This window comes from Arsenophonus endosymbiont of Aphis craccivora (assembly GCF_013460135.1).
Lineage (GTDB): Bacteria > Pseudomonadota > Gammaproteobacteria > Enterobacterales > Enterobacteriaceae > Arsenophonus > Arsenophonus nilaparvatae.
The window spans coordinates 461372-514427 of sequence record NZ_CP038155.1; the positions used below are offsets into that span (position 1 = coordinate 461372).

The window sequence follows — 53056 nt, forward strand, 5'->3', positions numbered from 1 at the left end:
AATTCAGCATTGCAACCAAATTAGTAATAAATTTCTTGTTTGCATTTATGATTAGTGGGTAATTATATTTAACATGAATAAAAAATATAACCTTAGAAGCATTTGTGCCCAAGTCATTGCCCAGGTTATTGATCAAAAACAATCATTAAGCACTGTACTGCCCGAATGGCAAAAAAATATATCAGATAAAGATAAAGCTCTTTTACAAGAACTCAGTTTTGGTGTACTTAGAGTGTTACCCTTATTGGAATGGTTTATTCAAAAATTAATAACTAAACCATTAAAGGGAAAAAAACGCATTATTCACTATCTTATTATGGTAGGAATTTACCAACTTCATTTTACTCGTATTCTCCCACACGCCGCACTAGCAGAAACTGTTGATGGTGCTATCACACTGAAACACCCTCAACTAACAGGCTTAATTAATGGTGTATTAAGACAATTTCAACGGCAAGAACAAGCATTAAATGCAAAAGCCAATAATAATGAAAGCAATTATTTACATCCTAAATGGCTATTAGAAAAAATTCAGCAAGTTTATCCTGCTCAGTGGGAAGAGATTATTGAGGCCAATAACCAAAAACCACCTATGTGGCTAAGAGTAAATCAATTGTATCATTCTACTCACGATTATCTAATACTATTACAGCAAGCAGGTATAGAGGCCAGTTTAAGCAAAGACAGTAAATTCGCTATCAAATTACAAAAACCGTGTGCGGTTAACCAATTACCAGGCTTTGACCAAGGTTGGGTAACAATTCAAGATTTATCTGCTCAACAATGCGTTGAATTACTAGCACCTAAACATGGTGAATATATCCTTGACCTTTGCGCAGCTCCAGGTGGTAAAACAACTTATATACTAGAACTTGCTCCCAAAGCGGATGTTTTAGCGGTTGATATTGATGAACTACGAATAAAACGTATCCAAGAAAATCTTAATCGACTAAAATTACATGCAAGAGTTATTGTTGGTGATGGACGTAGACCACTAGAATGGCCATCGGGTGCGAAATTTGATCGTATATTGCTAGATGCACCTTGCTCTGCGACAGGTGTAATTCGTAGGCATCCGGATATAAAATGGTTAAGAAAACCGACAGATATCCAGCAGTTAGTTAAATTACAATATGAAATTCTAGAAGCTATCTGGCCTTATTTAAAAACCAATGGCATCCTGGTTTATGCAACTTGCTCAATTTTACCGGATGAAAACAAAGAACAAATACAGAAATTTCTTTTTCATCATCCTGAAGCATCTTTAAATAACAATATGGAACTAGGCCAACAAATATTACCAACTCAACGTGGAGGAGACGGTTTCTTTTATGCTTCTCTGATAAAAAATTAACACTACTATTTTGAATAAATACTCAATCTGGCAGTAAGATAAAAATATAATGAAAATTATCATATTAGGTGCAGGACAAGTTGGTGGAACACTTGCAGAAAATTTAGTTGATGAAAACAACGATATCACTATCGTTGATACTAATACTGAACGTTTGCGCCAGCTACAAGATAAATTCGACCTAAGAGTTGTCAGTGGGCATGGCTCATACCCTAGGATCCTAAGGGAAGCCGGTGCTGAAGATGCTGATATGTTAGTCGCTGTGACAAATTCAGATGAAACTAATATGATTGCATGCCAAATGGCTTATTCTCTTTTTAATACGCCAAATAAAGTTGCTAGAATACGCGCATCTGAATATATCAAAGAAACTGAAAAACTTTTTACACCTGATCACATACCGATTGATTATCTTATTTCTCCAGAGCAGCTTGTCATTGATTATATTTATAAATTAATCCAATATCCTGGTGCACTTCAGGTTGTTAACTTCGCCAGTGGTAAAGTAAGTATTGTTGCTGCAAAAGCCTACTATGGAGGTTCATTAGTAGGAAATTCCCTCTTAAATTTACGCGAACATTTACCCCATATTGATACCCGAATTGCTGCTATATTTCGCCAAGATAGACCCATTAGACCACAGGGATCCACTATTATTGAGGCAGGAGATGAAATCTTCTTTGTTGTAGCCACTGAGCATATTCGTGCTGTAATGAGCGAACTGCAACGACTGGAAAAACCCTACAAGCGAATTATGATAGTTGGTGGTGGCAATGTTGGTGCAGGGCTAGCAAAACAGCTAGAAAAAGATTACAGCGTCAAATTAATAGAACGTGATCAAGAAAGAGCAACCGAATTAGCAGAACTATTACATGATACAATCGTGTTTTATGGTGATGCTTCAGATCAAGAGCTTTTAGCGGAAGAACATATTGAGCAAACAGATGTTTTTATAGCACTGACTAATGATGATGAAGCCAATATTATGTCAGCTATGCTTGCCAAAAAAATGGGCGCAAAGAAAGTGATGGTTCTTATCCAACGTTCTGCTTATGTTGATCTGGTACAAGGAGGAGTCATTGATATCGCTATATCACCTCAACAAGCAACAATTTCTGCTTTATTAGGACATGTTCGTAAAGCAGATATAATTAATGTTTCATCCTTACGTAAAGGCGTTGCTGAAGCGATAGAAGCTATTGCTCACGGTGATGAAAACACATCCAAAGTTGTTGGTAGAAAAATTTCAGAAATAAAGCTTCCTCCAGGCACAATTATCGGTGCTATTGTTCGTGATGATGAAGTCATCATTGCAAATAGCTATCATATTATTGAACAAGATGATCACATCATTATGTTCATTACTGATAAAAAACATGTTCCTGAAGTAGAAAAGATCTTCCAACCTAGCCCATTCTTTTTGTAAAAATTTTGATAGAAATATATTAATAGATATTATAATTTAAACATTCTTATAAAATTTTACGTTCTATTTTGATTAATGGTGAGGGGACTATGAGCTTTTTAAAAGAATTCCGTGAATTTGCAATGAAAGGCAACGTTCTTGATCTAGCTGTGGGTGTTATTATTGGTGCAGCATTTGGCAAAATTGTTTCTTCTCTTGTTGCAGATATTATTATGCCTCCCCTTGGATTACTTATCGGCGGTATTGATTTTAAGCAATTTCATTTTGTCTTAAAGGAAGCCCACGATAATATACCTGCTGTTACTATGAATTATGGTGTATTTATTCAAAATATTTTTGATTTTCTAATCATCGCTATAGCAATTTTTATTGCGATAAAACTTATAAATAAATTGCGTCGCGAAAAAGAAGAAGCACCAGCAGCAGCACCAACTAAAGAAGTCACATTATTAACAGAAATTCGTGATTTATTAAAAAAACAAAAATAATCAAAACTAGTGGGTTAGTAATGCGTAATTTTAAAAATTTATTATTACTAACCCACTAGTTTGCTCTTTACTATGTTTCATTTTTCTTTGATAACTCCATTTTCCTTTTTTATTTTTTTCAATTCGTTGCCTAAACAGATGATCATACAGTATCGCCTCTACTGTAATCTTCTTTATAAGGCCTCGTTTATGCTGATAATTTGCAATACCAAATTCTCCAATATCAATGACTTTTTAAATAAACATCTATAACATTTTATTTCATCCAAAACGGACATATCATTTAATGTTTACTGGCGGCCTTGTGCAAGGATCTCTAAAATTGAACATCCAGTACTAACATGTTTACTACCACAACAAGCCGCACTAAGCATTTTTAATGAATTTCTCATTCTCTCCATCTCTATAATTTTAATTTCAATCTCCTGCAAGCGAGCATCCACAATATTTTTCGACTCCTGGCAAGTATGATGGGCAGGATCAATGCGAATAGACAATAATTCTGAAATAGATTCCAAAGTAAAGCCTAACTGCTTAACATAACGAATAAAACGTAAACGTTGTAAATCTTTTTTGCTATAAAGACGATAACCACTTTCTGTACGATTAGGACGTTCCATTAGCCCTTGTTTTTCATAGAAACGAATTGTATCGGTTGTAACATCTGCTAACTTAGCTAATTTACCTATATGATACATAACCACCTCTTATATATGTATAAATATTATCCACTATGATAGCAAACTATGAAATGACAAAAAGTTAATTTTTAGATAATAAAAAACCGGGATTAATCCCGGTTTTTTATGTAATTGCAAATTTATTCTGCAGTTACTTCTGCTTGAGACTCAACAGTACGATCAACAAGCTCGATGTAAGCCATAGGCGCATTGTCACCTGCACGGAAGCCACACTTCATAATACGAGTATAACCACCTGCACGGGTCGCGAAACGCGGTCCAAGTTCATTAAATAATTTTGCCACGATCTGATTATCACGAGTACGGGCAAATGCCAGACGACGATTAGCTACGCTGTCGGTCTTGGCAAGAGTAATCAGTGGCTCAACGACACGGCGCAACTCTTTCGCCTTTGGTAAAGTTGTCTTGATAATCTCATGACGAACTAAAGAGCCAGCCATGTTACGAAACATAGCTTGGCGATGGCTACTATTGCGGTTCAATTTACGACCACTCTTACGATGGCGCATGACCTTATCCTTCTCAGTAAAACCTTAACCTGTGATCTCATTCATCAGCAATACTTGCTGGAGGCCAATTTTCTAGACGCATGCCTAGCGATAAACTTCTTGATGCCAAAACATCCTTAATTTCAGTAAGTGATTTTTTACCAAGATTAGGCGTTTTAAGCAACTCAACTTCAGTGCGCTGAACCAAATCACCGATGTAGTGGATAGCTTCTGCTTTTAAACAGTTAGCAGAGCGGACAGTCAATTCCAGATCGTCAACTGCGCGCAGCAGAATCGGATCAAACTCTGGCTTCTCATCTTTAACTTCAACCTTAGCAACATCGCGTAAATCAACGAAAGCTTCGAGTTGTTCAGCCAAGATAGTTGCTGCTCGACGAATCGCCTCTTCTGGATCGATTGTGCCGTTAGTTTCCATCTCGATAACCAGCTTATCCAAATCAGTGCGTTGTTCTACACGCGTCGCTTCAACATTGTAGGCAATACGCTCTACAGGGCTATAGCATGCATCAACTAATAAACGACCGATTGGGCGCTCATCTTCTTCCGAATGAATACGGGCAGAAGCCGGCACATATCCACGACCACGCTGTACTTTAATACGCATATTAATAGCAGCGCTTTCATCAGTTAGATGGCAGATAACATGTTGCGGCTTGACGATTTCGATATCATCATTAGGGGTGATATCGGCGGCAGTCACAGGGCCAATTCCAGATTTATTCAAGCTCAGAATAACTTCATCTTTACCGTGAACTTTTACCGCCAGCCCTTTCAGGTTAAGGAGAATCTCCAGGATATCTTCCTGCACACCTTCTTTAGTGCTGTACTCATGCAGTACACCATCAATTTCAACCTCGGTCACAGCACAACCAGGCATAGACGAAAGCAAAATACGGCGTAGTGCGTTACCAAGAGTATGGCCAAAGCCACGTTCTAACGGTTCAAGGGTTACCTTGGCGTGCGTCGAACTAATTTGCTCGATATCAACCAGGCGCGGTTTAAGAAACTCTGTCACAGAACCCTGCATTGTGTCCTCTCTTTGGTACTAAGCTTTACTTAGAGTAAAGCTCGACGATCAGGTGTTCGTTAATGTCAGCAGACAGATCAGCACGTTCAGGAATACGTTTGAACACACCTTCCATCTTAACCGCATCAACCTCCAGCCAATTTGGCTTCTCACGCTGTTCAGCAAGTTCTAAAGCAGCCTTAATACGAGACTGTTTTTTTGCTTTTTCACGAACGCTGATAACGTCATTCGGGGAAACCTGATAAGAAGCAATATTAACGACTTGACCATTTACCATGATAGCTTTATGGCTAACCATCTGACGTGCTTCCGCACGTGTTGCGCCAAAACCCATACGATAAACAGTATTGTCTAAACGACCTTCAAGCAAATTGAGCAAATTTTCGCCCGTATTACCTTTCAACCGTGTTGCTTCTTTATAATAGTTACGGAATTGACGTTCTAGAACACCGTAAATACGACGAACTTTCTGTTTCTCACGTAACTGAACACCATAATCAGATAGACGCGGTTTACGTGCGCCATGCTGTCCTGGTGCCTGTTCTAATTTACACTTGGTGTCAATCGCGCGAACGCCAGACTTAAGAAAAAGATCTGTCCCCTCGCGACGGCTCAGCTTGAGCTTAGGACCCAAATATCTAGCCATTTTCTTTCTCCAACAATCCTAAAAACGCAACGTAATTAAACACGACGTTTCTTCGGTGGACGACAACCGTTATGAGGGATCGGAGTCACATCAGTAATGTTAGTAATGCGGAAACCAGCCGCATTTAACGCACGGATAGTTGACTCACGGCCAGGACCAGGTCCTTTAACCATAACTTCTAAGTTTTTGATTCCGTACTCTTTCACTGCCTCAGCACAATGTTCTGCTGCAACTTGAGCGGCAAACGGAGTAGACTTACGAGAACCACGAAAACCAGAACCACCTGCGGTTGCCCAACCCAATGCATTACCTTGACGATCAGTAATGGTAACAATTGTGTTGTTAAAAGAAGCATGGATATGAGCCACACCGTCTGAAACTTGTTTTCTTACACGCTTACGTGCACGAATAGGTGCTTTTGCCATTATTTAATACCCCGACTATTTCTTGATCGGCTTACGCGGGCCCTTACGGGTACGCGCATTAGTCTTAGTACGTTGACCACGCACAGGAAGACCACGTCGGTGACGTAAACCACGATAACAACCAAGATCCATTAAGCGCTTGATGCTTAGGGTAACTTCACGACGCAAATCACCTTCAACAATGTATTTAGCAACTTCGTCACGTAACTTGTCGATTTTCTCTTCAGACAGCTCACTGATCTTAACATGCTCAGCAATACGAGTTGCTGCACAGATTGACTGTGAGCGAGTTTTGCCGATGCCGTAAATCGATGTTAATGCGATTACGGTATGTTGATCAGGAATGTTAATGCCTGCTATACGGGCCACTATGCACTCCTAAAGTTAAATACTGCATAACTGTTCTGAAAAGCCCGCTTTCAGGATACTCAAACAGTTATACATTTTTTTAGATAAAAAGTTTGGCTGGCTAATTTAGCCAGCTTAACCCAACTTTGCAAGAAAAAAATGCTTTTTCTTAACCTTGACGTTGTTTATGTCTTGGTTCAACGCTGCAAATCACACGAACAATACCTTCACGTCTAATGATTTTACAGTTACGGCATAATTTCTTGACTGAAGCACGAACTTTCATTTTTACTCTCCGTAACTTCCTAAGCAAATTAATTTAAAGACAATTATTTGCCTTGAAGATTTGCCTTTTTCAATGCAGACTCATATTGACTGGAAATCATAAGAGTTTGCACTTGAGCCATAAAGTCCATAATAACGACGACGACAATTAGAAGTGAAGTACCACCAAAATAGAATGGAACTTTCATTGCGTCACGCATGAACTCCGGGATTAAGCAAATAAAAGTAATATACAATGCACCTACTAATGTTAGGCGTGTCATTACTTTGTCAATATACTTGGCCGTTTGCTCTCCCGGACGAATTCCTGGTACAAATGCACCGGACTTCTTCAGGTTATCTGCTGTCTCTCGCGGATTAAAAACTAATGCCGTATAAAAGAAACAGAAGAAGATGATTGCAGATGCATAAAGTAACACATAAAGCTGGTGTCCTGGCTGCAAATACATTGAAATAGCTGTCAGCCAACCCCAACCTGTTCCATCACCAAACCAGGAAGCTATTGTACCTGGGAACAGTATAATACTGGAAGCAAAAATTGCAGGAATAACACCTGCCATATTTACCTTTAATGGTAAATGTGTGCTTTGTGCAGCATAAATGCGACGACCTTGTTGACGTTTTGCGTAGTTAACCACTATGCGACGCTGACCACGTTCCATAAAGACAACAAAATAAGTCACAGCAAATACTAAAACTGCAATCAAGAACAACAGGAGGAAGTGCAAATCGCCTTGCCGAGCTTGCTCAATGGTATGGCCAATGGCCGGCGGGAGCCCCGCAACTATACCTGCAAAGATAATGATAGAGATACCGTTTCCAATACCTCTTTCAGTAATTTGTTCGCCTAGCCACATCAGAAACATTGTTCCTGTCACTAAACTAACAACGGCCATGAAATAAAACGGAAAACCAGGATTGATTACCAACCCTTGCATTCCAGCCATATTTGGTAAACCTGTCGCAATACCAATAGATTGGAATATCGCTAATACCAAAGTACCATAACGCGTATATTGACTAATATTACGGCGACCGGCTTCCCCTTCCTTCTTAATCTCTGCTAGACGTGGATTAACTACAGTCAGTAATTGGACAATAATCGATGCCGAAATATACGGCATAATTCCCAATGCAAAGATAGAAGCACGACTAAGTGCACCACCAGAGAACATATTAAACATTTCAATGATGGTGCCTCTTTGCTGTTCAAGCAATTTGGCAAGCACAGTGGCATCAATACCAGGAATAGGAATAAAAGAACCAATACGGAAAACAATCAGCGCCCCAATAACAAACAAAAGCCTGCGTTTAAGTTCGCCTATGCCATCTTTAGCACTTTGAAAATCTAAACCTGGTTGCTTCGACATCTGTAACTTATTCCTCGATTTTACCGCCAGCCGCTTCAATTGCAGTCCGTGCACCTTTTGTTACACGAAGACCACGTACAGTTACTGGACGATTAACTTCACCAGAAAGAATAACTTTCGCATATTCTATTTGAATGCCAACTATATTAGCAGCTTTCAGTGTATTCAGATCAATGACATCGCCTTCAACTTTAGCAAAGTCTGACAAACGAACTTCTGCAGTAATCATTGCTTTACGTGAAGTAAAACCAAATTTTGGTAAACGACGATATAGAGGCATCTGACCGCCTTCAAAACCACGACGTACTCCACCGCCAGAACGAGACTTCTGACCTTTATGACCACGTCCGCCAGTTTTACCTAAACCGGAACCAATACCGCGACCTACGCGTTTAGGTGCATGTTTAGCACCTTCAGCTGGAGACAGAGTATTTAAGCGCATCTGTTACTCCTCAACTTTAACCATGTAGGAAACCAAATTGATCATGCCGCGGACCGCTGGTGTATCTTCACGTTCTACAGTATGACCAATACGACGCAGACCTAAACCGATCATGGTTGCCTTATGTTTTGGCAAACGACCAATAGTACTGCGAAATTGTGTAATTATAATAGTCTTAGCCATGGTCCATTACCCCAGAATTTCTTCGACGGATTTACCACGCTTAGCTGCGACCATTTCTGGAGACTTCATACTGTCTAAAGCATCCAGCGTTGCACGAACAACATTAATTGGGTTCGTGGAACCATAGGTTTTAGCCAGTACGTTATGAACACCCGCGACTTCCAAAACAGCACGCATTGCACCGCCTGCGATGATACCCGTACCTTCATAAGCAGGTTGCATAAACACACGAGAACCTGTGTGAGCACCTTTTACAGGATGATACAAAGTACCATTATTGAGAGCGACGTTTTTCATATTGCGACGGGCTTTTTCCATCGCTTTCTGGATTGCTGCCGGAACTTCGCGTGCCTTACCGTAGCCAAAACCAACACGACCGTTACCATCACCAACGACAGTTAGTGCTGTAAAACTAAAAATACGACCACCTTTAACGGTTTTTGCTACACGATTTACCGCGATCAGCTTTTCCTGCAGTTCGCCAGCTTGTTTCTCGATGTGAGCCATCTTACACCTCTACCTTAGAACTGAAGGCCAGCTTCACGGGCAGCATCTGCCAGTGCCTGGACTCGACCATGATATTGGAAACCAGAACGGTCAAAAGCAACTTCTTTGATGCCTTTTTCCAACGCGCGCTCAGCAATTAATTTACCAACTGCTGCTGCTGCTTCTTTGTTTCCTGTGTACTTTACTTGCTCATTGATAGTTTTTTCTGTAGTAGAAGCAACCACCAAAGTTTCAGAACCGTTTGGTGCAATAACCTGCGCATAAATATGTCGAGGGGTACGGTGTACCACCAAGCGCGTTGCACCCAGTTCATGTAGTTTGCGGCGTGCGCGGGTCGCACGACGGATACGAGCTACTTTCTTATCCATAGTGTTACCTTACTTCTTCTTAGCCTCTTTAGTACGCACGATTTCATCGGCGTAACGAACACCTTTACCTTTATAAGGTTCAGGACGACGGTAAGCACGCAATTCTGCTGCAACTTGGCCAATTGCCTGTTTATCTGCTCCTTCCAACACAATTTCAGTCTGTGAAGGACATTTTGCAGTAATACCTGCTGGCAGTTCATGCTCTACTGGATGAGAGAAACCTAAGGACAAACTTACAGTATTGCCTTTAATAGCTGCACGATAACCGACACCAACCAGCTGAAGTTTCTTAGTGAAGCCTTCGGTAACACCAATAACCATTGCATTCAATAAAGAACGCGTCGTACCCGCTTGCGCCCATGCATCAGCAAAACCTTCACGAGCTGCAAACGTTAATTGATTATCAGCATCTTTGACTTCAACAGCTTTATGGATTGTACGAGTAAGCTCGCCATTTTTACCTTTAATCGTTATATCCTGACCGTCAAGTTTAACTTCTACGCCGGCAGGAATGACGACAGGTGCTTTTGCCACACGAGACATTCTTTCCTCCCGAATTAAGCTACGTAGCAGAGAATTTCGCCACCTAAACCTGCTTGGCGAGCTGCACGATCAGTCATGACACCTTTAGAAGTAGAAATAATCGCAATGCCTAAACCAGCCATAACCTGTGGTAGCTCATCTTTTTTCTTATAGATACGCAAACTTGGGCTGCTTACACGCTGAATGCTTTCTACAACAGCCTTACCTTGGAAATATTTCAATGTAATTTCCAAGGTTGTCTTGATGTCGCCTTCAATTTTATAATCTTCGATATAACCTTCTTCCTTAAGCACTGTAGCAATCGCTACTTTTAGCTTAGCGGAAGGCATGTTGACCGCAGCTTTATTAGCGGCCTGACCGTTACGGATACGAGTTAGCATATCCGAGATGGGATCTTGCATGCTCATCTGTCTTTACTCCCGTGATTCAATTGGTGATAATTACCAGCTAGCCTTTTTAAGACCCGGGATTTCACCGCGCATAGCGGATTCACGGACTTTAATACGGCTTAGACCAAATTTCCGCAGAAAACCATGCGGACGCCCAGTTTGACGACAGCGGTTACGCCGACGAGAAGGGCTGGAATCACGTGGTAGCGTTTGCAGCTTAAGAACAGCATTCCAACGATCTTCATCAGATGTATTCACATCAGAAATAATAGCTTTCAATTCTGTGCGCTTTGCAAAGAATTTTTCAGCTAATTTTGCACGTTTTACATCACGCGCTTTCATTGATTGTTTAGCCATGAATACCCTGCCTTACTTACGGAACGGAAAGTTAAACGCCATCAACAGTGCAAGACCTTCATCATCTGATTTCGCACTAGTGGTGATAGTAATATCTAAACCACGTACACGATCCACTTTATCATAATCGATTTCAGGAAAGATGATTTGTTCACGTACACCCATGCTGTAGTTACCGCGACCATCAAATGATTTAGTGGATAAACCACGGAAATCACGGATACGTGGTACAGCAATAAAAATCAGACGCTCAAAGAATTCCCACATACGTTCGCCACGCAGGGTCACTTTACAGCCGATTGGATAGCCATGACGGATTTTGAAGCCTGCAACAGATTTGCGCGCTTTGGTGATAAATGGTTTTTGCCCTGTTATTGCCGCTAAATCAGCAGCTGCATTATCAAGCAGCTTTTTATCGGCAACAGCTTCACCAACACCCATGTTCAGGGTGATCTTCTCGACCCGAGGGACTTGCATGACAGAATTGTAGCCAAACTTAGTCATCAGCTTTTGGACTACCTCGTCTTTGTAGTAATCATGCAGTTTCGCCATCGTATACTCCAAAAATTACTTAATAGTTTCACTGTTAGATTTGAAGAAACGCACTTTTTTGCCATCTTCAATTCTAAAACCTACTCGGTCAGCCTTGCCAGTTGTCACATTAAAGATTGCAACGTTAGAAACATCAATTGTTGTTTCTTTTTCAACGATGCCACCTGGTTGACTCAGAGCCGGAACAGGCTTCTGATGTTTCTTAACCAGATTAATCCCTTCAACAATGACTTTACCAGAAGAAAGAACCTGTTTTACTTTACCGCGTTTGCCTTTATCTTTACCAGCTAACACGATAACTTCGTCATCACGACGGATTTTCGCTGCCATTGTGCCCGCTCCTTAGAGTACTTCTGGTGCCAGAGAGATAATTTTCATAAACTTCTCAGTACGAAGTTCACGAGTTACCGGCCCAAAAATACGCGTACCGATAACTTGCTCACTTGTATTGTTTAACAACACACAAGCATTGCCATCGAAGCGAATGATAGAACCGTCAGGGCGACGAACGCCCTTCTTGGTGCGCACCACTACCGCTTTCAGGACATCACCTTTTTTCACTTTACCGCGTGGAATTGCTTCTTTAACAGTAATTTTGATGATATCACCTACATCTGCGTAGCGACGGTGCGAGCCACCTAGAACCTTGATACACATTACGCGACGTGCGCCGGAGTTGTCGGCTACGTTCAGCATAGTCTGTTCTTGGATCATTTTAGTGCTCCGCTAAATGTCAACTACAACTAAGCCGCTTCTTATATAAATTGAAGAGGCAGTACAATTACCCATACATGAGGGAGCAACATTATAACACCACAACATCAATATGGACAGAAAAAATAAACGGCCGCTTTATTAAGAGCCGCTTATTCTATTATGAAATGGCTATCCTATTAAAGAACAGCTTTTTCTACAACGCGAACAAGTCTCCATGACTTTGTTTTGGACAGTGGGCGGGTTTCACGGATTTCCACTAGATCACCGATACCACATTCATTGTTCTCGTCATGTACATGCAATTTGGTCGTACGACGGATAAACTTACCATATAAAGGATATTTTACCATACGCTCAATAGCAACGACAATAGATTTCTCCATCTTATCGCTAGTTACACGACCTTGCAAAGTACGGATTTTATCGCTCATTACGCACCCGCCTTTTCAGTCAATAAAGTCTTAACGCGTGCAATATCACGACGTACTTGTTTCAACAGGTGAGACTGTTGCAGCTGTCCACTTGCTGCCTGCATACTCAAGTTAAATTGCTCACGTAGCAGGTTAAGCAGTTCAGTGTTCAACTCTTCAACGCTTTTTTCGCGCAGCTCTTTTGCTTTCATTACATCACCGTCTTAGTTACAAAGGTGGTTTTGATAGGCAGTTTTGCTGCTGCCAACTTGAATCCTTCCCGAGCTAGCTCTTCTGGAACACCGTCCATTTCATAAAGAACTTTACCAGGTTGGATCAAGGCAACCCAATACTCTACGTTACCTTTACCTTTACCCATACGCACTTCAAGTGGCTTTTCAGTGATAGGTTTATCTGGAAACACACGAATCCAGATTTTACCCTGACGCTTAACTGCACGGGTCATGGCACGACGTGCCGCTTCAATCTGACGTGCAGTCAGACGTCCACGACCCACTGCCTTCAGACCGAAAGTGCCGAAGCTAACATCCGTACCTGCAGCCAGACCACGATTGCGACCTTTATGCATTTTACGGAATTTCGTACGCTTTGGTTGTAACATCAGCGACTCTCCTTGCGGCCTTTACGCTGCTGCTTTTTAGGTTGAACTGTAGGTTTCTCTACCTGTTCAACAGCAGCCATACCACCCAGAATCTCACCTTTGAAGATCCATACTTTAACACCGAGTACCCCATAAGTGGTGTGCGCTTCTGCAGTGTTATAATCGATATCAGCACGCAAGGTGTGCAATGGCACACGGCCTTCACGATACCACTCAGTACGTGCAATTTCAGCTCCGCCTAAACGACCACTGACTTCTACTTTTATGCCTTTTGCACCTAGACGCATAGCATTCTGTACCGCTCGTTTCATAGCTCGACGGAACATAACACGACGTTCCAGCTGTGAAGCGATACTATCAGCAACTAATTTAGCATCCAGTTCAGGCTTACGTACTTCAGCAATATTGATTTGCGCAGGGACACCAGCAATATATGCTACTGTTTTACGCAGTTTCTCGACATCTTCACCTTTTTTACCGATAACGATACCAGGACGAGCAGTGTGAATAGTTACACGGATGCTCTTCGCAGGACGTTCGATAACGATACGTGAAATAGATGCCTTTGCCAGTTCTTTATTCAGATACTGGCGTACTTTAAAATCGCTGTCTAGGTTGTCTGCGAATTCTTTTGTATTCGCATACCAAGTAGAGTTCCAAGGTTTGACAATACCCAGGCGAATACCATTAGGATGTACTTTCTGACCCATTGCTAGTCTCCAGAGTCTCAGCGATCGGACACAACCACAGTAATGTGGCTGGTGCGCTTCAAAAGACGATCTGCACGGCCTTTCGCGCGAGGCATGATGCGTTTCATAGTTGGACCTTCGTTAACGAAAATTTTCGTTACTTTTAAATCATCAATATCAGCACCATCGTTGTGCTCGGCGTTAGCGATAGCAGACTCAAGTACTTTCTTCACTAAACCAGCAGCTTTCTTGTTGGTATAGTTCAGAATTTCTAGAGCTTGCGACACTTTCTTACCGCGAATCAGATCAGCCACTAAACGAACCTTCTGAGCAGAAGAACGAGCGTGGCGATGCATAGCTATAGTTTCCATCTCTTCCTCCTACCTTAACGTTTCTTGGCCTTTTTATCGGCCGCATGGCCGCGATAAGTACGGGTCGGCGCGAATTCACCCAATTTATGACCAACCATTTCGTCGTTAACAAAAACTGGAACATGCTGACGACCATTATGGATAGCGATGGTCAAACCGATCATGTTAGGAAAGATCGTTGAACGACGGGACCAAGTCTTGAGAGGCTTTTTGTCTCCGCTTTCCACCGCTTTCTCTACCTTCTTCAGCAAGTGCAGGTCAATAAAAGGACCTTTCTTGAGAGAACGTGGCATGGTTTATCCTCTAATTATTTTTTAGAACGGTGACGTACGATATATTTATCAGTACGCTTATTGCTACGGGTCTTTTTACCTTTGGTTTGAACGCCCCAAGGTGTTACTGGGTGTTTACCAAAGTTACGACCTTCACCACCACCATGTGGATGGTCTACTGGGTTCATCGCTGTACCACGAACGGTAGGGCGAATTCCACGCCAGCGGCTAGCACCAGCTTTACCCAGAACACGCAGCATATGCTCCGCATTACCAACTTCACCTAATGTCGCACGGCACTCAGAAAGTACTTTACGCATTTCGCCAGAACGTAAACGGATAGTTACATAACTACCATCACGTGCAACGATTTGCACATAAGCACCGGCTGAACGCGCCAGCTGACCACCTTTACCCGGTTTAAGCTCAACATTATGAACCGTTGAACCGACAGGAATATTACGCATAGGTAAAGCATTACCTGCTTTAATTGCTGCATCTGCACCAGACTGAATTTGGTCTCCGGCTTTTAAGCCTTTTGGTGCCAGAATATAGCGACGCTCTCCATCTTTATAGAGAACTAATGCAATATTCGCCGAACGATTTGGATCATATTCCAGACGCTCAACAGTAGCAGCAATACCATCTTTATTGCGTTTAAAGTCAATTAGACGATAATGCGGTTTTTGACCACCACCAATATGACGCGTAGTAATACGGCCATTATTGTTACGTCCACCGGTTTTGTCGCTTTTTTCTAGCAACGGAGCATAAGGCTTACCCTTATGCAGCTCAGGGTTAACCACTTTAACTACGTGGCGACGGCCCGGAGACGTAGGTTTACATTTAACAACTGCCATTGTTCTTTACTCCTCCGACTTACTCTGCACCACCGATGAAGTCCAGATTCTGGCCTTCTTTCAGAGTGACGTAAGCTTTTTTCCATTCGCTACGACGACCAATTCGCTGACCGTGGCGTTTGGTTTTGCCTTTAAATAGTAAAGTATTTACACCTTTGACTTCAACTTCGAACAGTTTCTGTACGGCAGCCTTAATCTCTGCTTTAGTCGTATCTTTCGCTACTTTAAGCACGATGGTGTTACTTTTTTCCATCGCTGTAGAAGCTTTTTCAGAGACATGCGGCGCACGTAGTACTTTTAGCAGACGTTCTTCACGGATCATGCTAGCATCTCCTCAATTTGCTTCACAGAATCAGCAGTCATAACTACTTTGTCGAAGGCAATTAGGCTAACAGGATCGATACCGATTGCATCGCGAACATCAACTTTATATAAGTTACGGGCTGCTAAAAACAAGTTTTCATCAACCTCATTCGTGACGATCAATACGTCATCCAGCGCCATTTCCTTTAATTTTTGTACCAGAAGCTTAGTTTTCGGCGCTTCCAGTGCAAATTTCTCGACAACAATTAGACGATCCTGACGTACCAATTCAGACAAGATGCTTTTCAAAGCACCGCGGTACATCTTTTTATTTACTTTTTGACTGTGGTCCTGTGGTCTCGCTGCGAAAGTGACACCACCAGAGCGCCAAATTGGGCTCTTAACTGAACCAGCACGTGCACGACCAGTACCTTTTTGACGCCATGGCTTTTTACCAGAACCTGAAACCTCAGCACGAGTTTTCTGAGCACGAGTACCTTGACGAGCACCAGCTGCATACGCAACAACTACTTGATGCACAAGCGCTTCATTGAAATCACGCCCGAAGGTAGTTTCGGAAACAGTCAGCGCGCTTTGCGCGTCTTTCATTACCAATTCCATGCCTATCTCCTCGACGTTACGCCTTAACAGCTGGTTTTACAATCAGGTTGCTACCAGTTGCACCTGGAACAGCACCCTTGACCAACAGCAGATTACGTTCAGCGTCAACGCGTACTACATCCAGACTTTGAACAGTTACACGTTCATTACCCAATTGGCCTGCCATTTTCTTGCCTTTAAATACCTTACCCGGAGTTTGGTTTTGCCCAATAGAACCGGGAACACGGTGTGACAAGGAGTTACCATGAGTAGCGTCCTGAGTGCTAAAATTCCAGCGTTTAACCGTACCAGCAAAACCCTTACCTTTGGAGGTACCAGTAACGTCGACTTTCTTGACGTCAGCAAAAATTTCAACACTAATGCTTTGACCTACAGTAAACTCTTCGTTTTCACTCAAACGAAATTCACGTAGGATACGGCCAGCTTCAACACCAGCTTTAGCAAAATGCCCAGCTTCAGGTTTCTTTACACGGTTTGCTGTTTTGCTACCGGTAGTAACCTGAATTGCATTATAACCATCTGTTTCCAGGCTCTTAACCTGAGTCACTCGGTTATTTTCAATTTCGATAACAGTTACAGGAATAGAAACACCATCTTCAGTGAAGATACGTGTCATTCCTACTTTCTTCCCGACTAAACCAATCATTGTTTCAACCTCTCAATCGCGCAACGACCTGATTAACCCAGGCTGATCTGCACATCTACACCGGCAGCCAGATCCAGACGCATCAGAGCATCAACGGTTTTCTCAGTTGGCTCAACGATGTCCACCAGACGCTTATGAGTACGAATTTCGTACTGATCACGTGCATCTTTATTAACATGCGGCGAAATCAGAACGGTAAAACGTTCTTTACGTGTAGGTAACGGGATCGGACCACGTACTTGAGCGCCAGTGCGCTTAGCAGTTTCAACGATTTCCGCAGTTGATTGATCAATTAAACGATGATCAAAGGCTTTCAGGCGTATACGGATTCTTTGGTTCTGCATGAGACCAGAGCTCCAACTATTTATAAACGTAAAAAATTACTGATCGCACCCATTTAGATTGATAGGGGAGTGTAATCGTTCTCACAATAACCTCCAAATAGGAGGTATTGTTTTTTAACGCAGTTTTACTGCTTACTAGCCTTTACGGCCAGGCTCTTGAATTAAAGAGCCCGTGCATTATACGTAATTTCAGGATAAGAGCAAGCCGTAGATAAAAAAATTGCATAAAATTTATTTATAAAAATCTTATGCAATAATATTTGTTAAAATATTAATCAATAAATACCAATTAAATCATGCCTCTTCACCCAGCTGAGATTGTAGGTGATTTTTTATTAGGCCTATGTTTGCTATCAAAACCAATTGCTTTTCTATCCAAGCAATATGTTTTTCTTCATCCGTTAGTATTTCAATCATTAAATCGCGACTAACATAATCACTAACTGAATCCGCATAAGCAATTGCTGAACGAAAATCTCTCGCCCATTCCAATTCAAGCAGTAAATCTGATTTAAGCATTTCTTCAACATTCTCACCAATATTTAATTTACCTAAATCCTGCAAATTTGGTATACCTTCAAGAAAGAGGATCCTTTCTATATATTTATCAGCATGTTTCATCTCATCAATAAATTCTTCATATTCAATATCATTAAGACGTAATAAACCCCAATTTTTAAACATACGGGCATGTAAAAAATATTGATTGATTGCAACAAGCTCATTACCCAATAATGTATTTAAATGGGTGATCATTTTTTTATCGCCTTTCATTTTTTATCCTCCACTTCCAGTATCTAAAGTGTAGATAGAACGTATTAGACGAACAGAATAGAAAAATATTTTTATTGAAAAGCGAAGAGTAATTGATTAATTAAAACTAGAAAGATTCTTTGATAGCATTTAAATTTATTCTATTAATTCATTGTACTGCGTCAATATCAGTAACAACATATAAATTTATTTGCTCATTTTGAATTAGCTGAGTTGCTTGAGGCAAGCATTTTCCACAATGGCTACCAATAGATACACACTTCTTTAATCCACTAATGGATGTTATGTGATTATCGCGAACTAAAATTTTTATTGTTTTATCACTAATTCGATTACATAGACATACGTACATTTTTAATACCGACCAGTTAAAATCTCACCAGTAATATTAAATGATAATAATTTTCATTTTAATATTAGTTTGAGTTATATACTCAAAAATTAGATTATCGGTAATAATTTTACAGCAATCATAAAAAAAGAGGCGAAAGCCTCTTTTTTCAAATTCAATATCAAATCAAGCAATAATTTTAGCAACGACACCGGCACCGACTGTACGGCCACCTTCACGGATCGCAAAACGCAATCCTTCATCCATCGCGATTGGCGCTATCAACGTCACTTTCATGTTGATATTATCACCTGGCATTACCATCTCTACGCCTTCTGGCAACTCGATTGTGCCCGTTACATCCGTCGTTCTAAAATAAAACTGTGGACGGTAACCTTTAAAGAATGGCGTGTGGCGACCGCCCTCATCTTTGCTTAAAATATATACTTCTGATTCAAATTGAGTATGCGGATTTATTGAACCTGGTTTTGCTAATACTTGACCACGCTCTACATCTTCACGCTTGGTACCACGTAATAATACACCTACGTTCTCACCTGCACGACCTTCGTCCAGCAGTTTGCGGAACATTTCTACGCCCGTACACGTCGTTTTGGTCGTCTCTTTAATTCCGACGATTTCAACTTCTTCACCAACCTTAACTACACCACGCTCTACACGGCCTGTTACTACGGTTCCACGACCTGAGATTGAAAATACGTCTTCGATTGGCAACAAGAACGGTTTATCTATCGCACGCTCTGGCTCTGGGATGTAGTCATCTAATGCTTTCGCTAACTCTAGAATTTTCTCTTCCCACTCAGCAACGCCTTCCAGCGCCTTCAACGCTGAACCTTTGATTACCGGCGTGTCGTCTCCTGGGAAATCATACTGAGAAAGAAGCTCACGCACTTCCATTTCAACCAATTCCAGCAGCTCTTCATCATCTACCATATCACATTTGTTCAGGAAAACGATGATGTAAGGAACACCTACCTGGCGACCTAATAAGATATGCTCACGTGTTTGTGGCATTGGACCATCTGTTGCCGCAACCACTAAAATCGCGCCGTCCATTTGTGCCGCACCGGTGATCATGTTTTTTACATAATCTGCGTGGCCTGGGCAATCAACGTGGGCATAATGACGGGTTGGCGTATCATATTCTACGTGAGAGGTAGAAATTGTGATACCGCGCGCTTTTTCTTCCGGTGCATTATCAATTTGATCAAATGCACGTGCACTACCGCCATAAGTTTTCGATAATACGGTGGTGATTGCTGCAGTTAAAGTTGTTTTACCATGGTCAACGTGGCCGATTGTACCAACGTTAACGTGCGGTTTTTTACGTTCAAATTTTTCTTTAGACACGACTCTATTCCTTATAGAGTTCTCTCAAACAATAGGAGAGAACCAGATTAAATAGTTAAACCGAAAGCCAATTACTTAGCTTTACGAGCTTCAATAATTGCTTGAGCAACATTGGTTGGTGCTTCATTGTACTTCAAAAATTCCATTGAGTAAGAAGCACGACCTTGAGTTTGTGAACGCAGATCTGTGGCATAACCAAACATTTCTGATAATGGTACTTGAGCACTAACTATCTTACCAGTTGCTGTATCTTCCATACCTTCAATCATACCACGACGACGGTTCAGGTCACCAATTACGTCACCCATATAGTCTTCAGGCGTTTCAACTTCAACTTTCATGATTGGCTCCAGTAAAACTGGACCTGCTTTCATGAAACCTTCTTTGAAAGCCATAGAACCTGCAATTTTGAATGCCATTTCCGAGGAATCAACCTCATGATAGGAACCATCATACAATGCCACTTTGACATCAACAATGGGGTAACCCGCCAGAACACCATTTTTCATCTGTTCTTGAACGCCTTTATCCACCGCAGGTATGTACTCTTTAGGTACAACGCCACCAACGATTTCGTTGTGGAATTCATAACCAATTTCATGGCCTGCTTCCAAAGGTTCAACGCGTATCCATACATGACCAAATTGACCACGACCACCAGACTGACGAACAAACTTACCTTCCTGCTCAACAGACTTACGAATAGTCTCACGGTATGCTACTTGTGGTTTACCAACGTTCGCTTCAACTTTACATTCACGACGCATACGGTCAACCAATACTTCCAGATGCAACTCACCCATACCAGCAATAATTGTCTGACCAGATTCTTCATCTGTTGACACGCGGAAGGATGGATCTTCTTGAGCCAAACGACCTAAAGCAATACCCATTTTTTCTTGGTCAGCTTTAGTTTTAGGTTCAATAGCAACCGAGATAACAGGCTGTGGAAATTCCATACGCTCCAAAATAATTGGCGCATCCATAGCACATAGCGTATCACCGGTAGTCACATCTTTGAGGCCGATAGCGGCAGCAATGTCACCCGCTCGGACTTCTTTAATTTCTTCACGTTTATTAGCATGCATCTGAACGATACGACCAAAACGCTCTTTTTTATCTTTAACTGGGTTAAGAACGGTATCCCCTGAATTAACTACACCAGAGTAAACCCGGAAGAAAGTCAAATTACCAACAAATGGGTCAGTTGCAATTTTGAATGCTAATGCTGAAAAAGGCTCATCATCACTTGCATGGCGTTCTGCTGGTGTATTTTTACCATCGGTTAAAACACCATTAATTGCCGGAATATCAGTAGGTGAGGGTAAATATTCAATAACCGCATCCAGCATTGCTTGTACGCCTTTATTTTTAAAGGCTGAACCGCACGTAACCAAAATAATTTCATTATTCAATACGCGCTTACGCAATGCTTGTTTGATATCTTCTTCAGACAGCTCTTCGCCACCAAAATATTTTTCCATCAACTCATCTGATGCTTCAGCCGCAGCTTCAATCAGCTTACCATGCCACTCTTCAGCTTGAGTTTGTAAGTTTGCTGGAATATCTTCATAAACGAAAGTAACGCCTTGATCACTATCATTCCACTGGATTGCTTTCATTTTAACTAAATCGATAACACCAGTGAATGATGCTTCAGCGCCAATAGGTAACTGAAGTGGAACTGGTATTGCTGCCAGACGTGACTCAATCTGTTCAACAACACGCAAGAAATTAGCACCCATACGATCCATTTTATTAACAAATGCGATACGGGGTACTTGATACTTATTTGCCTGACGCCAAACTGTTTCAGATTGTGGTTGAACACCACCAACTGCACAATAAACCATTACCGCACCATCAAGAACACGCATAGAACGTTCTACTTCAATAGTGAAGTCAACGTGTCCTGGTGTGTCAATGATGTTGATGCGGTGTTCGTCAAACTGTTTACCCATACCAGACCAGAAAGCAGTAGTTGCAGCTGAAGTGATAGTAATACCACGCTCTTGCTCCTGCTCCATCCAGTCCATCGTTGCTGCGCCATCATGAACTTCACCAATTTTATGGCTCACGCCAGTATAAAATAGGATACGTTCAGTTGTTGTGGTCTTACCAGCATCAATATGGGCACTAATACCGATGTTGCGATAACGCGTAATGGGAGTTTTACGAGCCATTTTTTCCTCTCTCATGACCGTTCAATTCGTACAAGGGTAACACCATGTTACCCTTACGAAACATAACTAGCGAATGCTACCAACGATAGTGTGCAAACGCCTTGTTAGCTTCTGCCATACGATGAACATCTTCACGTTTTTTAACAGCAGTGCCTTTATTTTCAGCCGCATCAGATAATTCGTTTGCTAAGCGCAAAGCCATCGATTTATCACCGCGTTTACGAGCAGCTTCAACAATCCAACGCATTGCTAATGCATTACGACGGACAGGACGAACTTCAACAGGAACCTGGTAAGTTGAACCACCAACACGGCGTGATTTAACTTCCACTGTTGGACGAACATTGTCTAGAGCTATTTCAAAGGCTTCTAAATGATCTTTTCCAGCACGTTGAGCCAGGGCCTCAAGCGCACTATATACAATTGCTTCTGCAGTAGATTTTTTACCATCTACCATCAAAATATTAATAAATTTAGCCAATAATTCTGATCCAAACTTTGGATCTGGTAGAATTTTACGTTGACCAATTACACGACGACGTGGCATGGATATACTCCGTTTTTAAATTCAGGGTTGTCCAAAACTCTATGAGTTTATTTTGACATTAAAAAATTAAATGTTTGGCCTTACTTAACGGAGAACCATTAAGCCTTCGGCCTCTTAGAGCCGTATTTAGAACGACCGTGTTTGCGATCTTTTACACCAGAACAGTCCAGTGCACCGCGGACAGTGTGATAACGCACACCGGGTAAGTCTTTAACACGACCACCACGAATCAAGATTACTGAGTGTTCCTGCAAGTTATGGCCTTCACCACCAATGTAAGAAGACACTTCATAACCATTAGTTAAACGAACACGGCATACTTTACGCAATGCTGAGTTAGGTTTTTTAGGGGTAGTAGTATATACGCGAGTACATACACCACGTTTTTGCGGGCAAGCTTCCAGTGCAGGAACGTTGCTTTTCACAACTTTCGAGCTACGTGGTTTGCGAACCAGCTGATTAATTGTTGCCATTAAAAAAGCTCCTGGTTTTTGCTTCGTAAACACGGATATTTTCCTCGCTTATCGCCATGATAAAACACGAGGACGCGAAATTTTATTGCTGACAGAGGCAGGTGTCAAGAAATATAAAAAGGATCATCCATTACCAAGCAAAATATTGTGGATGTTTTACCGTTAATTGCACAAAATTAACATAAGATATCTGACGGACATAAGATGACATATATGGCATTAATCCCCTGGCTTCTACATCATTTTGTAAAGCAAAAACTTGAATCCTTGTATCTTTTAATTGCATTAAAAAATTATTATCTTTATTACCCAATGAGATTTTATGTCCCATAAAAACCCCATCCTGTAATAATAATACCTCATCCTGTTCCGTTAATAAGCTAATTAGTGAATCAAAGTCACTATAATAAGGGGAAGTAGAAATGGTATATAGCATGTTAGTCTTCTGTTTAACTAGAAAGTCAGAATTACATCATAATCTGCTAAGTTACGTCTAAGCCTGTCAGCAGGAATAACTGTTGCCGGTAGGATACAGCTACTGTCAGCAGAGAATCCCCTTGCTTCAAGATCTTCCTGACAAATATAACAAGCATTAATATCATATAATGGCAGTAATTTATAGGTTGAAATGTAATCACGCGCCAGGATTTTACTCGGATTTTGTTTGACCAGTAATTGGCAAACACCATCAGAAATAAAGAAAACACCAATCTTTTCAGTTAATGCAGAAGCGGCGAGCAAAGCATCTAATCCTTCACGACCACTTGAAGTTCCATGAGGTATTTTCATAAATACAAATGCTATTTTTTTCATATTTATCTCAAAATTGAACTGTGCGATCACAGACAAGCATGGCCTCAGCCAAACTACCTAACCCGCTCAATACAAAATCTTCATCCAGATTAGCACCGGGTAAGTGACTATTTTTGGCTTCAGTTTCATCAATAATACCCCGTCGCAATGCAGCAGCAACGCAGACATTCAATTGACATCCTGTCTGCTGTGCTAATGTTTTCCATCCTATAAGTAAATTAAATTCATCACTAGCTGGTGAAATTAATTGATTACCGTTATAAACACCTTCTTGATAGAAAAAAACGGTTTTTAGTATATGTCCTTCCATAACCAAAGCATTCGCGAATTGCCAAGCATTAGTGGCCTGCTGAGTTCCATAAGCAGGCTCTGTCACTAATAGGCAATAAGTCAAAGGCTTATGTAAAGTAGAAGCCCCCATTTATTTACTCACCACTTTTAAACTGCCGTATATAAAGATAAACAGTGTGCTTAGAAATATTCAAACGATCAGCAACCTGATTAATCGCATCTTTAATATCAAAAATTCCTTTTTCATATAAATTGAGCACGACTTGTCTGTTTTTCATATTATTTGGCACATTGCGATCAGCATTAACTTCTTCTATGGTAAATTCCACTGCCTGAGCAACCAGATCATCAACACAAGAGGCAAAATTAACATTGGAAGCAACTTCATGGGTTTTTTCCGGCACAAATGTTTTGACTATCTCAGAAAATGGCATATCTACATTCATATTAATACAAAGTAAACCAATAACTCGCCGTTTGGGATTACGGATAGCAATAGTGACTGATGTCATTAAGGCGCCACTTTTTGAGAGCGTAAAATAAGCTTTCGATACACTGGAATCAATATCGGTCATATCATGTAGCATACGTAAAGCTAAATCGGTAATTGGTGAACCAATCTGACGGCCTGTATGTTCACCATTAGCTATTCTGACCGCTGAACATTTTAAATCTTCAAGTGAATGAAGAACAATTTCACAATGCCCACCAATTAACATAGCCAAACCGTCAACCATCGATTCATAAGATGTCAAAATCGCGTAATCAACACCATCAAACGGTTGATCATCCAGTAAATCATTATCACAGCTATCATTAGAATATAATAGGTTAGACATTCAGACTCCATCCTCTACATATTGACAAAACTTTATTAAACGATTATGTGAGTAAACACCGATCTTATTATTAATGTGCAATTTATTTAGCAATCATCAATACGCTAAACTTACGGTAAAAAGAATCTAAGACGTTAAAAACACAAAGACCGATCGTCAATGGATCTCTTGTCAGACCTTTGGCCTGCCTCACCGGACATAAACAAAAAAGTAACTTAATCATTTAATTTAGACAAAAATCACAAAAAAAACTGCTAACAATACATTAAGCAAATTGAATAATATTAACATTTATAAAAATACTTTAAATTATATTCGATGTATTTATTGATCATGAGCAATTTATATTACCGCATTTATATTGCCACTCATCATAAATTAATATAAATCAATCTCGACTATCCTTGATATATAAGAAAGCCAAAGGCAGAGTTTAACTCTGCCTCTTTTGTCTCTCAATTATTTCTTAGCCGGTTTGATATCTAATAACTCAACATTAAAGATCAAAGTTGAATTTGCTGGAATTGCCGCTGCTGCAGATTTTCCGTAACCTAATTCTGGTGGAATAATAAGTTGAATTTTGCCGCCTTTTTTCAATTGTTGCAAACCTTCGGTCCAACCAGGGATCACTGAATCAAGCGCAATTGTTAACGGTTCATTACGCTTATAAGAACTGTAAAATACTGAGCCATCAATTAAACGACCTTCGTAATTTACCACGACAGTATCTTTATCTGTTGGTTTTGCTCCTTGGACTGGTTTGTCAATTTTATAAATTAATCCACTTTTTGTTTTTACTGCACTTTTCTCTTCTTTAATATATTTAGCTCGATAATCATCACCCCATTTACCATTCTTTTTACTCTCTTCTTCCATTTTTAGCTGGGCTGCAGTTTGTATTCTTTTTTCAAGTGCTTTTAAGGTTGTTTCTATTTCTTGATCATTCAGTTTACTTTTATTAATAAACGCATCCTGTACGCCAGCTAAAAGCTGTTGCCTATCAAGATTAATACCGATAGATTTTTGCTGCATTAAAGAATTATCCATGTAACGCCCTAGCGAAGCCACTAGTGCATAAGAGCTACGCTGATCTTCATTATCAAATTTCTTATTTGCATCAGCAGCGAATACTTGCGAGGTATTTAGCAACATAGACAAAGACGTCACTAAAAGAGTTGTTTTAAATAATGATTTCATTCAATTCTTCAATTATGTTGATTATTCCTAATCAGTCATAGTAAAGTGTGTTAGCTAATCAACTACGAGATAATACAATAAGTTAAGGGATTAAATATAGTTAAACCAGGCCAATAAAAAAAAGTTACCAGGTAAATCATAATAGAAAAAACTTCTCTAAGGCTTTATCAGTAGGCATTATATCGAATATCCAATCTATGTATTTCACTCCCGACAGGAGGTTCAAGTGGATTTACTTAAAAAATGGCTTTGTTGAATAAATCGAACTTTTAGGTGATTGGCGGAGCTGATCGCTAAATTCGTTTCAACATCAGGTCCCCATGGCAAAGCAAAAGTTTAAAATTACCAACTGGCCCGCGTACAACAAGGCACTCAGACAACGCGGTTCCCTGACGGTCTGGCTTGATGAGTCGGCCATCGCTGGATGGACTGACAGTTCTTCGCCTGAAGGTCGTGACCGGCCGCTTTACTACAGCGATATGGCTGTTACCACTGTCCTGATGATGAAGCGTGTGTTTAACCTGTCGCTCCGGGCATTACAGGGCTTCGTTGATTCGATTTTTAAACTCATGTCTTTGCCGCTGTGCTGTCCGGACTACTCGCTGGTCAGCAGACGAGCAAAGAGCGTCAACATCAGCATAAAAACGCCAACGCGTGGTGAAATCTCGCATCTGGTCATCGACAGTACCGGTCTGAAGGTCTTTGGCGAAGGTGAAAGGAAAGTCAGGCAGCATGGGGCTGACAGACGAAGAGTGTGGCGCAAGCTTCATCTGGCAGCAGACAGTGTGACTCATGAGATTATCTGTGCCGACTTATCGCTCAGCGGAACGACAGATGCGCAGGCACTGCCGGGCCTTATTAACCAAACCCACCGGAAAATCAGGGAAGTGTCAGCAGACGGTGCTTATGACGCCTGTTACTGCCACGATGCGTTGCTAAGAAAGAAAATCAGGCCCCTTATCCCGCCGCGAAGCGGAGCGAAATACTGGCCGGATAAGTACCATGAACGTAACCATGCGGTGGCGAATCAGCGTCTGAGCAGGAGTAATGATATGTGGAAAAAGAAAGTGGGTTATCACCGGCGTTCAGTGGCAGAAACAGCGATGTTCCGCATAAAAACTTTGCTGGGTGGCCATCTGAGCCTGCGTGACTATGAGGCTCAGGTAGGTGAAGCAATGGCGATGGTCAAAGCGCTGAACCGTATGACGTTGTTGGGTATGCCACACAGCGTCAGGATCGGATAACAGCTGTAGCAGAGGGAGCCATCCTGGCGGCTAATTCTGATTTATTCAACAAAGCCGATAAATCAATTACCTCTAATTTACTGGCTATATACTCGAAATAATCATCACGTTCTTTTATTGTTTTAAAATACTTAATTTCAGGATAAATATTTATATATGGGCCATTTGATCTATTAGATGGAATATATTGTTCGCCTACCTTTTTTATTTCTCCTATAGCCTCAAAATTAATCCCTATCGTTTTCGTTGGTTCGTAGGCGTTTCCATTATCGTAATTATCAACGTCTATTGTTAAAAAACTCATATGACTTCTCCTTTGTTTTACTCACTGTTTGGAAAATCGGTTATAGCCGACATCGTAACTCAGCCAGGGTAGGGCATTACCAACCGGGGCGACACGCATGCCAGGCGGGGTATTTTCAAAGATGAGCCTGACTTCCCCATCTCGTGTCTCGTTTTTGCCAAATGAATCAAGGGTATTTGGGGGAACTTCATTAAATTGCCAGTTACCCTTGTCATATTTAAGCAAGTGACTGTTGCCAATCATTGAACGACCAAACTCGCTCCAATCCCGCGCTGTCCGGAGATTTTGAAACCATTCATTACCCCCAAACACCGCATTCAGACCCTTGTCGACAAGCGGTTCGACCCCCATTGATATCCCCCCAATTAGTCCGGCTTTTCCCAGTACGCCCTTGATGCCAGAAGGACTGTTTTTAGCCAATGTTTTCATCTCACGGGTGACATTCCGAATCGATTTCACCATATCGACAGCCCATTTTGTCGTAACAAAAACCAGAATACCGGCGAGCACGGTTTCCCAACCGCCGATTGCCTGAATAACGCCATCAATATTTTTCCAGACAGATTTAATCATCGGGCCGATCGTTTCCCAGTTTTCGACGATAAGTCCACCGCCTATTACCATTAACGTGACTAGTTTACCTAGCGTCGACATTTTCATCACGCTGTTAAAAATCCTGAAAGCACGGGTAACAACACCGACTGCTGTCGCGGTGCCCAACAGATAAAGCCCCCACTTGGCGAAGGATTTAATCAGTTCTGGATGGGCTTTTGACCAGGTGCGAAATTGCTCAATCAACGGCTGGATTTTCTTTGTCGCCTCAACAATTGAAGGCAGAAAAATACTACCGATACTCACGCTGGCAACATGCATCTGATTTTTAAACAGTTGTATTGCATTTGCGGTAGTGGCTGCACGGCTAGCGTATTCCTTCTGCATTGAGCCGCCGTACTTTTGTTTGTCTGCGACCCTATCCAGGTTAACTTCCAGTAATTTAAGGTTGGTGAGCAGTGGCGCAATGGCCCCTAGGGATTCAGAGCCAAACAAATCATTTAATAATGCAGCCTGATCTTTTTTAGGGACTTTCTCAATGGCTTTCAGCACCATTAACATAGCGCCTTTCGCATCTTTTTGCATTTGTGCGGCCAGTTTTTGGGGACTGATTTTTAAGGTGTGTAGTGCGATTTTTTGCGATTTTGTCGCTGATTTCCCTTTGGTTAACGCCAGCATAAAGTTTTTAATACCGGTTGCTGCCACGTCTGACTCAACCCCCATCCCAGCAATGGTCGCGCCCAGCGCGGCAATCTCAACGGAGGCAAGACCCGCCACTTCACCCAGCGGGCCAATACGGGTCACAATTTCAGAGATTTTGGCAGCATTAGCTGGACCGTTATTGCCAAGGGTGTTGATTTTATCGGCAAGCGAGACGACATCATTTTGCGTTAACCGGAAGGCGGTACGCCACTGTGCCATCATCTGCCCAGATTGCTCAGCCGTCTGGTCAAAGGCGATACCCATTTTTATATCGGATTGGGCGAAGGACATTAATTCTTCTTTCGCTATCCCCTCCTGGCCCCCTGCGGCCACAATCTGCCAGATACCATCTTCGGCCATCGGCAATTCTGTCGATAGCTTAAGAATATCTTCCGACATCTGTTTAAACTGCGCAGGCGTATCAAAATCAACCACCTTGCGGACATCAGCCATCGTCGACTCAAAGTCTATTGCCTGCTTGATAGGGCCAGCCATTGCGGTAACAATCCCCGCCCCTAATGCCGCAGCGCCTGCCATTCCCGCGCTAAACTCTTTCTTGAAAGTTTTCATTTCACGCCGCATCCCCTTTAGCGGGGCGGAGAGTTTATCAACGGCAGTGATAATTGCTTTTAACTCAATACTGTTAGCCACCGTGCTGCTCCTTGTTAATGCGAACAGCCTCCGCTTCCAGATCAAAGAACTGGCTTAGCTGATGCTGGCGTAATTCAAGGGGATTTAGTCGCCAGAACCAGGCAACGTTATAGAATCGTCGTCTGAGACTGCCAGGTTCTGGGCACCGGTAAAAAAACCCACGATGATCATCTAAGCGACAAACACATCATGTAGCGCTAGCTGTTGTGCGGAGGAACGAGGTATCCCCGTCAGTTCAGGCAGATAAGACAGAGCTGAACGCGTATCCAACCGCATATCGCCTCGTTCAGAGTAACTAAAAGGAATGCCGTATTTTTCAACCTGATCAAACTTGGGTTCCTGAATTTCCAGGACGGTGACTTTGTTATTGTGTACCTGAATCGGCTTACTCAGTGCTATTGATTTCATTGATAAAATCCTTCGTCTCCATGAAATTCCATCTCGACAGTGCCTTCGTCAGCATTATGTGAAGATTCGCCTGATAGCCACGCGCCAGACAACACATAAACCATGCCGTTAGCCAATTCCGCAGTAATGGTCATTTCATCTGCTGTAGTGAGTTTTTCTATTGGAAAACTTCGCTCAACTTTAAATTCTGCCTTGATATAAGGCGCTCGATGGGTTTCTTTATAATGGACACTGCCATCAATACCCACCAGGTCTTCCCTGATAACCGTATTCATCGGCACTTCCACACTGCCATTCAGTGAGAGTTGTTGGCCGTCCACCTTAAAATAGCAAGTGCCACCTATTTTTCTTTTTCCCGTCATCACACCACCTCACCCTGGTTATATTGCAGCCTGAATTGATTCGCCAACGCAAATACCCGCAGTTGATTGATATAATCCGCAGGAAAGACCACATCAATCCGATTAGGATCATTGGCGTTGCGCTCAACGATAAGATGTTGCCTAAAAGCGTCAAAATTTTCGACAATCCCTTCATTTTCCAACTGGCGATAAACCGCACAGAGTTCGCCTTTGATTACGGCTGGCGTAACGATCGCTTGCCCTGCCCCGAATTGGGTACCATCATCAGCCAGTTTTTGCCGCCCGTACTTGCTGGTGATCACCGACTTCAATCGCCGCAAAATATAAGCGCTGGTATAGAGTGTTTCACTGTCCAGATAGCTGTTATCGGCCACGCCGTAACTGTTTTTCTGGTAGGTCGTCACATCGCGCTGAATGCGTAATACGCCGCCTTCGACATTGGCGGTAGCAATACCGTGTGAAAGTAGGGATTGCAGCTCCTTCAAAGTGAAGCGTTGGCCCGACGGTGCGGGTAACACTCCGTTTAACTCGCCCGTGTGGGTCGGTCTGGCTGGGTCATTACGCAAAAATATCGCGCACCGTGCCAGTCGTGCCGCAACCAGTTCATCAAGCGCAGTTTGTGTCGCTTTCTCATAGCCTGCAATGGTGAGATGCGGATCATTAAGCGTGTCGCCAAAAGCGACCAGTTCACCGACCGTCCCTTTTTTGGCCGTATAAACATGGCCGTATAACTGTTGATAAGGACTCCAGCGACCGTTCGTGTCGTTCATCTCTGCGCTCATCTTTTGCAAAGAGGCAGCATCAGAGAAAGGCAACCCGATAAGTCACCCATGGCACTGATAACGCTATCCATATCAGGTGAGCCCGTACCTGCACTCATGGCAGTCATCGTGATATTAAGGCCATTAGGCGTATTCTCACCGCCTGTCGGCGAATAATAGTTCATCATCAACGGAATATCGTTGCCGGTTAACCCTTTATGTTTTGCCGTCAAGCTGATCTTGTCAGCATCTATCGTCGCGGTGACGGGTAAGTCCTCGTTATTGTTAATGGCCTTACCAAGCGCGGCGGCAACCGTATTCGCGGTATCTGATTTCTTGACGGCCGCTAAAATACGTTGATTGCCGATATAGAGCGTGACGACACCGGAATCGGTTGCCGTGCCACTTATCGCAATCTCACCTTTTGCTTCAGTGCCCGTTGTTTCAGGTACGGCAATGACAAACAGTTCACCGACTGCATCAATCCGGCGGTACGCTTGCACCATACGGTGTAACTGGCTGCCACGACCGGCTAACTGCTGCATCATCTCTGTCGAGGGCATGATCATCGGTGAATTTAAGGTCATTTGTGCAGTGGGTAATGCATGACCAATGAGCAAGGCAGGGCCGCTGGCTTGCATCGTATTGGCGGCACTGTTATCCATTTCGGGATAGAAACCAGGCACCCGCAAATTAGCGTTCACGGTATTAAAGCTAATGGTCATTCCGGCGTCTCCTCTTTAGCTTTTTTTAATTTGGTTCTTGTGGTATCAGTCGACTCTTGCACAATTGGGGAATTATCGGATTCACTTACTTCTTCTATATCATCGTCCTGTTTTCTTCTGATCCAAAAAAGCGTTTTTTGAACCTGCAATCCTTCCTCTGGCAGATAGTCACCAAAATACTCTTTGGTGTCTTGCATATATTGAGGGATGGGCACTTTTCGCCCGTGCTTAGGCTTAATAAAAACAATTTCAGGTTGGGTACCCATCATTTTATCTTCATCTCCAGATGCGAGTTTACGCCGCTTGACTGTTCGTTCAGGTCAATAGCAACGGTGTGTAAATCAGGTAAATTATTGAGGTCAGCATCGTGGCGGGTATCTTCGGCGTTGATGTCTGTTTCCGTGTTAAATTTAAACATGTAGTGATATTCGGCGCGGTTTGAATCCGCTTCTTCTGCACCGGCATAATTAATCGCGCCACAACCCGGCTCTGGCTGCCAACCCAGTAATGCCCGCCAGATTTCAGACCTGACTTCATTTAATGTGTCGACAGAGGGATATTTTCCCTTTTGATTACGTGCATTATTTAAAATCACCACGACATAAAAACTTTCGGTTAATGATTGCCAATAATCCGTTTGTGACCGTTGTTCACCGACAACATCTTCTCCCGGAATAACGTAAGCAGCTGGTAAAGCCAGTTTGCCGCAATCCGGTAAATCCTCATATTGAGAGACACTGCCTACTCTGTTTTCAAAACGGGGACACAAGGTTCGTAATGCCGCAATAATGGGACTAAGTTTCATGATCCTTTCCTTTTCGTCTCTCTGCCCGCAGTGATTGACGCAGTGCTCTCTTTAGCGTGTAGCTCGTCCAACTTTTTAGCCGCGTTAACGTGGCGACCATGTAATTTTGACATTTCTCAATACGCCACCCCCCGCGTTGGTGGTGACGTTTTTGTCGTTTGTGCTGTTTAGACATGCCGCGAGAAGCGCTACGTACCCCGTAATGCAGAAAAATAGGGTAAAAATCGCCTTCAATCGGTCTACTGCCGACACCGCCTTTCTGATTGGGGGCGATCTTGACCATTAACCCGGGTCTTCGTGATGTTGCTTTCGGAACGTAATAACCAATAGATCGCGCTAATCGTCCAGTTTGCCATAGTGGGGTTTCACCGGGTCGTGAACGCCCACCCCGCTTCATCAGTTGACGACGTGCTGATTTCAGATGCATTTGACCGACTTTCACAAAAGCACGACGGATCCTTGCTCGATTAAAGACAAATTCTTTGGGTTGATGAAAATCAATATGGAGATTATCCAAAATCATTTCCCCTTTCTGGTTGACTGCTCATTTCTTCACAGGAAAAAGACAGAAAACGCCCCGCACTGTGGATATCAATAACGCCCCGTATGAGGTAGATGACACCGTTAATCAGTGCTTGATCACTTGAGTAAAGCGATTGTCTGTATCTCACAATGATTTTATGCGTGATGGTTTTGTTGATTTGAAAAGAATGGAGGCGAAGTGTGTCACTCACGGGGATCAATTTTCCCCAGACGGTATGCTCATCTAGATTTGCTGCCTGTATTCCGCTGCCGCCTATCGGTTCATCCTGTCGCGTATAAAACAACACGCGCTTATTTAACTCTCCGGGATCGGGGAAACGGGAATACGGTCTACTATAATGCGGTTTCATAGTCCGCTCAGCCTGTAGTCATCCACTAAAAACTTAAAAAACGGAAAAATAGACCACTGTTCCATATCGGATATACCACCACGATGCTCATATAACCCTGTCACCAATAGCAACATCCCCTGAATAATCGCCGCATTGATAACCAGGCCGTGAGGGTCAGTTTAAGGCACGGATTCTTTGTAGAGATTACGGTTAAGATGTGCGATGGTCTTTTGCTCTACGGCAGCGATATAATTCTCAAGCAGTACATCTTCACTGTTATCGCCTAATTCAATTCTGCATTGTCGCTTGACCTGTTCTTTGTCAATAAACATGTTGGTTTATTTCCAGTAAAAAATGGCCTACCCATGTAGGCCATTGTGTTTAACGTTGATTACTCTCCGTTATTCCCACCTTTTCCCGCGCCACCTGAAACCTCTATCTTGGTTAAGTCACCTTTGATAAACGCTTCAGGGCGGTAAACCGCGAGTGCCAGACGCTCTTCGTAACGAATCGAAATCATATTCTTTTCAAAATCATCGGTATTCTCGGTACTGATCACCACGTTTGCTTCTTCACGGTCAAACAGTTGCGCAGCTAAATTGAAAGCCTCCACCAGGAATTTATCTTTAAACTCAGCGGCTTCTGTGACGACAACGGGTAAGCCCCACAATGTCGGTGTCGTCAGGGCTGCCGGATTGGAAAGGAGATAACGCCCCAGCTTATCCTTGATAAGTTCAATCTGTGCCCAGTTGGTAAAGTGCAACACATGGCCTGTCGCGGGGATCCGTGCCAGTTGCTCTTGTAGCATGGCAAGCCGCAGATCATCGATCGCGGTTCGATGTGCTGGTTTTAATTCTGCTTTGAATGCGGTGGCCTGAGTAAAGATCCCGTTCAGGTTTGAACCGGTACCGTCACCAAAAAGAATTTGGTGCTCTTCAACGTATTTCAGGCCATAACGTAGCTCCATATCGATAAGGGAGGCCAGTTGCGAAAAGTCATCCAGAATTTGCTTGGAGGCTTTAAACATATGGGCAATCGTGCGAACGGGGACTGTTGCATCTTCAAATTCAATCGTGCTATAGGGCTTCGCGGTATTTTCCGCGAAAGTCTTGGCATTATTGGTAAATCCTTTCTGCTTCACGTAATAAATCGTGTTGCTTTGCGTCTTTCCACTGGCGATCAAATCACGAATGAACAACCGTTGCTTCGGCTTGCTCAAAATGTTTGATTGACGGTCTGGCGCGACAATCGTCCCGGTGACATCCGATGAAATCAGGGAGGCATTAACCGGCGCGACTATCCGTTTGTTGGATTCCATGCCCGAGCCTAAAGCCTGTACCACCTCCATGCCAACCACCTGTTGACCGATAGAACTCACCACGTTCAACTCATTGGCGACGGGCATTTGGGCAATATGCTGTTCAACTTCGCCTACCTGGGCTTTCAGGGTTTTTTCTGCTTCGCGTAAGGCGTTTAATTCGACCGCCATTTTATCAACGAACGCCTTGGTTTCTGCGGAAAGTTCACCGGATTTTTGTGCTTCTTTCAGGGCTTTCTCTGCCTGGGCGCTATATTTGCTGCTGGCTTCTTCAATAGAAGCCGTTACTTTCTTAAACATTTCATTAATATCAGACATATTGTCTCCAGTTTAATGGGGTATCGACACCAGACGACGCAAGGCATTATCCAGTTGTGTCACGGTCTCGGAGGAAACATCAGGGGTAGCGCTTGGCGTACCGTGAGAGGGAGTGATAGCGCCCGGCATATCACCCTGTAAGGCTTTCAGTAATCGTCGTCGTTCAGCTCTGGGCGTATTGGCTTTCGCTAAGAGTGAATCAATTTTTCTCAACGCGGCAGTGGGAGAAGCGTTATCCTGTTGTGTGCTATCGGCGGGCAGGAATGTATCAGCAAACACTTTCTCTACGGCTTCTCCACCATTAATCCAGGTTTCATTATCCATCATTGCGGTAATCATCTTTTCATCCATGCCGGTTCTGGCAACGTAAACATCGCGCATGGCAAAATCAAAAGGCATCATTTTTTCAGCAATCTCGGCAAAGTCATGGCGATTACCGACGGCCATACCCCAGGTGTTGTGGATCAACAGAAAAGCACTGCGCCCGATTTGTATCTCATCGCCTGACATGGCAATGATTGAAGCCGCAGAAGCCGCTAATCACAATATTTTCACGGTCACTTTGCCAGCATATTCACGGAGTTGATTGAAGATAGTCAGCCCTTCAAACAGATCGCCACCCGGCGAATTGATATTGACGGTAATATCTTTACCTTCCAGTGAACGTAATATTGCGCCAATTCGTTTAGCGGTGATCCCTTCACCTGCCCAATCCTGCCCAATCCTGCCCAATCGTCTCAAATATCGATAGCGTATTATCATCCTGGCTTGATGCCCTGATGCTGCTGTTCCATTTTGCTAATGCTGACGGTGAAATTTCACTGGTCATTTTCGGACAGGGAAAAACCGCCGGTAATACCGGAAGTGCATTTTTTTTCATCGGGAAAAACTCCAGTTATTCTGTTTCTTGCTGGGGGCCAGTCGGGTGATGAGATGAGGATTTTTCAGGAATTGACATCCTCCCCGCCCTAAAGGACGGGGTTTTACGGCGCACCTGATAACCCGGAATTTAGCGCCGCTCGCACTTTTTCGCCGTCATTCTCCTGCCCCAGTTGATCGAGGGGCGTCAGGTTCAACTGAACGGTATACAGGTCTCCGCCATCAATCGGCGGCAGATTTTCCAGTCTCCTCACATCATTGCGACTCATCCAGCCATTTTGTAGCGCAGTCGTGTAATAGGCTGCTCGACCCGTGCTATCGGTTCTGAGCAGTCCTTCAACCGAAAACTCTGCAAAATAATCCTCGTCATTATCCAGCAGACAGCGGGCGATTTCCTGTTCAATATTGACCAGTAAGGGCCGTAATGTATTGGTCAGAAAAATCAGGTTCATCACTTCCACGCTCGAAGCCCAACTGCTTTGTTTCGTAATATGACCGACCATAAACGGCGGAACACGATACCAGCGGCAGATTTCTTCCACGCTATGATCGCGGCTTTCCAGCATTTGCGAGGTTTGTGGATCCAGCGTAATACCATTAAATTTCATTCCAGCTTCCAGCATCATCACTTTGCCGGTATTTTCTGAGCCAGCAAAGGTTTCAAGATGCTTATGAAATCTTTCACGCTGTTCTTCTGTTAAAAACTTTTCAAACGAGATAAAACCGGATGCTGACATGCCTTTCTGGAAATAGCGCGCTGCCGTTGTTTCGAGCGACATCGCGGAGCCAAACACTTCACGACCCGTTTTCAACGGCATCATGCCGCAAATGCCGTCTAATCCGAACCCCCGTATGTGCATCATGTCATTATCTGCAATAACTCGCGGTTTTAATGAGGAATAACCGGGTTTGGTGTCGTTGGTATAGTGGTATTCCAGTCGCCCGTTATCACGCCGTTTAACGGTGATGTTTTGGGGTAATAGTGGGACGAGGGAGACCAGACGCTGACCGACCTTCTTTTTTTCAACAAAGGCATTACCACGTAAACACAAGCTGGCAACAATCATTTGGATAAAACGCGAAGGTGTCATTTCCAGATTAGGACGACGACACAAGACAGGATAAGCAGGGTGTTGCTGTGCGAGGCTTCGTGAACCATCCGACTCACGGTGATAGAGTTTGAGCGGTAACGTGGATATCGATTCACTCAATAGACGCACACAAGCCCAGACCGCAGAAAGTTGTAGGGCTTTATCCGTTGTTACCACTTGCCCACTCTTACTTTGGCTATAGTCATAAAACGATGACAGCGTATCCGTTAAATTCTGCGGCACCCCTAGCCAGGTGAGCACCGGCTTTTAATTTTGCCAGGAGATTGATGTTTTTTCACTACAGCCCTATCATAATCGGATTGGTTAAAAAGCCATCCAGATCGCCGGTTTCTTCTTCAAGCACCTCGGCGGCCCCGATTGCCATCGCCAGCGCAACAACCCCGTCAATGCGCCCGTTACTACGCCGTTTGCTAAAAACACGATTGCCGTTTTTATCTTCTTCAATAACGGTATTCGCGGCGTTCCAGCGTAGGCAAGGATTAAAATCAATGCGTAATTCGCCACCAAGAAGACGCTGCTCAAACAATTCAATGGATCGCGGCATCCAAAGTCCGGATTGTTTCGATTTACCGAAGCCTTGTCCGTGCGGCGTTAATAGCGTATTCACCCCTTAGTTTTCCAGTTCTGGTCGTAAATAATCAATATGATACGCATCGTAGGCAATACGATTGAGGGTATAGCGTGCGGATAATTCTGCTATCCGTTGGGCAACAAAGCTCAGATTAATTGCATTCCCTGGCGGGGCGTTAAGATAACCCGCTCGCAACCAGGCATCGTAAGGCACTCTGTCGACCCTGGCACGCTCCAGTAAGGTGTCTTTCGGTGTCCAGAACTCGACATAAGCCACTTTTTCTTCCGGCCAATAAAGCGCCAGCGCCGTTAAATCCTGCTTTCCGGATAAATCCAGGCCACCGTAGCAGGGTGAGTTTGCTAGCGCCGCTAAATCCAGCGAGGTTTTCTCACACGCCATCCAGCTATCACTATTAATCCAGGGATTCTCGGCATCGACCCACTGACAGAAATTAAGACGGCGAACCAGGCTCTCTTTGGCTGGCATCCCTCGGGCTTGCGTGACTTGCTCTTGTAGGTAGCGTTCGCTTAACGTATGCCCTAATGAGGGATTCGCTTTTTTCCAACAACCGCTATCTTTAAAGGGGTCATCGCCTTCGTCTAGCGAACAGATGAACGCGAAAAAGCTATCATATTCAATGCTCCCTTCTGCAACTTTACGTCCGTATTCGTGATAGTCATAGCAGACACTGATTTTGTCATGTCCACTATTGGTGATCATGAAAATCAATGCCTGTTGGCGGCCTTTTGTGCCCGCCCGCATCATTTCCACGACCTGATTACTTTTGTGCTCGTGAATTTCATCAATCAAGGCACAGTGCGGACGCGGGCCGGATTGCCCATCATCGGCACTGATAGGCCGGAAAAACGCACAGGCTTGTAAAAAAGCCAGATTCCACTCCTTACCCGCCCCACCGGATTTCTGAATACGTTCGGCCAGCTTTGGCGATTGGTCTACCATCGCGACGGCGTCACGAAACAGGATCATCGCCTGGTCTTTTTTGGTGGCAGCGGCGTAGACTTCGGCTCGCGCTTCATTATCGGCAACCAGGCAATATAGCCCTATCCCCGCCGCCAGTGGCGATTTTCCTGATCCTTTTCCGGCTTCAACGTAGGCCATCCGAAAACGGCGTTGTCCTTCGTTGTTTCGCCAGCCAAAAAGGGCGCCAACGATAAAACACTGCCAAGGAAGTAAAGTAAACGGCTTGCCTTCATAGATACCGCCGTTCAATTTCAATACGTTGGAAAAAAAACGGATGGCACGCTGTGCGGATCCGATATCCCACAACAGACCCCGAGTATTACCCGTCGATAAATCCCGCAAGTGACGTTGACAGGCATGACGAATATCAGGCCCGGCAAGCTCCTGACCTGAAATCACCGAGGTGGCATAGTCGGTAGCTAAATCAGTGAGCGAAGAACTCGTCGAGTTCGTCCGGTTTTTTTTCTTTGTCATGCGTCCTCACCTTGGTTCTTGCTGCGGGTGTTAAGCCAAATTCAACCAGATAGCTTTTAAAGCGTTTATCCGCATCCGACAGCATCGAAACGGCTGGATTCGCCTTGATTAATACGCCGTTTTGAGAATGCACCTCAAACGTTTCACCGTTGCTCTCTATCAAGGCGCGATACCGCAGGATCTCAGCGTAAATATCACACAGCCTTTCCAGTGCAAAAGCATCGGCAATCGTTAATACGCCCATGCTATTTAACAGCAGCGTTAGCCGCTCCCAGGTTTCTTTTGCCGTATTGGATAAGTGTTTTGGGGGAGGGGCTGAATAGAGTGGTGGGGTAGGCTCTGCGCTATTAAGTGGTCTTCTTCCTGGATTACCGGTCACTAATTTTAAGGCGGTTGGTTTTGGGCGTCTTCCTGCCATAAATGTATCCATTTTGTTAATTTTTTATAAAAATATCTGTATTTCAATAACATGCGATGTTTTGTGAAATGAGATTTCATTTCGCGACTGTGCGTACAGAGGGGGCACTCGGGTCAGTAAGCTTTATTTACTGGAACTTTTAACCCGCCCTCCCCGTGATATTTTTGTATTCCAATGACTATTTGGATTACTCGGCATCCCGTCTTCATCACAGCCATAGCCTTTATTCCCTTTTTCCATTCGTTGCTTTGTAGAACTGTGGTGTGAGACGCATAGCCCCTGCCAGTTCTTTTCATCCCAGAAACGTTTTTGTGCTGTCTTAACTTCTTCTGCTGTCTGAGCAAAGTGAAGACGGTGCGGTACAATGTGGTCAACGACGGTAGCAGGATTAATTAAATCACTTTCCAGGCACATTACGCATAAAGGATTTCTGGCAAGAAATGCCCGTCTCGCTTTATCCCAGCGAGCATTGTACAGTTGGGTTTTCTTCATTTGGCATTTTGACTTACTGGTCTATTATTGAATAATATCCGAAATTCTTTCTGAATATTATTGATACAATCAGAATCAATATTTGTACAAAAAGTGTCTTTCGATTCACTCTTATTGCTTGCTATGTATTTTTCTAGAGGAAGTATTTTTAAGTGTTTTATTCTCGATGCTGGAATAACACATTCCTTCTTTTCAAGGGTGATAAAGCTTAAGAAATCATACGTTATTGTTGGCGCACACATAGACAGATATTCTTCTGGCGTATCCGTATCTTTTAAAAAGACTTGAATTGCGTGAAAACCAGTGCTCCTATATTTTCCCATATTGTTTATCCTCTAATGCTTTTATTCACAATTGGCGGCTCAGGCAACGGCATCCAGTGGCTAGCGGTACATATTTTCTGGATACCTTGACAACAATCGGCATAATGAAATTGGCCATTACCCAGATAAACGCCAACTAGCTGACCTTTTGTATTGTTATTATAAATAAGTACTTTATCGTCAATATCTGGCAGACGAACACGACAATCAATCCAGTTCATTTATTCTTCGCTTCCTGGTGATGAGACAAGACGACTTGCCGCACATAGTCTTGCAAGCCGTTTATCTGCTCTTCCGCAACTTCGATTCGTCGTCTAAGGGTGAAATAATTTCGTGGAGCGGTGTCTGTAAGTCTGGCGCGGGTTGCATCATCCAAGCCGGAGGGGGTGGCATTGGCGGACATATTGGAACAGGTTGCTTTGACCCACAACCTGCGACGATTAGTAGCCACATTGCGCTCAAGCTGGGTAATAAGTTTCTTATCATGTTCAAGTGCTTTGGTGTGTTGTGTATCCAGCGCTGAGATGGTCTGCATTTGATGGCTTAACTGCTCAAATGCAACCTGTTGTTTTTCCCTATCAGATACAGCAATCTTTCGTGCTTTTTCAGCGTCGTAATACAGTGTCTGGTAATACAGTGTTACTCCTAACATTGAGGTCAGTAGCAAAGCGATAACAAGAGGAATTTTCCAATTCATTTTTCTACACAATACGCTATGCCGTTAATTGATCTCAATGTTTCAAACTTTACCTCAAATATTGCTTTCGCTTTTTCGCAACGCGCTTTTGATGAAAATTCATGACTACTCACCGAAGCAAAGTCAGTTTCTGCAAAAGGGGCAGCATACATGGCAAAAATCAATATCCACATGGAGTCCTCCTCGTTATCTTTTGATTTGAGGCTGATACCTTCCAGCCCAGACTTTGGCCGCATGTAAACAATCTGAAAAGATCTTGCCCTTTGCGCTGGCTGCATTACGGCGATAATGTTCCACTGCGATATCTGCACTGATTCTGGCTACAGATTGCTCGTAACCCTGCTTAACAAGTTCAGTTACCACATGTTTTTCAATGAATTCTATGTTGTTCATAATAACAGCTACTGTGCTTCCTTAAAAAGTTAACAACAATTGAGCTTCTTCAATTAACCCCTTAACCTTCTTCGTATGTGCTGCCTTAATATTTTTCCATTCACTCAATCAGGTACCGAATAAGCTAGCAATCGCCTTATCAGTTTTTAATTCAGCACATGCTGTATTAAGTTCCTGCATGATGCTGCGTTTACGAGGATTGACAACTTGTCCTTTAGTCCAGTATTCATAGAGTACGTCATCACACTCCTCTTGGTACTGAACGACTTTGTCACGGATTTCATGCTTGACCTTGTTGGGGTTAATTGTTTGAAGCCAACCAGCAAGTTTCCGAAGCGGAAGGCAAAGCATCTTTCGTGTTCTACCGTCTTCTGCAACCATTGTGATTTCCGCAATGGTTGTATTAAATCGTTGTTTTAACTTTGTAAATTGAGATGCCCAATCCATCTCCATGCCCTCAACAATAGGTTTCATCGGGGTATACGGTTCTCCGTTGTGGTTAACGATATACAGTGCGTTGCCATGAAAAGGAACAGTGATTGTGTTCATTACGTTTTCCTTAATTTGAAATGAACCTTTGCCGCACAGGAAATCAGTCCATCGAGGCTCGCCAGCACTAACCGACTTCCTCAAAGGCTCATTTCAAATGGTTCAGGTTCGATGTGATTCTTTACGCAGCGGGGTGTATAGAAAAGCCTTGAACGATAACCAAGGATCATTGAGTTGGAATGATTAGTGCATTTGGATTTAAACAAATTTCCCGTTTTACCTCTCTGCGGTTAATCAGCCCTTTTGATACCTTTCCTTCATCATATTTCCATCGGCGCATCTGGTCACAAGCGCCTTGAATATCTCCGGCGTTCAACTTTTTAAGCAGCGTTGAATTGGCAAATGCCCCACTGCCGATATTGTAAACAAATGAAGTCAAGGCGGCTTTTTGCAAATCGGTAAGCTGAACAGTGACATAACGTTCAACAGTGGCACGTGCTACCAGCAAATCCTGTATCATTAACGCGTTGCATTCTTCTTTGCTATAAATTTTCCCTGTCGTAACGTCCTTGCCCGTATGACCGTGACAAACAGTGAGCACACCACCACCATCATGATAGGGCTTATAGCGCTTACCTTCGTGCCACTGCACCAGGACAGTAGCAAGTGCCAATACGCCGCCTGCCGTCACTGTTATTAATCGTTTACGAAGTTCGAGAGACATTATAGTAATCCGATCGGTAGTTCAGCCCAGTATTGGTACCTATCGGGTGTGAACGTTTCATACTGACCGTTATCCCAACCTTGAAAGTAGAGAAAATCCCCACTTTCCGCAATAACACTGACCAAGACATTGTAATAGGCTGCATTATTGGTAATAAGATACTGCTCAGCCTTTGAGGACTTGCTGGGGTTTTCGTTTGAAGGATGTAAGTTAAGTTTTAATTCCTTACTCATCATCACGTCCTCTTTATTGTTATTATTTTTCATGTTTCGTCTTAAAACAGTATTCCTTGTGCCGGTAGTACCAGTTCAGCCCAACGGTCAGCACTGAACAGATAATACCCGTAACCAGCGCCCACTCGCTCAGCGATAGCGCACCACACAGGAACGTCGTCGCGCTGGCTTTGTTGAATAAATCAGAATTAGCCGCCAGGATGGCTCCCTCTGCTACAGCTGTTATCCGATCCTGACGCTGTGTGGCATACCCAACAACGTCATACGGTTCAGCGCTTTGACCATCGCCATTGCTTCACCTACCTGAGCCTCATAGTCACGCAGCCTCAGATGGCCACCCAGCAAAGTTTTTATGCGGAACATCGCTGTTTCTGCCACTGAACGCCGGTGATAACCCACTTTCTTTTTCCACATATCATTACTCCTGCTCAGACGCTGATTCGCCACCGCATGGTTACGTTCATGGTACTTGTCCGGCCAGTATTTCGCTCCGCTTCGCGGCGGGATAAGGGGCCTGATTTTCTTTCTTAGCAACGCATCGTGGCAGTAACAGGCGTCATAAGCACCGTCTGCTGACACTTCCCTGATTTTCCGGTGGGTTTGGTTAATCAGGCCCGGCAGTGCCTGCGCATCTGTCGTTCCGCTGAGCGATAAGTCGGCACAGATAATCTCATGAGTCACACTGTCTGCTGCCAGATGAAGCTTGCGCCACACTCTTCGTCTGTCAGCCCCATGCTGCCTGACTTTCCATTCACCTTCGCCAAAGACCTTCAGACCGGTACTGTCGATGACCAGATGCGAGATTTCACCACGCGTTGGCGTTTTTATGCTGATGTTGACGCTCTTTGCTCGTCTGCTGACCAGCGAGTAGTCCGGACAGCACAGCGGCAAAGACATGAGTTTAAAAATCGAATCAACGAAGCCCTGTAATGCCCGGAGCGACAGGTTAAACACACGCTTCATCATCAGGACAGTGGTAACAGCCATATCGCTGTAGTAAAGCGGCCGGCCACGACCTTCAGGCGAAGAACTGTCAGTCCATCCAGCGATGGCCGACTCATCAAGCCAGACCGTCAGGGAACCGCGTTGTCTGAGTGCCTTGTTGTACGCGGGCCAGTTGGTAATTTTAAACTTTTGCTTTGCCATGGGGACCTGATGTTGAAACGAATTTAGCGATCAGCTCCGCCAATCACCTAAAAGTTCGATTTATTCAACAAAGCCCGTCGCGCTGGCACCATAGGCCGTGCCCGTTGTGTATTTTTCAATGTTATTCATAGATAGTTTTATTTATTTAGTTTGGTAGGATGTCAATGGTTAACAATACTTATCAATAATGACGACACACTTGCCGCCTTTTACACCGCCGTTGTTATCGATTTTCTCAACGCTCATCACGCGAACCTGGCTATCATCGTTCCAAATGTCCGCCCCGGTTAAAGAATCGAGTACGCCTTTGGAATAATTGTCCACATCACGCTTTATTTTGTTGGGTAGATAGAGTTGCATCAATACGGAGACTTCCCCTTCAAATTTTTGACAATCAGATTTCTGGCGCATCTCGTTGACAATTTTTGCGGTTGTTGCTTTGAATTCTTTTGCTTTATCACTGAGGTAAGTTCGTTTTGAGTTATGTCGCCAATAAGTATTAACGCTGGGCGGGAATGGGAGTTCGATTATCACTATTCACACCTTTTTTTTAATAATTCTTTTCTTTGTACATACGTCATCCTGCACCCAAGTCTTCTCCACGGTCGCCAGATGAACAATACGCTCCCCTTGCTATTACCCGCCTTTCCTTCTTTCCCAGTTTCGGCAGAGATAAATGACAATCGCCCCTCAGTGATAAATCGCGCTTCATGAGAAGTTTTCATCGCTTCCTGAAACCATGCCGTAGACGTATCGGAAGGGAGTAACATTACTATCGTTTGATTCTGCTTTCTGTATTGTTCAGAGGCTTTATTAACCCAAGGCATAATATTGCTGTATGGTGGATTACAGAAAATGGCTCCGTCGCTATTCCAGTCGCATGTTTATCTCGCGTCAATTACTTTGGCCGGTTGGCGACAATTAAAATGGCCGCTTTTACTACGGCATTATGATGCCGCGCCGATTTTTACCCTTGCCATCTTCTTTCTATAGCTTTCCCCTCTTAGTTCAAATAGATAACCATGATGTATAAGACGATCTACTGCAGCGACCGCCATTGTTTCATCCACGAAGATTTCTCCCCATGCACTGAACCCATGATTGCTTGTGATGATCAGACTTCCATTCTCGTATCGATGCGCGATCAGCTCGAACAACACCCCCGTCTCGGCGTTATCACGTTTTACGTACCACAGGTCGTCGATCACTAAGACTCGATACCGATCCAATTTCATCAAGGTCTCATTTAGCTTCAGCATTGAGCGAGCGAGTTGTAGCTGCTGTAGAAGTTCCGCGGCACTGTAAAACCTCACTCGGTGCCCCAGCAGCACCTGCGCTTCTGCAACTGCTGCCGCCAGATGACTTTTTCCCAGACCGCTGGCGCCAAATAGCAATATGTTTTCTCCTGACGCTACCCAATCATTACTCTCACAGAGTTGCCGGAACTGACCGCTGTTCAACTCTGGCACCTGCCGGAAGTCATATTCCTCAAGTGATTTTCCAGTCGGCAGACGTGCTTCTTTTAGATAACGTTTGCGACGTTCCGGTGTTCTGTGCCCTGTTTCTTCCGCGCACAGCACTAGCAAGTATCTCGATGGACTCCAACACTGCGACAGCGCTGCCTTTTCTAGCTGATGCCATTCCACGGCCATTTTTGATAACCGCAGCTCCCGCAGCAACTTCTCCAATGTGCTGATATCTGTCATCGCGTGGTTTCCTCGACGATTTTTTCATAATCAGAGAGTTTATGCTGAGTGACAGGCTGTGAGACCGTTGACTGGATGGGCACCCCGAGCTGACGTTGCACCTCATTCAACGTAAGTTCGTTGGTTGATTTCAACAATTGCGCCAGCTTTTTACGGGTACCGTCTATATCATCATGCTCTGCCGCCATCTTCAGTGCCTGTACGATTATCCGGCAAGCCAGGCCCGGTGCCGCACGGGTGCACAAGACACGCCATAACTCACTCCAGCGTGTATCGGGTAGAATATCTTCACGCAATGATGCGTGGTATAACGCATTCGGCTTTCTGCCCAGGCTATCCAGCATGTGTCGAAAATCGATGCTTCTCGTCCGCCGTTTGCCTTTCTCCGGTCTGACCCGTGCGCATTGATGGACTTCAGTGCTTCCGTTGTAAAAACTCAGCCTGTCGTCCCACAGATGAACCTTCAGCATCAAACCAATCAACCGTGACGGCACGCTGTACACCACCAGTTTCACCGTTGCCGTGCTGCTGGCCGATACACGGACCAGGAGTTCTTCATAATCTGCACAGCGTTTCATCGGCAATGCCTTGAGGTATTGCCTTTCTTGCAATACCGCCTGAGCATGGCGTTGGTTATGGCGAAGCACTTGCGTGGTGATAAAACTTCGATACTCGTCGACACTGGTAAAATCAGCATTTCCGCGCAGGAGTAACGCTTGACTGATCCGGCGCTTGAGATGACCGTGCGCCGACTCGACAGCGCCATTTTCATGGCCCTTGCCCAGATTATTGTGCGATGCCAATACGCTATAGTGTTCGAAGAAGGCGGCATACCGCGCCGTCTGCTGCGCTCGAGCACTTTCTGTCAGCGACCGCCAGGCCGCTGACAGGCTGTCGGTACGGATCTCTGCCGGAACACCACCCAGCTGATGCAGGGCATTCTGCACCCCTTCAACCAGTGCGCTATAGCTTTCCCCACCGAGAACGACGCTCATCCAGCTCCAGTGACTCCAGGGCAGCCGGAAGTGGAACAGTCGATGCTGAAGCGGCTGGCCGTTGATAGTCACCTCAACACCTTTAAGTTCAGTGAAATCGACGAACGCCCGCGCCCCTGGTTGGTGATCTTGAATAAACATGACTTCTTTTTCACCACCGTACTGACTTTTCCAGGTCCTGATGCGGCGTTGCAGCGTGCGCAAGATCGAATCGGGGTACTGCCCTGGATATATCTCTTGGAGATGCTACAGAACGGTGATTGGTGTCAGTGCCGGTTGCTGTTTCAGCATAGGTTCAAGAACACTTTGCTAGATAGTTTCTAGTGGATCTTTGCGAGTTCGCCAGTGATGACGGCCAACGGGCTAGTGTTGACCTTTATCGATCCTTCGTGCCTAGCGCACAGAGATACTGCTTTTGGCGGCAGCAACCTCCTGAGTCGCGCCTTTTTTGCGATTTTTCATATAGAGATGGACCTGTTTGTTGGTGAGAGCCACAACATCTCCACAATGTGATTGGTTGTGATCTCAGATTACAAACCGGCCAAAATAATTGTCGCGTACCGGCCAGATTAATTGTCGTCAGATACTCATGTTAGTGCGTCGTGCTGTTCAATTAAAAATTCTTTGCATAGCGCGTTGCTTTTATCGGCGGCAGCATCTAGTTTAAAAGCAAATTCGGCATCCAGCGCTTTAAATACTTCAATAGGCGTCTGCCACCTGTCTTTGAAAGACTTTGGTGTATGACTGATTAGCATATTTAAACCACTGTGGGATTTTTGTATAATGGAGAATTACAAACTTGGTTAATCATGCAGCGTGGCGTAGGTTTATTTTTACGGCTTTCTTCAAGTTTCACCGAAACATCCCACAGTTTTTTATCAGTATTCAATGTTTTCTCAACATGATAGCCCTTCTCCATGTATTGCTTAACCAGCCTATTGGCTTGTTTTGTACTAATGGCTTCATGTCGAAACCAGCTTTTTTTGAGCATATTATTTTACTACTCTTGAAAATTTAACAAATCCCACTCTTACGCCACTATGAGCGCTTTTATCGATGAGGTGGTAAGGTTTGGGGTATTGTAGAGAGTGAAAACGCCTCTACGGGCGTTTAGCACTGTTAAAATTGATTTTTGGTTGATGTCTGAGTTTATGCAGCCATGTGGGAACGGTAACTGCTCCACGTGAATGTCAACGTGCAACCGCCACCGTCGTTCATACGGTCGATAACGCGCTCCCCGATAAATCCGGCCAGTTCGTTCAATGCCAGATTGCTGATGAGTATAGTCGGTTTCATCGCTTCGTAGCGCGTGTTAATGACCTCGAACAAAATCATTTTTTCCGCCTCGCTACCAAACTGAACTCCTACCTCGTCGATGATGAGCAAGTCAGGTTGCGTATACCGCTTGATAACCTCAGCTTCTGAACATTCTGCGTTTTTGCTCCATGTTGATTTAAACTCGCGGGCAATTCGCAAAACTGTCGTGAATAGCGCTGAACTTTGATGTTCGTTGATAACGTGTTTCGCAATCGACAGTGCCAGATGATTTTTTCCTGTACCTGGCTTACCACACATCACCAAACCGCCGCCTCGCTTAAGGCGTTCAGGCCAATGGGTGGCATAGGCATTGCAGAATTTTAAGCAACGTGCCGCATCAGGATTCACTGGATCGTAGTTATCCAGGGTCACATTGGCAAAGCGTTCCGGCAAGTTCAGGTTATCCATGAGCATTTTAATCTTGCTACGCTTGCGGTGTTTTTCCTGCTCTGCTTCGGCTTGCTCCAACTGGGTTAATTTTTCGCTCAGGCAAGCAGGGCATTCGCTTCTTGTTTCAATTCCTTTGCCGTGCAGTGCCATCCTGCGGCAACGTTGTTTGAATAATCCGTGCCTGTCACAGATGGCCTCCTTCTCCTCGAAAACCGTGTGCTCTAGTGGCTTGGGTGGTGCATTCAGGTCTGCCAGTTTTTGACGCACGGTTGTAATTTCTGCGCTGTAGTTCATAGCCCCTCCCTCGATAGACACTCCCTCGCCCAATCAGGTAGCTGCGGTTCCCCATAGTCCTTGTCAGCAAAGCTATCTGCGACAGAGTGGGCCTTGGCCTGCTGGGGTCGTGCAGGTTGCTGTGGTTGGAATAGTCCTTGCCAACCGTTGGCGATACTGGCGTTAATAATTTCTTCAGGCTGATGACCATTGTCTCGGCACTTGCCTAGCAACTTGATAGCCTGAGTTACCGTCTGCTGGTATTTAATCGGCTTGTTGATTTCTTTGCGGTACTGCACCCACGAATCCCAGGTTGGTTTTGGTAGCCAAGTGGGAAGTTCTACCGAGCTTGGGTCAAACGATTTTGATTTCGCCAAAGGAGGGGTTTGGGGTGGTTTATGTTTTAATATATTTTCTTTACTTTCTTTCCTTTCTTTGGTGTGGTTGATTTGACCACAAAGATGTGGTTGATTTGGCCCCACTTTTTGTGGTTGATTTAGCTACACTGTGGTTGTTTTGATACAGTGTTGATTAGACCACAATTTGAGGTTTTTCTGTGGTTGATTTGGCCACGGCGTGGTTGTTTTGATGCTGGGTTGATTCAGCCACATTTGAGGTGAAATTCTACGATTGAACATCTTGATTCACGCCTATTTTTGACCCTTGCATTAATAGCAAGCCTAGTTTAATCATTTCAGATTTAGCTTTATTGACGTTAACACGTTCAATCCCTGTCATTCGGCTAATTTGCATGTCTGTTATGCGGTCAAAATCTTTACCCCAGCCAATAGTCATTCTGTGAATTGCGTCAAATATTTTATATTGACGAAATGTAATAGGGGCACGTAGTAATGCTTCTTTTAGCTCATTATCCCATTTAGTAAATCCAATATCGTTTCCAGTCATGAGAAGCGCTTGCTCTTCATCTTTTGATTTAAAATAGGCATAGGTAACGTTAGTCATGACGTGGCTCCTGTAAATTATTTTCTTTAATTAAATCGACTTTTGATAAACTATCTTTCAACTCCCATTGGTCGATTTCCTTAAAAATGCAACTAATATCTTCTCGTAAGTAATCAATAATTTCAGGAAGCCAAGGCATTGGCTCATGTTCACAGGAGTGTTTGTTTATGTGCTCGTAAATATATCCCGCTACTGCCATCGCTCTAATAAGTCTGGTGTGGCTTTCGTAACTAATTTCTGGTCTTATTTTTTCCTTCTGAGCACTGGAGATATCAACAATTCTCATGTTAATTTCCCTCCATGCCAGTACGCACAGGTTGACGGCCAGCCCAGATTAGGCGGCTATCTTTGAACATTGAGTTGAAGGTGCGGCGATCTTGACGTGTAAACGACACTTTGCCGTAAGGCGTAGTGGCGTATTCTGGGATAATCCAGTAGGTATCAATAAATTCAGGGTGAGTTTGGGTTGGGATAGTAACCATAGAGGTTGCCTCTCTACTAAGTTCTTTCAAACCTCACCAACCCGATGTCAAACGGGGTGGCGAGACGTAACAGGGTTGACATACCGGTAGTAGAGAACCCGGCGAGCTTTACGGCTCCCCCGCTACGCCTCACCATTATAGGGGCGCAACGCTGGTTATAACGGACGTAAAAAAACCGCGTACCGCGGCTCATATCCGCTCTACAATTTGGGATGTCAAACCCGGCACCCGTTTCTTAAGGTGCTGGGGACAATATAGCTCATTTTTATCCTTGCCGTCAAACGAGTTCGCTCGTCGTTGCTTCCTGCTCAGCAATGAGTATGTCGTTGAATTTTTTAAGCGCTTTATCGTTGTAACGAAAGGATTCAACCTGTTTAGTACTATAGCGTGACTTGTCCAGGTAGTACTCACCGTATGAATCAGTTTTCATGTTGTTGTCGTTGGCAATCCGACCAATCTTGTTAGCTGAAACATTGAACATCTTGCCGATTTGCGTTGCGGTATAGCTCTGCTTTTCAAGTACAGGCAGGGGGATAACTTCACTACCCGCGATAGGGTTAATCAGTCCAGCAATCACGGTTTGACGGGCAGCGTCAGAAAGACCTGTGGCCCACTGGAAGGTCTTTTCGGCTATCTCCATCTGGATTTGCATGGCTCGTGCCTTACGGTACTCCGGTTAGCCGCTACCTTCGTCACGGTGGGCCGTTTTCATGCTATAGCAACCCTGTTGACGTAATGTCGGTAACACCTCTTCGCATACCCAATCGTGAACCCGTTCAGCAGAGGGGAGTTTGCTTTTCAGTATCAGCCGGTAGAGATCGGATTCTGGCGCAAGTGCTACGCCCTTGGGATAAACGCCTAAATTCAATTCTAACGATTCGTTATAATCAAGCCTTATCAGATGTTTACAGTGATCAGCTAGTGCTTTAGAAGGATTTGTGTAGCCCAGCGCCTTCGCCAGCTCGACCGCAAAGAACACTGGCTTGCCTTGGTAAAGCGTCCCTTGTAACTCCATATCTGCATTAGCAGACTTAAAGAGCATGAGTTGTGTTTTGGTGATTCTGGTCATTTTGGTCATTTTGGTCATAATAATTTCTTCACTATTAAATGAATTTTGTAAAAGTCTATTACCGAGCTACTTGTAAAATTTTGCTTGTTGACCCTAAAAGAGTTTAAACTAAAGAAAAAATAGGAGATTCCTAAATGGGTCAAGTTGCATTTGATACTCAAGAATTCGTCGAGACACTCGAAAACGCAGGGTTGCCGAAGGATCAGGCTAAGGCAATATCCCTTGTTGTGCGTAAATCACATGAAGTAGCAGACCTTGCTACCAAACGTGACCTTGAAGATTTACGTAAGGATATAGAACATCGTTTTGAGAAAGTTGAAGCTCAAATACTGGATGTTCGTAAAGATATGGAAAATCGTTTTGATAAACTTGGTTTACAATTGACAGTCCGATTAGGTGGTATGTTAATTCTCGCAGTAGGTGCACTTACAGCAATTCTAAAACTTGTTCACTAAATTCGCCTTCAAAAGGGGATCTCGTCGTCATAAAATTGTTCTGACGTTACATTTCTAGTTTGACTGAGTAACGGTTGCGGTTGCTGAGGCTGATTTTCTTGTCTGCTAGAAAAATCAATCTCGTTAACCAGAACAACAGCGGTTGTTTTTTCTGTACCATCTTTACCCGTCCAACTTTCGAGCAAAAATTGCCCGATAACAGTAACCTTGGTTCCTCGTGTCAGATAAATGGGTAACTTTTCAGCTTTGGCACCAAACATTCGACACTGCACCCAAAAGGTTTTCTCATGCTCGCCGTATCCTTGCTTGACAGGTAAAGAGAATGTGGCAATCAACTTGCCGCTTGTAGTGCTGCGTGTCGTACAGTCACCGCCAAGATTGCCGGAAAATATCACCGTGTTTATGCTCATTTTTTCTGTTCCAGTTCTGATTTACGCAGGTCGTAAACTTGTTTTGCTTTCTTCTGATGTTCGCCAGACAAATTCTTAAAGGCATATCTGAACGACATTTTCAACTCTTCATAAGAATTAGCGTGCATTGCTCCATCAGTGAAATTTTTCAAAATTTCGTATGAGCTTACTTTAATGGGTATACTCTGTTTTTGTTGTGAATATTCGTTCGTATCCGCATCTTTAGCGTCATCAATAGCAAACAGTCCGTTTAACGCATATTTTCTGGCGTATGAAATGGTTGCGCCCGTTAACTGCGACTCATCAAATCCTTTTTTCTGTTCCGGCTCACGAGCAGAAGACGTTGCCGAAAACGTAAATTGCCCATCTGTTAATGTTGCCTTTGATTTCACATAATGGCGATTGCCAATATAGGTAATTTCATCATCTATTTTGATATCTAATT

The 53056-nt window shown here is 43.6% G+C and carries 82 protein-coding genes and 7 pseudogenes (2 of these 89 cut by a window edge); 7 read left to right on the plus strand and 82 right to left on the minus strand.

Translation table 11 applies throughout. The features are described from left to right. The 4 genes from fmt to mscL all read left to right on the plus strand — a co-directional run. A protein-coding gene (gene fmt, locus E3U36_RS02380; RefSeq protein WP_180816969.1) for a methionyl-tRNA formyltransferase crosses the window boundary here: on the plus strand, positions 1–24 show its final stretch. The gene continues 951 nt to the left of window position 1, outside the view; only the last 24 of its 975 coding nucleotides appear in the window; its start codon lies off the left edge, out of view; its stop codon occupies positions 22–24. Between the two features lie 49 nt (positions 25–73). Next, positions 74–1354 carry a 16S rRNA (cytosine(967)-C(5))-methyltransferase RsmB gene (gene rsmB / locus E3U36_RS02385; protein WP_180816970.1) on the plus strand — a complete coding sequence of 427 codons (1281 nt, stop codon included), beginning with the start codon at positions 74–76 and terminating at the stop codon, positions 1352–1354. 49 nt (positions 1355–1403) lie between these two features. Continuing rightward, on the plus strand, positions 1404–2780 hold the full coding sequence (trkA, locus tag E3U36_RS02390; protein ID WP_180816971.1) for a Trk system potassium transporter TrkA: 1377 nt from the start codon (positions 1404–1406) through the stop codon (positions 2778–2780). Between the two features lie 89 nt (positions 2781–2869). Then, on the plus strand, positions 2870–3268 hold the full coding sequence (gene mscL / locus E3U36_RS02395; protein ID WP_180816972.1) for a large-conductance mechanosensitive channel protein MscL: 399 nt from the start codon (positions 2870–2872) through the stop codon (positions 3266–3268). A 30-nt stretch (positions 3269–3298) separates the two neighbouring features. Here the strand turns inward: mscL and arfA are convergent, their stop codons facing one another. From arfA to fkpA, 41 genes are all read right to left on the minus strand, one after another. Further along, positions 3299–3475 (minus strand): alternative ribosome rescue factor ArfA, encoded by a 177-nt coding sequence (gene arfA / locus E3U36_RS02400; RefSeq protein WP_180817504.1) that lies wholly within the window; start codon positions 3473–3475, stop codon positions 3299–3301. 83 nt (positions 3476–3558) lie between these two features. Beyond that, a complete protein-coding gene (gene zntR, locus E3U36_RS02405; protein ID WP_180816973.1) occupies positions 3559–3966 on the minus strand; it encodes a Zn(2+)-responsive transcriptional regulator in 408 nt (135 codons plus the stop codon). Between the two features lie 122 nt (positions 3967–4088). Then, on the minus strand, positions 4089–4478 hold the full coding sequence (gene rplQ / locus E3U36_RS02410; protein ID WP_180816974.1) for a 50S ribosomal protein L17: 390 nt from the start codon (positions 4476–4478) through the stop codon (positions 4089–4091). A gap of 37 nt (positions 4479–4515) precedes the next feature. After that, a complete protein-coding gene (locus E3U36_RS02415) occupies positions 4516–5505 on the minus strand; it encodes a DNA-directed RNA polymerase subunit alpha (RefSeq protein ID WP_180816975.1) in 990 nt (329 codons plus the stop codon). Positions 5506–5530: 25 nt separating this feature from the next. Beyond that, the gene (gene rpsD, locus E3U36_RS02420; RefSeq protein WP_180816976.1) at positions 5531–6151 is read right to left on the minus strand and encodes a 30S ribosomal protein S4; all 621 of its coding nucleotides are present in this window, start codon (positions 6149–6151) and stop codon (positions 5531–5533) included. A 35-nt stretch (positions 6152–6186) separates the two neighbouring features. After that, the gene (rpsK, locus tag E3U36_RS02425; protein WP_180816977.1) at positions 6187–6576 is read right to left on the minus strand and encodes a 30S ribosomal protein S11; all 390 of its coding nucleotides are present in this window, start codon (positions 6574–6576) and stop codon (positions 6187–6189) included. Between the two features lie 15 nt (positions 6577–6591). Continuing rightward, positions 6592–6945 carry a 30S ribosomal protein S13 gene (gene rpsM / locus E3U36_RS02430; protein WP_180816978.1) on the minus strand — a complete coding sequence of 118 codons (354 nt, stop codon included), beginning with the start codon at positions 6943–6945 and terminating at the stop codon, positions 6592–6594. A gap of 148 nt (positions 6946–7093) precedes the next feature. Then, positions 7094–7210, minus strand: coding sequence for a 50S ribosomal protein L36 (gene rpmJ / locus E3U36_RS02435; protein ID WP_032116397.1), 117 nt, complete (start codon positions 7208–7210; stop codon positions 7094–7096). Positions 7211–7253: 43 nt separating this feature from the next. Continuing rightward, on the minus strand, positions 7254–8579 hold the full coding sequence (secY, locus tag E3U36_RS02440; RefSeq protein WP_180816979.1) for a preprotein translocase subunit SecY: 1326 nt from the start codon (positions 8577–8579) through the stop codon (positions 7254–7256). A 7-nt stretch (positions 8580–8586) separates the two neighbouring features. Next, positions 8587–9021 (minus strand): 50S ribosomal protein L15, encoded by a 435-nt coding sequence (gene rplO / locus E3U36_RS02445; protein ID WP_026823161.1) that lies wholly within the window; start codon positions 9019–9021, stop codon positions 8587–8589. Positions 9022–9024: 3 nt separating this feature from the next. Beyond that, positions 9025–9204, minus strand: coding sequence for a 50S ribosomal protein L30 (gene rpmD, locus E3U36_RS02450; RefSeq protein WP_180816980.1), 180 nt, complete (start codon positions 9202–9204; stop codon positions 9025–9027). A 6-nt stretch (positions 9205–9210) separates the two neighbouring features. Beyond that, entirely contained in the window at positions 9211–9711 is a 501-nt protein-coding gene (rpsE, locus tag E3U36_RS02455; protein WP_032116394.1) for a 30S ribosomal protein S5, read from the minus strand. A 14-nt stretch (positions 9712–9725) separates the two neighbouring features. After that, a complete protein-coding gene (gene rplR, locus E3U36_RS02460; RefSeq protein WP_032116393.1) occupies positions 9726–10079 on the minus strand; it encodes a 50S ribosomal protein L18 in 354 nt (117 codons plus the stop codon). A 9-nt stretch (positions 10080–10088) separates the two neighbouring features. Continuing rightward, positions 10089–10622, minus strand: coding sequence for a 50S ribosomal protein L6 (gene rplF, locus E3U36_RS02465; RefSeq protein ID WP_180816981.1), 534 nt, complete (start codon positions 10620–10622; stop codon positions 10089–10091). Between the two features lie 14 nt (positions 10623–10636). Continuing rightward, complete coding sequence (gene rpsH / locus E3U36_RS02470; protein WP_180816982.1) at positions 10637–11029, minus strand: 30S ribosomal protein S8; 393 nt, start codon at positions 11027–11029, stop codon at positions 10637–10639. A 33-nt stretch (positions 11030–11062) separates the two neighbouring features. Next, positions 11063–11368, minus strand: a complete 306-nt coding sequence (gene rpsN, locus E3U36_RS02475; RefSeq protein WP_026823167.1) for a 30S ribosomal protein S14 — start codon at positions 11366–11368, stop codon at positions 11063–11065. A gap of 12 nt (positions 11369–11380) precedes the next feature. Continuing rightward, positions 11381–11920 carry a 50S ribosomal protein L5 gene (gene rplE / locus E3U36_RS02480; RefSeq protein WP_180816983.1) on the minus strand — a complete coding sequence of 180 codons (540 nt, stop codon included), beginning with the start codon at positions 11918–11920 and terminating at the stop codon, positions 11381–11383. A 15-nt stretch (positions 11921–11935) separates the two neighbouring features. After that, on the minus strand, positions 11936–12250 hold the full coding sequence (gene rplX / locus E3U36_RS02485) for a 50S ribosomal protein L24 (RefSeq protein ID WP_180816984.1): 315 nt from the start codon (positions 12248–12250) through the stop codon (positions 11936–11938). Between the two features lie 12 nt (positions 12251–12262). Further along, entirely contained in the window at positions 12263–12634 is a 372-nt protein-coding gene (gene rplN, locus E3U36_RS02490) for a 50S ribosomal protein L14 (RefSeq protein WP_180816985.1), read from the minus strand. Between the two features lie 179 nt (positions 12635–12813). Next, positions 12814–13068, minus strand: coding sequence for a 30S ribosomal protein S17 (gene rpsQ / locus E3U36_RS02495; RefSeq protein ID WP_180816986.1), 255 nt, complete (start codon positions 13066–13068; stop codon positions 12814–12816). Beyond that, complete coding sequence (gene rpmC, locus E3U36_RS02500) at positions 13068–13259, minus strand: 50S ribosomal protein L29 (protein WP_026823172.1); 192 nt, start codon at positions 13257–13259, stop codon at positions 13068–13070. Before rpmC ends, rpsQ begins: the two co-directional genes overlap by 1 nt. After that, positions 13259–13669, minus strand: coding sequence for a 50S ribosomal protein L16 (gene rplP / locus E3U36_RS02505; RefSeq protein ID WP_180816987.1), 411 nt, complete (start codon positions 13667–13669; stop codon positions 13259–13261). Before rplP ends, rpmC begins: the two co-directional genes overlap by 1 nt. After that, complete coding sequence (rpsC, locus tag E3U36_RS02510; protein ID WP_180816988.1) at positions 13669–14379, minus strand: 30S ribosomal protein S3; 711 nt, start codon at positions 14377–14379, stop codon at positions 13669–13671. The genes rplP and rpsC overlap by 1 nt, the downstream gene beginning before the upstream one ends. Before the next feature lie 17 nt (positions 14380–14396). Continuing rightward, on the minus strand, positions 14397–14729 hold the full coding sequence (gene rplV, locus E3U36_RS02515; protein ID WP_180816989.1) for a 50S ribosomal protein L22: 333 nt from the start codon (positions 14727–14729) through the stop codon (positions 14397–14399). A gap of 14 nt (positions 14730–14743) precedes the next feature. Beyond that, entirely contained in the window at positions 14744–15022 is a 279-nt protein-coding gene (rpsS, locus tag E3U36_RS02520; RefSeq protein ID WP_180816990.1) for a 30S ribosomal protein S19, read from the minus strand. A gap of 14 nt (positions 15023–15036) precedes the next feature. Further along, positions 15037–15861 (minus strand): 50S ribosomal protein L2, encoded by an 825-nt coding sequence (rplB, locus tag E3U36_RS02525; RefSeq protein WP_180816991.1) that lies wholly within the window; start codon positions 15859–15861, stop codon positions 15037–15039. A gap of 19 nt (positions 15862–15880) precedes the next feature. After that, complete coding sequence (rplW, locus tag E3U36_RS02530; RefSeq protein WP_180816992.1) at positions 15881–16183, minus strand: 50S ribosomal protein L23; 303 nt, start codon at positions 16181–16183, stop codon at positions 15881–15883. Then, entirely contained in the window at positions 16180–16785 is a 606-nt protein-coding gene (rplD, locus tag E3U36_RS02535) for a 50S ribosomal protein L4 (RefSeq protein WP_180816993.1), read from the minus strand. The genes rplW and rplD overlap by 4 nt, the downstream gene beginning before the upstream one ends. A 16-nt stretch (positions 16786–16801) precedes the next feature. Then, positions 16802–17431, minus strand: coding sequence for a 50S ribosomal protein L3 (gene rplC, locus E3U36_RS02540; RefSeq protein WP_180816994.1), 630 nt, complete (start codon positions 17429–17431; stop codon positions 16802–16804). 32 nt (positions 17432–17463) lie between these two features. Next, a complete protein-coding gene (rpsJ, locus tag E3U36_RS02545; RefSeq protein WP_001181005.1) occupies positions 17464–17775 on the minus strand; it encodes a 30S ribosomal protein S10 in 312 nt (103 codons plus the stop codon). Between the two features lie 294 nt (positions 17776–18069). Next, the gene (bfr, locus tag E3U36_RS02550) at positions 18070–18549 is read right to left on the minus strand and encodes a bacterioferritin (RefSeq protein ID WP_180816995.1); all 480 of its coding nucleotides are present in this window, start codon (positions 18547–18549) and stop codon (positions 18070–18072) included. Positions 18550–18697: 148 nt separating this feature from the next. Beyond that, positions 18698–18901, minus strand: coding sequence for a (2Fe-2S)-binding protein (locus tag E3U36_RS02555; RefSeq protein WP_180816996.1), 204 nt, complete (start codon positions 18899–18901; stop codon positions 18698–18700). 165 nt (positions 18902–19066) lie between these two features. Further along, positions 19067–20251, minus strand: coding sequence for an elongation factor Tu (gene tuf, locus E3U36_RS02560; RefSeq protein WP_180816921.1), 1185 nt, complete (start codon positions 20249–20251; stop codon positions 19067–19069). Positions 20252–20322: 71 nt separating this feature from the next. Beyond that, entirely contained in the window at positions 20323–22434 is a 2112-nt protein-coding gene (gene fusA, locus E3U36_RS02565; protein ID WP_180816997.1) for an elongation factor G, read from the minus strand. A 76-nt stretch (positions 22435–22510) separates the two neighbouring features. Continuing rightward, the gene (rpsG, locus tag E3U36_RS02570; RefSeq protein WP_026822991.1) at positions 22511–22981 is read right to left on the minus strand and encodes a 30S ribosomal protein S7; all 471 of its coding nucleotides are present in this window, start codon (positions 22979–22981) and stop codon (positions 22511–22513) included. A 98-nt stretch (positions 22982–23079) separates the two neighbouring features. Then, positions 23080–23454, minus strand: a complete 375-nt coding sequence (rpsL, locus tag E3U36_RS02575; RefSeq protein ID WP_180816998.1) for a 30S ribosomal protein S12 — start codon at positions 23452–23454, stop codon at positions 23080–23082. 130 nt (positions 23455–23584) lie between these two features. Continuing rightward, the gene (tusB, locus tag E3U36_RS02580; protein WP_180816999.1) at positions 23585–23890 is read right to left on the minus strand and encodes a sulfurtransferase complex subunit TusB; all 306 of its coding nucleotides are present in this window, start codon (positions 23888–23890) and stop codon (positions 23585–23587) included. 17 nt (positions 23891–23907) lie between these two features. After that, complete coding sequence (gene tusC / locus E3U36_RS02585; protein ID WP_180817000.1) at positions 23908–24267, minus strand: sulfurtransferase complex subunit TusC; 360 nt, start codon at positions 24265–24267, stop codon at positions 23908–23910. A 7-nt stretch (positions 24268–24274) separates the two neighbouring features. Next, positions 24275–24688 (minus strand): sulfurtransferase complex subunit TusD, encoded by a 414-nt coding sequence (gene tusD / locus E3U36_RS02590; RefSeq protein ID WP_180817001.1) that lies wholly within the window; start codon positions 24686–24688, stop codon positions 24275–24277. A gap of 4 nt (positions 24689–24692) precedes the next feature. After that, a complete protein-coding gene (locus E3U36_RS02595) occupies positions 24693–25397 on the minus strand; it encodes a helix-turn-helix transcriptional regulator (protein ID WP_180817002.1) in 705 nt (234 codons plus the stop codon). A gap of 459 nt (positions 25398–25856) precedes the next feature. Next, a complete protein-coding gene (gene fkpA, locus E3U36_RS02600) occupies positions 25857–26594 on the minus strand; it encodes an FKBP-type peptidyl-prolyl cis-trans isomerase (protein ID WP_180817003.1) in 738 nt (245 codons plus the stop codon). Positions 26595–26914: 320 nt separating this feature from the next. On the opposite strand from fkpA, the gene E3U36_RS02605 reads away from it, so the two are divergent. Continuing rightward, positions 26915–27838, plus strand: a complete 924-nt coding sequence (locus tag E3U36_RS02605; RefSeq protein WP_180817004.1) for an IS5 family transposase — start codon at positions 26915–26917, stop codon at positions 27836–27838. On the opposite strand, the gene E3U36_RS02610 is transcribed toward E3U36_RS02605, so the two are convergent. From E3U36_RS02610 to E3U36_RS02735, 26 genes and pseudogenes are all read right to left on the minus strand, one after another. Next, positions 27825–28142: a hypothetical protein gene (locus tag E3U36_RS02610; protein ID WP_180817005.1), complete on the minus strand. Its 318-nt coding sequence runs from the start codon at positions 28140–28142 to the stop codon at positions 27825–27827. The genes E3U36_RS02605 and E3U36_RS02610 overlap by 14 nt on opposite strands. A 21-nt stretch (positions 28143–28163) precedes the next feature. Beyond that, the gene (locus E3U36_RS02615) at positions 28164–30047 is read right to left on the minus strand and encodes a phage tail tape measure protein (RefSeq protein WP_180817006.1); all 1884 of its coding nucleotides are present in this window, start codon (positions 30045–30047) and stop codon (positions 28164–28166) included. A 171-nt stretch (positions 30048–30218) separates the two neighbouring features. After that, positions 30219–30455, minus strand: a complete 237-nt coding sequence (locus E3U36_RS02620; protein WP_238337494.1) for a phage tail assembly protein — start codon at positions 30453–30455, stop codon at positions 30219–30221. Beyond that, positions 30452–30817: a phage tail tube protein gene (locus E3U36_RS02625; RefSeq protein ID WP_041866670.1), complete on the minus strand. Its 366-nt coding sequence runs from the start codon at positions 30815–30817 to the stop codon at positions 30452–30454. The genes E3U36_RS02620 and E3U36_RS02625 overlap by 4 nt, the downstream gene beginning before the upstream one ends. Beyond that, positions 30817–32303, minus strand: a pseudogene (locus E3U36_RS02630) (phage tail sheath subtilisin-like domain-containing protein). The gene E3U36_RS02625 and the pseudogene E3U36_RS02630 overlap by 1 nt, the downstream one beginning before the upstream one ends. Continuing rightward, positions 32300–32572, minus strand: a complete 273-nt coding sequence (locus tag E3U36_RS02635) for a DUF2635 domain-containing protein (protein ID WP_180817007.1) — start codon at positions 32570–32572, stop codon at positions 32300–32302. Before E3U36_RS02635 ends, E3U36_RS02630 begins: the two are co-directional and overlap by 4 nt. Continuing rightward, positions 32569–33108, minus strand: coding sequence for a phage tail terminator protein (locus E3U36_RS02640; protein WP_180817008.1), 540 nt, complete (start codon positions 33106–33108; stop codon positions 32569–32571). The genes E3U36_RS02635 and E3U36_RS02640 overlap by 4 nt, the downstream gene beginning before the upstream one ends. Continuing rightward, complete coding sequence (locus E3U36_RS02645) at positions 33098–33631, minus strand: hypothetical protein (protein ID WP_180817009.1); 534 nt, start codon at positions 33629–33631, stop codon at positions 33098–33100. Before E3U36_RS02645 ends, E3U36_RS02640 begins: the two co-directional genes overlap by 11 nt. Continuing rightward, positions 33618–34001 carry a phage head closure protein gene (locus E3U36_RS02650; RefSeq protein ID WP_180817010.1) on the minus strand — a complete coding sequence of 128 codons (384 nt, stop codon included), beginning with the start codon at positions 33999–34001 and terminating at the stop codon, positions 33618–33620. Before E3U36_RS02650 ends, E3U36_RS02645 begins: the two co-directional genes overlap by 14 nt. 161 nt (positions 34002–34162) lie before the next feature. After that, a complete protein-coding gene (locus E3U36_RS13145) occupies positions 34163–34315 on the minus strand; it encodes a head-tail connector protein (protein WP_180817011.1) in 153 nt (50 codons plus the stop codon). A 59-nt stretch (positions 34316–34374) separates the two neighbouring features. Further along, entirely contained in the window at positions 34375–35619 is a 1245-nt protein-coding gene (locus E3U36_RS02660) for a phage major capsid protein (RefSeq protein ID WP_180817012.1), read from the minus strand. 12 nt (positions 35620–35631) lie between these two features. Then, positions 35632–36499: pseudogene (locus tag E3U36_RS02665) on the minus strand (head maturation protease, ClpP-related). 151 nt (positions 36500–36650) lie between these two features. Next, positions 36651–37888 (minus strand): annotated as a pseudogene (locus tag E3U36_RS02670) (phage portal protein); the annotation flags it as partial. Continuing rightward, a pseudogene (locus E3U36_RS02675) lies at positions 37888–39636 on the minus strand (terminase large subunit). The pseudogenes E3U36_RS02675 and E3U36_RS02670, both read right to left, overlap by 1 nt. Beyond that, positions 39587–40054 (minus strand): phage terminase small subunit P27 family, encoded by a 468-nt coding sequence (locus E3U36_RS02680; RefSeq protein ID WP_180817505.1) that lies wholly within the window; start codon positions 40052–40054, stop codon positions 39587–39589. Before E3U36_RS02680 ends, E3U36_RS02675 begins: the two are co-directional and overlap by 50 nt. Positions 40055–40177: 123 nt before the next feature. Beyond that, entirely contained in the window at positions 40178–40546 is a 369-nt protein-coding gene (locus tag E3U36_RS02685; RefSeq protein WP_180817013.1) for an HNH endonuclease signature motif containing protein, read from the minus strand. After that, positions 40543–40869, minus strand: a complete 327-nt coding sequence (locus E3U36_RS02690) for a hypothetical protein (protein WP_180817014.1) — start codon at positions 40867–40869, stop codon at positions 40543–40545. The genes E3U36_RS02685 and E3U36_RS02690 overlap by 4 nt, the downstream gene beginning before the upstream one ends. 5 nt (positions 40870–40874) lie before the next feature. Beyond that, positions 40875–41090 (minus strand): DUF551 domain-containing protein, encoded by a 216-nt coding sequence (locus E3U36_RS02695; protein WP_180817015.1) that lies wholly within the window; start codon positions 41088–41090, stop codon positions 40875–40877. After that, on the minus strand, positions 41087–41566 hold the full coding sequence (locus E3U36_RS02700; protein ID WP_180817016.1) for a lysis protein: 480 nt from the start codon (positions 41564–41566) through the stop codon (positions 41087–41089). Before E3U36_RS02700 ends, E3U36_RS02695 begins: the two co-directional genes overlap by 4 nt. Further along, on the minus strand, positions 41563–41739 hold the full coding sequence (locus E3U36_RS02705; protein WP_180817017.1) for a hypothetical protein: 177 nt from the start codon (positions 41737–41739) through the stop codon (positions 41563–41565). The genes E3U36_RS02700 and E3U36_RS02705 overlap by 4 nt, the downstream gene beginning before the upstream one ends. A gap of 13 nt (positions 41740–41752) precedes the next feature. Beyond that, entirely contained in the window at positions 41753–41959 is a 207-nt protein-coding gene (locus E3U36_RS02710) for a hypothetical protein (protein WP_180817018.1), read from the minus strand. Between the two features lie 21 nt (positions 41960–41980). After that, a pseudogene (locus tag E3U36_RS02715) lies at positions 41981–42508 on the minus strand (phage antirepressor N-terminal domain-containing protein). Between the two features lie 166 nt (positions 42509–42674). Beyond that, positions 42675–43172, minus strand: a complete 498-nt coding sequence (locus tag E3U36_RS02720; RefSeq protein WP_180817019.1) for a lysozyme — start codon at positions 43170–43172, stop codon at positions 42675–42677. Beyond that, positions 43172–43408: a hypothetical protein gene (locus E3U36_RS02725; protein WP_180817020.1), complete on the minus strand. Its 237-nt coding sequence runs from the start codon at positions 43406–43408 to the stop codon at positions 43172–43174. Before E3U36_RS02725 ends, E3U36_RS02720 begins: the two co-directional genes overlap by 1 nt. 19 nt (positions 43409–43427) lie before the next feature. Further along, positions 43428–43631 carry a phage holin family protein gene (locus tag E3U36_RS02730; protein ID WP_439647288.1) on the minus strand — a complete coding sequence of 68 codons (204 nt, stop codon included), beginning with the start codon at positions 43629–43631 and terminating at the stop codon, positions 43428–43430. Next, positions 43628–44551, minus strand: a complete 924-nt coding sequence (locus E3U36_RS02735; RefSeq protein WP_180816040.1) for an IS5 family transposase — start codon at positions 44549–44551, stop codon at positions 43628–43630. The genes E3U36_RS02730 and E3U36_RS02735 overlap by 4 nt, the downstream gene beginning before the upstream one ends. Here E3U36_RS02735 and E3U36_RS02740 point away from each other — a divergent pair. Next, positions 44545–44682, plus strand: coding sequence for a hypothetical protein (locus E3U36_RS02740; RefSeq protein WP_180817021.1), 138 nt, complete (start codon positions 44545–44547; stop codon positions 44680–44682). The two genes, E3U36_RS02735 and E3U36_RS02740, sit on opposite strands and share 7 nt — an antisense overlap. Before the next feature lie 37 nt (positions 44683–44719). Here the strand turns inward: E3U36_RS02740 and E3U36_RS02745 are convergent, their stop codons facing one another. The 13 genes and pseudogenes from E3U36_RS02745 to E3U36_RS12460 form a co-directional block, all read right to left on the minus strand. Next, on the minus strand, positions 44720–45085 hold the full coding sequence (locus tag E3U36_RS02745; protein WP_180817022.1) for a RusA family crossover junction endodeoxyribonuclease: 366 nt from the start codon (positions 45083–45085) through the stop codon (positions 44720–44722). Further along, entirely contained in the window at positions 45085–45378 is a 294-nt protein-coding gene (locus E3U36_RS02750; protein WP_439647272.1) for a DNA N-6-adenine-methyltransferase, read from the minus strand. Before E3U36_RS02750 ends, E3U36_RS02745 begins: the two co-directional genes overlap by 1 nt. 120 nt (positions 45379–45498) lie before the next feature. Continuing rightward, entirely contained in the window at positions 45499–46257 is a 759-nt protein-coding gene (istB, locus tag E3U36_RS02755; RefSeq protein ID WP_180817023.1) for an IS21-like element helper ATPase IstB, read from the minus strand. Then, positions 46254–47747, minus strand: a pseudogene (gene istA / locus E3U36_RS02760) (IS21 family transposase). Before istA ends, istB begins: the two are co-directional and overlap by 4 nt. A 98-nt stretch (positions 47748–47845) precedes the next feature. Then, positions 47846–48007 (minus strand): annotated as a pseudogene (locus tag E3U36_RS02765) (DNA N-6-adenine-methyltransferase); the annotation flags it as partial. A 2-nt stretch (positions 48008–48009) separates the two neighbouring features. Next, positions 48010–48243, minus strand: coding sequence for a hypothetical protein (locus E3U36_RS02770; protein WP_180817024.1), 234 nt, complete (start codon positions 48241–48243; stop codon positions 48010–48012). Positions 48244–48401: 158 nt separating this feature from the next. Then, the gene (locus tag E3U36_RS02775) at positions 48402–49253 is read right to left on the minus strand and encodes an ATP-binding protein (protein ID WP_180817025.1); all 852 of its coding nucleotides are present in this window, start codon (positions 49251–49253) and stop codon (positions 48402–48404) included. After that, positions 49250–49714 carry a phage replication initiator YdaU family protein gene (locus tag E3U36_RS02780; RefSeq protein ID WP_180817026.1) on the minus strand — a complete coding sequence of 155 codons (465 nt, stop codon included), beginning with the start codon at positions 49712–49714 and terminating at the stop codon, positions 49250–49252. Before E3U36_RS02780 ends, E3U36_RS02775 begins: the two co-directional genes overlap by 4 nt. Before the next feature lie 142 nt (positions 49715–49856). After that, the gene (locus tag E3U36_RS02785) at positions 49857–50195 is read right to left on the minus strand and encodes a replication protein (RefSeq protein ID WP_180817027.1); all 339 of its coding nucleotides are present in this window, start codon (positions 50193–50195) and stop codon (positions 49857–49859) included. Then, complete coding sequence (locus E3U36_RS02790; RefSeq protein WP_180817028.1) at positions 50188–50481, minus strand: derepression protein; 294 nt, start codon at positions 50479–50481, stop codon at positions 50188–50190. The genes E3U36_RS02785 and E3U36_RS02790 overlap by 8 nt, the downstream gene beginning before the upstream one ends. Position 50482: 1 nt before the next feature. Further along, positions 50483–50707 (minus strand): hypothetical protein, encoded by a 225-nt coding sequence (locus E3U36_RS02795; RefSeq protein WP_180817029.1) that lies wholly within the window; start codon positions 50705–50707, stop codon positions 50483–50485. Positions 50708–50954: 247 nt separating this feature from the next. Further along, positions 50955–51317, minus strand: a complete 363-nt coding sequence (locus tag E3U36_RS12455; protein WP_238337495.1) for a hypothetical protein — start codon at positions 51315–51317, stop codon at positions 50955–50957. 36 nt (positions 51318–51353) lie between these two features. Further along, entirely contained in the window at positions 51354–51764 is a 411-nt protein-coding gene (locus E3U36_RS12460) for a BRO-N domain-containing protein (RefSeq protein WP_238337496.1), read from the minus strand. A 116-nt stretch (positions 51765–51880) separates the two neighbouring features. On the opposite strand from E3U36_RS12460, the gene E3U36_RS02805 reads away from it, so the two are divergent. After that, positions 51881–52201, plus strand: a complete 321-nt coding sequence (locus E3U36_RS02805) for a CCDC90 family protein (RefSeq protein WP_180817030.1) — start codon at positions 51881–51883, stop codon at positions 52199–52201. An 8-nt stretch (positions 52202–52209) separates the two neighbouring features. Here E3U36_RS02805 and E3U36_RS02810 read toward each other — a convergent pair whose 3' ends face one another. Both E3U36_RS02810 and E3U36_RS02815 read right to left on the minus strand, forming a co-directional pair. Beyond that, positions 52210–52611 (minus strand): single-stranded DNA-binding protein, encoded by a 402-nt coding sequence (locus tag E3U36_RS02810; protein WP_180817031.1) that lies wholly within the window; start codon positions 52609–52611, stop codon positions 52210–52212. Further along, a protein-coding gene (locus E3U36_RS02815; RefSeq protein ID WP_180817507.1) for an ERF family protein crosses the window boundary here: on the minus strand, positions 52608–53056 show its 3' portion. Its footprint extends 145 nt past the window's final position; 449 of the gene's 594 nt are visible here — the last part of the coding sequence; its start codon lies off the right edge, out of view — the gene reads right to left on this strand; it ends in the stop codon at positions 52608–52610. Before E3U36_RS02815 ends, E3U36_RS02810 begins: the two co-directional genes overlap by 4 nt.

Coding starts and splice junctions, on each gene's coding strand:
- rpsJ (WP_001181005.1), bottom strand. CDS start 17,775: ATGCAGAACCAAAGAATCCGTATACGCCTGAAAGCCTTTGATCATCGT.
- rplD (WP_180816993.1), bottom strand. CDS start 16,785: ATGGAATTGGTAATGAAAGACGCGCAAAGCGCGCTGACTGTTTCCGAA.
- rplN (WP_180816985.1), bottom strand. CDS start 12,634: ATGATCCAAGAACAGACTATGCTGAACGTAGCCGACAACTCCGGCGCA.
- tusB (WP_180816999.1), bottom strand. CDS start 23,890: ATGCTATATACCATTTCTACTTCCCCTTATTATAGTGACTTTGATTCA.
- rpsQ (WP_180816986.1), bottom strand. CDS start 13,068: ATGAGCGATAAAATCCGTACTTTGCAAGGTCGTGTAACTAGCGATAAG.
- E3U36_RS02555 (WP_180816996.1), bottom strand. CDS start 18,901: ATGTACGTATGTCTATGTAATCGAATTAGTGATAAAACAATAAAAATT.
- E3U36_RS13145 (WP_180817011.1), bottom strand. CDS start 34,315: ATGTTTATTGACAAAGAACAGGTCAAGCGACAATGCAGAATTGAATTA.
- rpmC (WP_026823172.1), bottom strand. CDS start 13,259: ATGAAAGCAAAAGAGCTGCGCGAAAAAAGCGTTGAAGAGTTGAACACT.
- rpsL (WP_180816998.1), bottom strand. CDS start 23,454: ATGGCAACAATTAATCAGCTGGTTCGCAAACCACGTAGCTCGAAAGTT.
- rplO (WP_026823161.1), bottom strand. CDS start 9,021: ATGCGCTTAAATACTCTGTCTCCAGCTGAAGGTGCTAAACATGCACCT.
- E3U36_RS12455 (WP_238337495.1), bottom strand. CDS start 51,317: ATGGAGATAGCCGAAAAGACCTTCCAGTGGGCCACAGGTCTTTCTGAC.
- E3U36_RS02750 (WP_439647272.1), bottom strand. CDS start 45,378: ATGCCTTGGGTTAATAAAGCCTCTGAACAATACAGAAAGCAGAATCAA.
- rplB (WP_180816991.1), bottom strand. CDS start 15,861: ATGGCAGTTGTTAAATGTAAACCTACGTCTCCGGGCCGTCGCCACGTA.
- E3U36_RS02705 (WP_180817017.1), bottom strand. CDS start 41,739: ATGTGGATATTGATTTTTGCCATGTATGCTGCCCCTTTTGCAGAAACT.
- E3U36_RS02650 (WP_180817010.1), bottom strand. CDS start 34,001: ATGAAACCGCATTATAGTAGACCGTATTCCCGTTTCCCCGATCCCGGA.
- E3U36_RS02620 (WP_238337494.1), bottom strand. CDS start 30,455: ATGAAATCAATAGCACTGAGTAAGCCGATTCAGGTACACAATAACAAA.
- E3U36_RS02685 (WP_180817013.1), bottom strand. CDS start 40,546: ATGAAGAAAACCCAACTGTACAATGCTCGCTGGGATAAAGCGAGACGG.
- rsmB (WP_180816970.1), top strand. CDS start 74: ATGAATAAAAAATATAACCTTAGAAGCATTTGTGCCCAAGTCATTGCC.
- E3U36_RS02775 (WP_180817025.1), bottom strand. CDS start 49,253: ATGAACTACAGCGCAGAAATTACAACCGTGCGTCAAAAACTGGCAGAC.
- E3U36_RS02660 (WP_180817012.1), bottom strand. CDS start 35,619: ATGTCTGATATTAATGAAATGTTTAAGAAAGTAACGGCTTCTATTGAA.
- E3U36_RS12460 (WP_238337496.1), bottom strand. CDS start 51,764: ATGACCAAAATGACCAAAATGACCAGAATCACCAAAACACAACTCATG.
- E3U36_RS02625 (WP_041866670.1), bottom strand. CDS start 30,817: ATGACGGGAAAAAGAAAAATAGGTGGCACTTGCTATTTTAAGGTGGAC.
- rpsC (WP_180816988.1), bottom strand. CDS start 14,379: ATGGGTCAGAAAGTACATCCTAATGGTATTCGCCTGGGTATTGTCAAA.
- E3U36_RS02695 (WP_180817015.1), bottom strand. CDS start 41,090: ATGAACTGGATTGATTGTCGTGTTCGTCTGCCAGATATTGACGATAAA.
- E3U36_RS02770 (WP_180817024.1), bottom strand. CDS start 48,243: ATGCTCAAAAAAAGCTGGTTTCGACATGAAGCCATTAGTACAAAACAA.
- rpmD (WP_180816980.1), bottom strand. CDS start 9,204: ATGGCTAAGACTATTATAATTACACAATTTCGCAGTACTATTGGTCGT.
- E3U36_RS02700 (WP_180817016.1), bottom strand. CDS start 41,566: ATGAATTGGAAAATTCCTCTTGTTATCGCTTTGCTACTGACCTCAATG.
- istB (WP_180817023.1), bottom strand. CDS start 46,257: ATGACAGATATCAGCACATTGGAGAAGTTGCTGCGGGAGCTGCGGTTA.
- E3U36_RS02595 (WP_180817002.1), bottom strand. CDS start 25,397: ATGTCTAACCTATTATATTCTAATGATAGCTGTGATAATGATTTACTG.
- E3U36_RS02810 (WP_180817031.1), bottom strand. CDS start 52,611: ATGAGCATAAACACGGTGATATTTTCCGGCAATCTTGGCGGTGACTGT.
- rpsG (WP_026822991.1), bottom strand. CDS start 22,981: ATGCCACGTCGTCGTGTAATTGGTCAACGTAAAATTCTACCAGATCCA.
- tusD (WP_180817001.1), bottom strand. CDS start 24,688: ATGGGGGCTTCTACTTTACATAAGCCTTTGACTTATTGCCTATTAGTG.
- rpmJ (WP_032116397.1), bottom strand. CDS start 7,210: ATGAAAGTTCGTGCTTCAGTCAAGAAATTATGCCGTAACTGTAAAATC.
- rpsN (WP_026823167.1), bottom strand. CDS start 11,368: ATGGCTAAACAATCAATGAAAGCGCGTGATGTAAAACGTGCAAAATTA.
- rpsE (WP_032116394.1), bottom strand. CDS start 9,711: ATGGCTCACATCGAGAAACAAGCTGGCGAACTGCAGGAAAAGCTGATC.
- rplE (WP_180816983.1), bottom strand. CDS start 11,920: ATGGCGAAACTGCATGATTACTACAAAGACGAGGTAGTCCAAAAGCTG.
- E3U36_RS02610 (WP_180817005.1), bottom strand. CDS start 28,142: ATGAGTTTTTTAACAATAGACGTTGATAATTACGATAATGGAAACGCC.
- rpsK (WP_180816977.1), bottom strand. CDS start 6,576: ATGGCAAAAGCACCTATTCGTGCACGTAAGCGTGTAAGAAAACAAGTT.
- rpsH (WP_180816982.1), bottom strand. CDS start 11,029: ATGAGCATGCAAGATCCCATCTCGGATATGCTAACTCGTATCCGTAAC.
- E3U36_RS02680 (WP_180817505.1), bottom strand. CDS start 40,054: ATGGCAGGAAGACGCCCAAAACCAACCGCCTTAAAATTAGTGACCGGT.
- secY (WP_180816979.1), bottom strand. CDS start 8,579: ATGTCGAAGCAACCAGGTTTAGATTTTCAAAGTGCTAAAGATGGCATA.
- tusC (WP_180817000.1), bottom strand. CDS start 24,267: ATGAAAAAAATAGCATTTGTATTTATGAAAATACCTCATGGAACTTCA.
- rpsD (WP_180816976.1), bottom strand. CDS start 6,151: ATGGCTAGATATTTGGGTCCTAAGCTCAAGCTGAGCCGTCGCGAGGGG.
- E3U36_RS02805 (WP_180817030.1), top strand. CDS start 51,881: ATGGGTCAAGTTGCATTTGATACTCAAGAATTCGTCGAGACACTCGAA.
- rplC (WP_180816994.1), bottom strand. CDS start 17,431: ATGATTGGTTTAGTCGGGAAGAAAGTAGGAATGACACGTATCTTCACT.
- E3U36_RS02645 (WP_180817009.1), bottom strand. CDS start 33,631: ATGATTTTGGATAATCTCCATATTGATTTTCATCAACCCAAAGAATTT.
- rplR (WP_032116393.1), bottom strand. CDS start 10,079: ATGGATAAGAAAGTAGCTCGTATCCGTCGTGCGACCCGCGCACGCCGC.
- bfr (WP_180816995.1), bottom strand. CDS start 18,549: ATGAAAGGCGATAAAAAAATGATCACCCATTTAAATACATTATTGGGT.
- rplP (WP_180816987.1), bottom strand. CDS start 13,669: ATGTTACAACCAAAGCGTACGAAATTCCGTAAAATGCATAAAGGTCGC.
- rplW (WP_180816992.1), bottom strand. CDS start 16,183: ATGATCCGTGAAGAACGTCTGCTAAAAGTACTACGTGCGCCGCATGTC.
- rplX (WP_180816984.1), bottom strand. CDS start 12,250: ATGGCAGCGAAAATCCGTCGTGATGACGAAGTTATCGTGTTAGCTGGT.
- E3U36_RS02635 (WP_180817007.1), bottom strand. CDS start 32,572: ATGATGGGTACCCAACCTGAAATTGTTTTTATTAAGCCTAAGCACGGG.
- E3U36_RS02720 (WP_180817019.1), bottom strand. CDS start 43,172: ATGTCTCTCGAACTTCGTAAACGATTAATAACAGTGACGGCAGGCGGC.
- rplQ (WP_180816974.1), bottom strand. CDS start 4,478: ATGCGCCATCGTAAGAGTGGTCGTAAATTGAACCGCAATAGTAGCCAT.
- E3U36_RS02415 (WP_180816975.1), bottom strand. CDS start 5,505: ATGCAGGGTTCTGTGACAGAGTTTCTTAAACCGCGCCTGGTTGATATC.
- trkA (WP_180816971.1), top strand. CDS start 1,404: ATGAAAATTATCATATTAGGTGCAGGACAAGTTGGTGGAACACTTGCA.
- E3U36_RS02710 (WP_180817018.1), bottom strand. CDS start 41,959: ATGAACAACATAGAATTCATTGAAAAACATGTGGTAACTGAACTTGTT.
- rplF (WP_180816981.1), bottom strand. CDS start 10,622: ATGTCTCGTGTGGCAAAAGCACCTGTCGTCATTCCTGCCGGCGTAGAA.
- fkpA (WP_180817003.1), bottom strand. CDS start 26,594: ATGAAATCATTATTTAAAACAACTCTTTTAGTGACGTCTTTGTCTATG.
- rplV (WP_180816989.1), bottom strand. CDS start 14,729: ATGGAAACTATAGCTATGCATCGCCACGCTCGTTCTTCTGCTCAGAAG.
- E3U36_RS02605 (WP_180817004.1), top strand. CDS start 26,915: ATGGCAAAGCAAAAGTTTAAAATTACCAACTGGCCCGCGTACAACAAG.
- rpsS (WP_180816990.1), bottom strand. CDS start 15,022: ATGCCACGTTCTCTCAAGAAAGGTCCTTTTATTGACCTGCACTTGCTG.
- zntR (WP_180816973.1), bottom strand. CDS start 3,966: ATGTATCATATAGGTAAATTAGCTAAGTTAGCAGATGTTACAACCGAT.
- E3U36_RS02790 (WP_180817028.1), bottom strand. CDS start 50,481: ATGAGAATTGTTGATATCTCCAGTGCTCAGAAGGAAAAAATAAGACCA.
- mscL (WP_180816972.1), top strand. CDS start 2,870: ATGAGCTTTTTAAAAGAATTCCGTGAATTTGCAATGAAAGGCAACGTT.
- E3U36_RS02640 (WP_180817008.1), bottom strand. CDS start 33,108: ATGAAACTTAGTCCCATTATTGCGGCATTACGAACCTTGTGTCCCCGT.
- E3U36_RS02785 (WP_180817027.1), bottom strand. CDS start 50,195: ATGACTAACGTTACCTATGCCTATTTTAAATCAAAAGATGAAGAGCAA.
- E3U36_RS02735 (WP_180816040.1), bottom strand. CDS start 44,551: ATGGCAAAGCAAAAGTTTAAAATTACCAACTGGCCCGCGTACAACAAG.
- E3U36_RS02725 (WP_180817020.1), bottom strand. CDS start 43,408: ATGATGAGTAAGGAATTAAAACTTAACTTACATCCTTCAAACGAAAAC.
- fusA (WP_180816997.1), bottom strand. CDS start 22,434: ATGGCTCGTAAAACTCCCATTACGCGTTATCGCAACATCGGTATTAGT.
- E3U36_RS02690 (WP_180817014.1), bottom strand. CDS start 40,869: ATGGGAAAATATAGGAGCACTGGTTTTCACGCAATTCAAGTCTTTTTA.